The sequence below is a fragment of the Streptomyces ortus genome (genome assembly GCF_026341275.1).
Classification (GTDB): domain Bacteria; phylum Actinomycetota; class Actinomycetes; order Streptomycetales; family Streptomycetaceae; genus Streptomyces; species Streptomyces ortus.
Genome location: NZ_JAIFZO010000002.1, coordinates 3,165,606 through 3,223,276, shown reverse-complemented (window position 1 = coordinate 3,223,276; position 57,671 = coordinate 3,165,606). Strand labels below are relative to the sequence as shown.

Below are 57,671 nucleotides of genomic sequence, written 5' to 3'. Positions count from 1 at the left end.
CGCGCCCATGAGGGGCCGCGTCGTCCTCGCGGCGGTCCTCCTGCTGCTCCAGCAGGCGGCGGTGCAGGCGGGCCCGATGCTCGTGGCGTACGCGATCGACCGTGCCGTACCGGCCTTCCGCGCCGACGACCACGGCCCGCTGATCGCGGTGGCGGTCGCCTACGCGCTGTGTTCGGTGGCGGCGGGCGCCCTGCAGTGGGGCTTCGTCCTGACCTCGGCCCGTGTCAACCAGGACGTCCTGCTGGACCTGCGCGGCCGGATCTTCCGGCACGCGCAGGCGCTCAGCGTCGACTTCCACGAGCGCTACACCTCGGGCCGGCTCATCTCCCGTTCCACGACGGACGTCGAGTCGCTGCGCGAACTGCTCAGCGAGGGGCTCCAGGAGCTCATCACCGTCATCCTGTCGTTCGTCTACATCTCCACGATGCTGCTCTGGCTCGACCTCGGCCTCGGCGCGGTCGCCGTCGCGTCGTTCATCCCGCTGTACCTCCTCATCCGGCTCTACCGGCACCGCGCCGGGCGGATCTTCGCCGTCCGCTCGACCGCCATCGCCGCGGTCATCGTGAAGTTCGCGGAGACGATGAACGGCATCAGGCCGGTGCGCGCCTTCCGCCGCGAGGCCGTCAACGACTCGGCGTTCCACGCGCTCAACAGCCGCCACGAGCGCGTCAACGGCGACGCCATCCTGGAGATGGCCCGCTATGTCATCGGCTCCCGCCTGGTCGCCAACACGGCGGTCGCGGGCATCGTGCTGTGGGGCGCGTACCGGGTGGCGTCCGGGTCGCTCGCGCTGGGCGTGCTGGCCGCCGCGGTGCTCTATCTGCGGCGCCTGTACGACCCGATCGACCGGCTGGGCATGTTCCTCAACTCGTACCAGTCGGCGGCGGCCTCGATGGAGAAGATCGCGGGTCTGCTGGCCCAGGTCCCCTCGGTGCCGGAGCCGTCGCAGCCGCGCGAGCTGCCCGCGCGCGTCTCCGAACTGCCGGGCCGCGAGGTCGTGTTCGAGGACGTGCGGTTCGCGTACCGGACGGGCGGCGAGGTGCTGCCGACCTTCTCGCTGACGCTGCCCGCGGGCCAGACCGTAGCCGTGGTCGGCTCGACGGGCGCGGGCAAGTCGACGCTCGCCAAGCTGCTGGCCCGCTTCTACGACCCCACGACCGGCCGCGTCCTCCTCGACGGCGTGGACCTGCGCCACCTGTCGGTGCCCGAGCTGCGGCGCGGTGTGGTGATGGTGACGCAGGAAGCCTTCCTGTTCTCCGGCACGGTCGCCGAGAACATCGCCATCGGCCGCCCCGACGCCTCGCGCGAGGACATCGAGCGCGCAGCGAAGGCCATCGGCGCCCATGACTTCATCAGCTCCCTGCCGGACGGCTACGACACGGACGTACGCAAGAGGGGCGGGCGCATCTCGGCCGGGCAGCGCCAACTGGTGGCGTTCGCACGGGCGTTGCTGGCCGACCCGGCGGTGCTGATCCTCGACGAGGCGACCAGTTCGCTGGACGTGCCGGGCGAACGGGCCGTGCAGCGGGCCATGCACACGGTCCTGCGCGGCCGGACGGCCGTGGTCATCGCCCACCGGCTCTCGACGGTCGAGATCGCCGACCGGGTCCTCGTCATGGAGCACGGCCGCATCGTCGAGGACGGCAGCCCCGACCGGCTCGTCACGGACACGGGCCGCTTCGCGGACCTGCACCGGGCCTGGCGGGACAGCCTGGTGCAGGAGCACGCCGAGTGACCCTGGAAAGGATCCTCCGGCGACGGACGGACCGTCTGGAGCGCTTCGCGTACGAGGATCCCGGCGTGCCCGATCTCCGTGGCGGCGGCCGGTATCTGTGGTGGCTGGTCACCCGGCAGCCGGGGCGGTCGGTGGCGGGTGCGGTGCTGGCCACCGTCTGGCTGGTGCTCATGGCACTGACGCCGTATCTGCTGGCCCGGGCGATCGACGACGGTCTTGAGCCGGGCGACCTGGCGGCGCTGGCCTGCTGGTGCGCCGCGCTGCTGGGCCTCGGGGTGTTCAACGCCGTGGTGGGCGTGCTGCGCCACCGCACGATGACCAAGGTCCGGATGGACGCCAACTTCCGTACGGTGAAGCTCGTGGTCGGGCAGGCGACCCGGCTGGGCGCCGGGCTGTCCCGGCAGACGGGGACCGGCGAGGTCGTCACGATCGGCGTCGGCGACGTGCTGACGATCAGCGGGGCCCTGACCGTGGTGGGGCCCGGCGTCGGCTCGGTCGCCGCCTATGTCGTCGTGGCCGGGCTGCTGCTGTCCGTCTCGCCGCCGCTGGCCGCGGTGGTCCTGGTCGGCATCCCGGTGATCGTCGTCCTCATCGGCCCCCTGATGGGGCGGCTGCGGGGCGCGGAGACGGAGTACCGCGAGCTGCAGGGCACGCTGACCGCGCGGATCGGGGACCTCGCGGGCGGGCTGCGGGTCCTCAACGGCCTCGGCGGGAAAAGGCTGTTCGCCGACGCCTTCCGCCGGGACTCGCGGTTGCTGCGGGACCAGGGGTACCGGGTCGGGGCGGTGACCAGTTGGCTCCAGGCGCTCGGGGTGGGGCTGCCGACGGTGTTCCTGGCCGTGGTGACCTGGCTGGCGGCCCGGTTGGCGGCCCAGGGCTCGCTCACCGTCGGCGAGTTGGTCTCCGTGTACGGCTATGCCGCGGTCCTGGTGGGCCCGGTGGCGTTCTTCGTCGAGTGCGGCCAGCAGATCAGCCGGGGCGTGGTGGCCGCCCGGCGCGTCGTACGCTTCCTGGCCCTGGAGCCCCTGATCGCGGACGGCTCCCCCGCGGGCCCGGCGAAGGACTCCCCGGCGGGTCCGGCCGAGAACTCTGCTGCGGGTCCGGCTGAGAACTCCTCCGCGGCCCCCGCCGCCCGTCCCCCGCTGGACGCCCCGGCCGAGCCCTCGGTGCTGCACGATCCGCGGTCCGGGGTCCGCGTGGTGCCGGGCGCGCTGACCGCGCTGGTCGGCGCCCGGCCGGCCGAGTCCGCCGCCGTGGTCGACCGGCTGGGCCGGTACGTGGAGTCGGCCGCCACCTGGGGCGGCGTCCGGCTCGACGCGATCGCCCTGCCGCGGATACGCGAGCGCGTCCTGGTCGCCGACAACGAGGCCGACCTGTTCGCGGGCACCCTGCGCGAGCTGCTGGCCGGCCGCCTCGACCCGCACGGTCCGAGCGGCGCGGACGACGCGGCCGTCGGCAGGGCCGTACGCGCGGCCGTCGCGGACGACATCGTGCTCGGGCTGCCCGACGGGCTCGACTCGGCCGTGGACGCGCAGGGCCGCAGCCTCTCCGGAGGCCAGCGGCAGCGCGTACGCCTCGCGCGGGCCCTGCTCGCCGACCCCGAGGTGCTGCTCGCGGTCGAGCCCACCTCGGCGCTCGACGCGCACACCGAGGCCGCGGTCGCCGCCCGGCTGCGTGCGGCGCGCGCCGGCCGCACGACGCTCGTCACCAGCACCTCGCCGCTGGTGCTCGACCACGTGGACACCGTGTACTACCTGGTCGACGGCGAGGTCGCGGCCGTCGGCGGACACCGCGAACTCCTGGCGAGCGAACCGGGATACCGGGCGCTGGTGGCCCGCGACGCGGACCCGGACGGCGGGGAGGCCGGGAACACCGGCGGGTGGGACGCGCAAGAGACACAAGACGCACAAGAGGCGCAGGAGGCCGGCGGGACGGGAAGGGCGGCAGCTGCGGAAAAGGCCGTGCGGTGAGCGCGCGGCTGCCGGTCGCCGGACCGGCCGAGGTGCGCGCCGCCGCCGCCCGCCTGATCCGCGCGGACGGCCGCGCCTTCACCGCCGTACTCGTCCTGAACGCGCTGGCCGCCGCCGCCGGGCTGGCCGGTCCCTGGCTGCTCGGCCGCATCATCGACGAGGTCAGGGCCGGTGCCGGGGTCGCCGCCGTGGACCGGCTTGCGCTCGTCGTCCTGGTCTGCGCGCCCGTCCAGTTGCTGCTGGCGCGGGCCGCCCGCTTCGTGGGGCACCGGTTCGGGGAGCGGACGCTGGCGCGGGTGCGCGAGGAGTTCGTCGACCGGACGCTGGCCCTGCCCGCGTCCGTGGTGGAGCGGGCGGGCACCGGGGATCTGACGGCCCGGGGCACCGCCGACGTGGCCGCGGTGGGCACGACCCTGCGCGACGTGGGGCCCGAGCTGCTGATCTCCTCGGTGGAGGCGCTGTTCCTCATCGGCGCGGTCTTCCTGCTCGATCCGCTGCTGGGCGTCTGCGCGGTGCTGGCCCAGGCCGGTATCTGGTGGGCCCTGCGGTGGTATCTGCGCCGGGCCCGCCCCGCCTATCTGGCCGAGGGCGCCGCCACCTCGGAGGTCGCCGAGATCGTCTCGGCCACCACGGCCGGCGCGCGCACGGTCGAGGCGTTCGGGCTGCAGCGGCGGCGCGTCGCCGCGAGCCGCGACGCACTCGACGCGTCCCGCCGCACCCGCATGCGCACGCTGGACCTGCGGTCGGTGTTCTTCCTGTCCGTGGAGATCTCGAACGTCCTGCCGGTGGCCGTCGTCCTGCTGGTGGGCGGCGCCCTGCACGCGCGGGGCGCGATGAGTGTGGGCGCCGTCGTCGCGGCGGCCCTGTATCTGCGCCAGTTGGAGTCACCGCTCGACACGATCCTGATGCGGGTGGAGCAACTGCAGAGCAGCGGCGCCTCGTTCGCACGGGTGGAGGGCCTCGCCCGGGCCCCGCGCACCGGGGCGGGCTCGCCGTCGGGAACGCCGTCGGGAGCGCCGTCGAAGGCCTCCGCCCCGGTGGACGACCGGATCGACGTACGGGGGGTGCGGTACGCGTACGAGCGCGGCGGTGAGGTGCTGCGCGGAGTCGACCTGACCGTACGGCCCGGGGAGCGGCTGGCCGTCGTGGGCCCCTCGGGCGCCGGGAAGACGACCCTGAGCCGGCTGCTCGCGGGAGTCGACGTGCCGGGCTCCGGCAGCGTGACGGTCGGCGGGGTGCCGATCGCCGGGCTGGACCCGGAGCAGCTGCGGCGGCAGGTCGTGCTCGTCACCCAGGAGCACCACGTGTTCCTGGGCTCGGTCCGCGACAATCTGCTGATCGCCGATCCGGCCGCCGACGACGCCGCGTTGTGGGCGGCGCTCGCGGCGGTCGGCGCCGACGACTGGGTCCGTGAACTGCCGGACGGGCTCGGCACGGAGCTGGGCCCCGGCGGCCGTCCCCCGGCCGCGGGCCACGCCCGGCCGCCGGGCGGGGCGCCCGTCACGGACGGTTCCCGGGCCCAGCAACTGGCGCTGGCCCGGGTGGTGCTGGCCGACCCGCACACCCTGATCCTCGACGAGGCCACGGCACTGCTCGACCCGGCGACCGCACGGCACACGGAGCGCGCGCTGGCCGCCGTACTCGAAGGGCGCACCGTCATCGCCATCGCGCACCGGCTGCACACCGCGCACGACGCGGACCGGGTGGCCGTGATGGAGGACGGCCGGCTGACCGAACTCGGCACGCACGAAGGTCTCGTGGCGGCCGGCGGTGCCTACGCGGCGCTGTGGCACTCGTGGCACGGCGAGCACCCGCCCGGCTCCTGACTCCCCCTGATCTCCGCGGGGCGGTCCGGTGCTGCGGCAACCGGTCCGTATACCGAACATGACCATCCGGACAACGGAGCCTTTCCGGCCAACTTCTTGATGCGCACCTGACAGAACACCCGATCTCCTGCCACTCTTCCCACGACCCACCCGCAGCAACCTCACAGGAACCGCTGTGGCGTACAGGCACAAGCACGTGGTTCTGCGTTCCGTCTGTTCTGCGTTCCGTCCTGTTCTGCCCGGACGGCTCTCGGCCGTCCGGTCCCCCCTGGCCACGCGTTCGTGGCCACGCAGAAGGAGTCCGTGTTGAGACGCACCTCCCACAGACCCACCGCCCGTTCCCTCCCCCGCAAGGCGACGGCCGGCGCGCTCGTCGCCGTCGCCGCCCTGCTCGCCGCGGCCGTCCAGACGGGCGCCGCGACCGCCGACGCCCCACCCGCCCCGGGCAAGCTCGACAAGGGTTCCCTCGCCATCAAGCTCTCCCCCGCCCAGCGCGCCGCGCTGCTGAGCGACGCCGACTCCGCGAAGGCGGACACCGCGGCCGACCTCGGCCTGGGCGCCAAGGAGAAGCTGGTCGTCCGTGACGTCGTCAAGGACGCGGACGGCACCGTCCACACGCGCTACGAGCGCACCTACGCCGGACTCCCGGTCCTCGGCGGCGACCTGGTGGTCGACACCGCGAAGTCGGGGAGGACGGAGGGCGTCACCCGGGCGGTGAAGGCCCGGCTCACGGGACTCGCCACCAGCGCCGCGGTGAAGCCGGCGGTCGCCGAGAAGCAGGCGCTCAGGGCGGCCTCGGCCGAGGGCTCGAAGAGGACCGAGGCCGACGGGGCCCGCAAGGTGATCTGGGCGGCGAGCGGCAAGCCGACGCTCGCGTACGAGACGGTCGTCGGGGGCCTCCAGCACGACGGCACCCCCAACGAACTGCACGTCATCACGGACGCGGCCACCGGCGAGAAGCTCTACGAGTACCAGGGCGTCGACAACGGCACGGGCAACACCCAGTACAGCGGCTCGGTGACGCTCGGCAGCGCCCAGTCCGGGTCGACGTACAACCTCACGGACACGACCCGCGGGAACCACAAGACCAACAACCTGAACCGCGGCACGTCGGGCACCGGCACGCTCTTCTCCGGGCCGGACGACGTGTGGGGCAACGGCGCCGCCTCGAACACCGAGACGGCCGCCGCGGACGCCCACTACGGGGCCGCGCTGACCTGGGACTACTACAAGAACGTCCAGGGCCGCACGGGCATCCGCGGCGACGGCGTCGGCGCGTACTCCCGCGTCCACTACAGCAGCAACTACGTCAACGCGTTCTGGCAGGACTCCTGCTTCTGCATGACGTACGGCGACGGGTCGGGCAACGCCAAGCCGCTCACGTCGATCGACGTGGCCGCGCACGAGATGACGCACGGCGTGACCGCGAACACCGCGGGGCTCGTCTACAGCGGCGAGTCGGGCGGACTGAACGAGGCGACCTCCGACATCTTCGCGGCGGCCGTCGAGTTCTACGCGGGCAACAGCTCCGACGTGGGCGACTACCTGGTCGGCGAGAAGATCGACATCAACGGCAACGGCACCCCGCTGCGGTACATGGACAAGCCGAGCAAGGACGGCGCGTCCAAGGACAGCTGGTACTCGGGGATCGGATCGGTGGACGTCCACTACTCCTCGGGCCCCGCGAACCACTTCTTCTACCTCCTCTCGGAGGGCAGCGGCGCCAAGACCGTGAACGGCGTCGCCTACGACTCGCCGACCTCGGACGGTCTGCCGGTCACCGGCATCGGCCGGGAGAAGGCCGCGCTGATCTGGTTCAAGGCGCTCACCACGAAGTTCACCACCACGACCAACTACGCGGCGGCACGCACCGGCACGCTCGCGGTGGCGGGTGAGCTGTACGGCACCACCAGCGCCGAGTACACGGCCGTGCAGAACGCCTGGGCCGGCATCAACGTCGGCACCCGGCCGGGCGGCGGGGGCGGCGGCACGTCCTTCGAGAACACGACCGCGGTATCGATTCCGGACAACGGAGCCGCCGTCACCTCCTCGATAACTGTTTCCGGCCAGGCCGGAAACGCCCCCTCCAACTTGATCGTGACGCCGAACATCACCCACACCTGGCGCGGTGACCTGGTCATCGACCTGGTGGCACCGGACGGCTCCACGTACCGCCTCAAGTCCTTCAGCTCCTCGGACTCCGCGGACAACGTCACCGAGCCCTACACGGTCAACGCCTCGACCGAAGTCGCCAATGGCACCTGGCAGTTGAAGGTCCAGGACCAGGCGGCACAGGACACCGGCAGGATCAACAGCTGGAAGATCACCTTCCCGCAGAGTTAGCCGCGCGACCCCGGATCACAGCGGGTGCCGCCCCGGGACCGACGTCCCGGGGCGGCACTGCTTTGCCCGTGCTTTGCCGTCGCCTTGCTCCTCGATTCCGGTTCCGTTGCCCGGTCTTTGCGGGCGATCAAGTCCGCAATGCGTACGCCGATCTTCGGGCAGCGGACGATTTCCGGCCAACCTCCAGATGCCCCGCTGACATGTACGCGACCTAGCTGGCACTGTTCACCTCGCACGGCAGGCACACCCGCACCGCAACTTCACCGCAGTCCGGCCGCTTCCCCATACCGGTCGGTCACCCCCCACGAAGGAGCTTGTGTGACCCCCCTCTACGCGCGTCGCCACCGCACCACGCTCGCCATCGCCACCGCTGTCGCGGCCGGTGCCCTCCTCACCACCGGTCTGACCACCGCCGCCGCCCAGACCCCGGCGGAGACCTCCGACGCGACCCTCGCCGCGGCGCCGGTCCAGCTGACCCCGGCGGCCCGTACGACCCTCATCGCGAAGGCCGACGCCGCCACCACGGAGACCGCCGACGAGATAGGTCTCGGCGCCAAGGAGAAGCTGGTCGTCAGAGACGTCCTCAAGGACGCCGACGGCACCACCCACACCCGCTACGAGCGCACCTACGCGGGTCTCCCGGTCCTCGGCGGCGACCTGGTCGTCCACGAGACCAAGGCCGGGAAGACCACGGGCGTGACCAAGGCGACCAAGGCGACCATCAAGGTCACCGACGTCACCCCGTCCATCGCCAAGTCGGCGGCCGAGAAGCAGGCCGTGTCCGCCGCGAAGGCCGAGGGCAGCAAGAAGTCCGCCGCCGACAAGGCGCCCCGCAAGGTCGTCTGGGCGGCCGACGGCAAGCCGGTCCTCGCCTACGAGACGGTCGTCGGCGGCTTCCAGCACGACGGCACCCCGCAGGAGCTGCACGTCGTCACCGACGCCGAGTCGGGCAAGAAGCTGTACGAGTGGGAGGCGGTCAAGACCGGCATCGGCAACAGCCAGTACTCCGGCAAGGTCACCATCGGCACCTCCCTGTCGGGCTCGACGTACCAGCTCAACGACACCTCGCGCGGCTCGCACAAGACGTACAACCTGAACAGGGGCACCTCAGGCACCGGCACCCTGTTCACCGACGCGGACGACACCTGGGGCACGGGCGCGGCGTCCAACACCCAGACCGCCGCGGTCGACGCGCACTACGGCGCCCAGGTCACCTGGGACTTCTACAAGAACGTGCTCGGGCGCACCGGCATCAAGAACAACGGCGTCGCGGCCTACTCCCGCGTCCACTACAGCACGGCGTACGTCAACGCCTTCTGGCAGGACTCCTGCTTCTGCATGACGTACGGCGACGGCGCGGGCAGCGCCAAGCCGCTCACCTCGCTGGACGTCGCGGGCCACGAGATGAGCCACGGCGTGACCGCGAACACCGCGGGCCTCAACTACAGCGGCGAGTCGGGCGGTCTGAACGAGGCCACCTCCGACATCTTCGGCACGGCGGTCGAGTTCTACGCGGCCAGCTCGTCCGACGTCGGCGACTACCTCATCGGCGAGAAGATCGACATCAACGGCAACGGCACCCCGCTGCGGTACATGGACAAGCCGAGCAAGGACGGCGCGTCCAAGGACAGCTGGTCGTCCAGCCTCGGCTCGGTGGACGTGCACTACTCCTCCGGCCCGGCGAACCACTTCTTCTACCTCCTGTCGGAGGGCAGCGGCGCCAAGACGATCAACGGAGTCAGCTACAACTCCACGACGTCCAACGGCACGACGCTCACCGGCATCGGCCGCGACAAGGCCATCAAGATCTGGTACAAGGCGCTCACCGAGTACATGACGTCCACGACGAAGTACGCGGGCGCCCGTACGGCGACGCTGAGCGCGGCGTCGGCGCTGTACGGCTCGACGAGCACCGAGTACAAGGCGGTGGCGGCTGCCTGGTCCGGCGTGAACGTGGCATGACGCTCCGCTAGCGGTGCGCGGGGCGGTACCCGGGACGAGATCGGTCCCGGGTACCGCCCTACTCTTGGTTCCCATGCCCTTCACGTACGAGGACGTGGGCGCGACCCGCGACGGCCGGTGCCCACCCGGCTTCCACCCGCTGCACGTCCGCACCCGCATAGGAGAGGGCCACGAGGTCTTCACCTCCGCCTCCCAGGCGGTCATGACCTGGGAACTCCACAAGGCGGCCGGTGTCACCATCACGACGGACGCCCCCGAGGCCGCCCCGGGCGTCGACGTGACGGTCGGTCTGGGCTCCCTCATCAAGGCGCCCTGCCGGGTGGTCTGGACCCTCGACGAACCCCGCCGCGCCGGCTGGGCCTACGGCACCCTGGCCGGCCACCCGGAGTCCGGCGAGGAGGCGTTCGTGGTCGACCGCACGGGCGACGGCACGGTCTGGCTGACCGTGACCGCCTTCAGCCGCCCGGCGAAGTGGTACACCCGCGCGGGCGGCCCGGCGACGCGCGGCCTGCAGCACGCTTACGCGCGGCGGTGCGGGGCGGTGCTGCGGCGGATGTGCGCGGAGTTCGACCAGGCGTAGGCCCCGGCCGCCGCACCCGCCCTCGCCGCACGCCGCCTCGCCTCACCACATCCCGCCTCTCCACACCCCGGCTCACCGCATCAGCACCCCCGCTCCCTCCACCAGCTCCTCCGCCGGGACCGCCACCAGGCCCAGTTCCGCGTTGGAGGCGAGGAGCCGGTGGGCCGGGAGGATGCGGACCGTGTAGCCGAAGGGGCCGGTGCGGTCGAGGGCGAGCGGGCCCTCGTAGAGCCAGCGGCCCTCCGCGTCCGGGCCGCCCGCCGGTTTCAGCGGGAACGTCGTGCCGTCCGTGATGCGGTCCTCGGAGTCCACGCGGCCCGAGACCGCCTGGACCTCGACGTCGTCCGGGGCCAGGTCGCCGAGGCCGACGAGGACCCGCAGGGAGAGCGTCGAGCCCAGTTCGGCCGTGGCGGTCGCGGCCGTCGTCTCGACGTGGTCGACCGTGATGTGCGGCCAGGCCGCCCGCACCCGCGACTTCCACCCCGCGAGCTCCCTCGCGGACGTGTGGTCCATGGAGCGGTGGGCCAGGGCCGCCGGGGTGTAGAGGCGTTCGACGTACTCGCGGACCATGCGTCCGGCCAGGAGCTTGGGGCCGAGGTGGGAGAGGGTCTGGCGGACCATCTCGATCCAGCGGTCGGGCAGTCCGGCCTGGCCGAGTTCGTAGAAGCGCGGGGCCACCCGCTGTTCCAGCAGGTCGTAGAGGGCGGCGGCCTCCAGCTCGTCGCGGCGGTCGTCGTCGACCGCGGTGCCGTCCGCGGTGGGGATCGCCCAGCCGAAGTCCGGCTGGAACCATTCGTCCCACCAGCCGTCCAGGACCGACAGGTTGAGGCAGCCGTTCAGCGCGGCCTTCATGCCGGAGGTGCCGCACGCCTCCAGGGGGCGCAGCGGGTTGTTGAGCCAGATGTCGCAGCCGGGGTACAGCTTCTGCGCCATCGCCATGCCGTAGTCGGGGAGGAAGACGATGCGGTGGCGTACGCGCGGGTCGTCCGCGAAGCGCACCAGTTCCTGCACGAGACGCTTGCCGCCGTCGTCGGCCGGGTGGGCCTTGCCCGCCACCACGATCTGCACGGGCCGCTCGGAGTGCAGCAGCAGGTCCATGAGCCGGTCGCGGTCCCGCAGCATCAGCGTCAGGCGTTTGTAGGAGGGGACGCGGCGGGCGAAGCCGATCGTCAGGACGTCCGGGTCCAGTACGCCGTCGATCCAGCCCAGTTCGGCCGTCCCCGCGCCCCGCTGCCGCCAGGACGCGTACAGCCGCTCCCGTACCTCCGTCACCAGTTGCTCGCGCAGGGAGCGGCGCAGCTCCCAGATGTCCTGGTCGGGGATGTCGGCGACGGCGTCCCAGCGGTCGGAGCCGCCGACGGTCAGGGCGTCCTCGGTGCGCTGCGCGCCGATCTGCCGGGCGCCGAGCCGGAACACCTCGGGGGCCACCCAGGTGGGGGCGTGGACGCCGTTCGTCACGGAGGTGATGGGGACCTCGGCCGGGTCGAAGCCCGGCCACAGGCCCGAGAACATCTCCCGGCTGACCTGGCCGTGCAGGACGGAGACGCCGTTCGCGCGCTGGCCGAGCCGCAGTCCCATGACGGCCATGTTGAAGAGGTTCGGCTCGCCGCCCGGGTAGGTCTCCATGCCGAGGCGCAGGATGTGTTCGACGTCGATGCGCGGGAGTTCCGCGTCGGGTCCGAAGTGGCGGGCCACCAGCTCCCGGTCGAAGCGGTCGATGCCGGCGGGCACGGGGGTGTGGGTCGTGAAGACGGTGCCGGCCCTGACCGCCTCCAGCGCGGCCTCGAAGTCGAGGTCCTCGTAGGACAGTTCGTGGATGCGCTCCAGGCCGAGGAAGCCCGCGTGGCCCTCGTTCGTGTGGAACACCTCGGGCTTCGCGTGGCCGGTGAGCCGGCAGTACGTGCGCACGGCCCGCACCCCGCCGATGCCGAGCAGCATCTCCTGGAGCAGCCGGTGCTCGCTGCCGCCGCCGTACAGCCGGTCGGTGACGCCGCGCTCGCCGAGGTCGTTCTCCTCGACGTCGGAGTCGAGCAGCAGCAGGGGCACCCGGCCGACCTGGGCCAGCCAGATCCGCGCGTGCAGGGCCGTACCGCCGGGCAGGGCCAGGGAGACCTGGGAGGGGGTGCCGTCGGCCTCACGCAGCAGGGAGACGGGCAGTTCGTTGGGGTCCAGGACGGGATAGTGCTCCTGCTGCCAGCCGTCCCGGGACAGGGACTGGCGGAAGTAGCCGTGCCGGTAGAGCAGTCCGACGCCGATCAGGGGTACGCCGAGGTCGCTGGCGGCCTTGAGATGGTCCCCGGCGAGGATGCCGAGGCCGCCGGAGTACTGCGGGAGCGCGGCGGTGATGCCGAACTCGGGTGAGAAGTAGGCGATGGCGGCGGGGAGTTCGGGCGGCTGGGACTGGTACCAGCGGTCCCCCGTCACGTAGTCGTTGAGGTCGTCGGCGGCGGCGGACAGCCGCCTGAGGAACCTTCGGTCGCCGGCCAGCTGGGCCAGCCGTCCGGACGACACGCTCCCGAGGAGCTGTACGGGATCGCAGCCGGAGGCGGTCCAGCGTTCGGGGTCCACGGACTGGAAGAGGTCACGGGTCTCGGCATGCCAGGACCAGCGCAGGTTGCGCGCCAGATCGCTGAGGGGGTGGAGGGCTTCCGGGAGTACGGGACGCACGGTGAACCTGCGGATGGCCTTCACGGGCTTCCACCTTCACAAAGGGCGTGTTCACAAAGGGCGTGTCACCAAGGACGTACGGACGTCACCCACGACGGTAGCGGCGTGGAGCGTTCCGCGGAGTGCCGTGCCGGGGCTCGGTGGCGCACTGCGGGTCCGGTGGGGGGCGCGATCGGCCGGGACGCGTGGACGGTATGGCCGATTCCGCCCCGCCGTGCGGCCTTGTGGGGGTTCGCACCGCACGAGAGGCTGCCGCATGTCGACGAGGGGAGCGCACACCATGCGAGTGACGCGCACACGGCGGCTGCACCGGGCGGGAGGGGTGACCGCGGTCCTGACGGCCGCGGCGGTCTCGGCTCCCGCCCTGCCCGCGCACGCCGCGCACGAGGGCCGGATCACCGGCAGTGCGGGAGCCGGCTCCGTCGGCGGCAGTTACATCGTGACGCTCAAGGCGGCCACGAAGGCTCCGTCGAAGGCGGGCAGGGCGGTCGCCACCACGTACGGAGCGAGAACAAGCCACACCTGCAGCACGGCGCTCAACGGCTACGCGGTGCGGGCCGGCGAGCGGCAGGCGCGCCGCCTGGCCGCCGACCCCCGGGTCGCCTCGGTCGCCCGGGACGCCACGGTGAGCGTCGTCGCCGATCCGAGCCTGGGCGGTCCCCCGGACCCGCGGTTGGACGCCGCCGTACGCGACTCCATCGCGTCCGGCGTCACGTACACGGTCGCGGCCGGCAACGACGACGGCCCGGCGGACCTCGTCTCACCGGCCCGCGTCGAGGAGGCGAACACGGTCGGGGCGAGCGACCGGCAGGACGCCAGGGCGTACTTCTCCAACTGGGGCGCGCGGCTCGACCTGTTCGCGCCGGGCGTGGACGTCACCTCCGCCTCGCACTCCGGCGACTCCGGTACGGCGGCCTTCTCCGGTACCTCGATGGCGTCGCCCCATGGCGCCGGCGCGGTCGCGCCGTATCTCGCCGATCATCCCTCGGCGACCCCGGCGGAGGTCGGCGAAGCCCTCGTCGACCGGGCCGCCGCCGGGGAGCTGTCGGACGTGGGACCGGCCTCCCCCGACAAGCTCTTGCAGGTCAGCGACTTTTGACCAAGTACTCGTTCATCGACCGGTCTCGTCCCGCGAATCCCGGGTAGATGCTTCAAGGATCAGTAGACGCATCGCACATCAGTGGCGGATTCCCCGGGGGCGAGGCCGGTCTTGTGTGTGGACATACGCGCGAGTAGTTAACAAAGTGCCGGATTGCCCACCCGAAAGGGGAGGGAAGGCTCCCTCGGTACGCACTACAGGAACCACCTCCCCACACTCTCATCCGCCCACCCACGTTGACGCGGACAGGAGCGGTCATGCCCGCCAAGCACCACCAGCCGTCACCACCCCCGACGCCCGGCATCACACCACCCCCGGATCCGGGGGAGAAAGCGGACCGCCCACCGGCACCGAAGACCCGGACCGCCGAGCGGGCGAATCCGGCGGAACCGACCAGGGCCACGGTGTCCGGCCCCGAGCGGGCCGCCCCCGCGGCCCCCGCCCCCACCCCCGAAAGCACCTTCGTGAGCACCCCCGTGATCGGCCGCATCCCCGTCCTGGACGTACGTCCGCTCGTCCTGGGCGGCCGGCGCCCCGCCAAGGCCGTGGTGGGAGAGTCCTTCGAGATCTCCGCGACGGTCTTCCGGGAGGGCCACGACGCGGTCGCCGCGAACGTCGTCCTGCGGGGCCCCGAGGGCCGCACGGGCCCCTGGACACCCCTGCGCGAACTCGCACCCGGCACGGACCGCTGGGGCGCCACTGTCTCCGTACCGGCGCCCGGCCTGTGGACGTACACCGTGGAGGCCTGGAGTGATCCGGTCACCACCTGGCGCCACCACGCCCGGATCAAGATCCCGGCGGGCATGGACACCGAACTGGTCCTGGAGGAGGGCGCGCTGCTGTACGAGCGTGCCGCGGCCGGGGTGCCGAAGAGCAAGGGCCGACGGGCGGCGATCCTCGACGCCGTGGAGGCTTTGCGCGACACGGGCCGTCCCCCGGCGGCCCGGCTGGCCGCCGCGCTCACCCCCGACGTGAACCATGTCCTCGCCCGCCACCCCTTGCGCGAGCTGGTCACCGCCGCCGACCCGCTGACCCTCCAGGTCGAGCGCGAGCGGGCGCTGTTCGGTTCCTGGTACGAGTTCTTCCCGCGCTCGGAGGGCGCGGTGGTAGAGCCAGGAAAGCCACCGGTCAGCGGTACGTTCAAGACGGCGGCCCGGCGGCTGCCCGCGATCGCCGGCATGGGCTTCGACGTCGTCTACCTGCCGCCGATCCACCCCATCGGCACGACCTTCCGCAAGGGCCCCAACAACACCCTGGACCCCGGCCCGCACGACGTCGGGGTGCCGTGGGCGATCGGCTCACCGGAGGGCGGGCACGACGCCGTCCACCCCGACCTCGGCACGATCGACGACTTCGACGACTTCGTCCGCCGCGCCGCGGAACTGGACCTGGAGATCGCGCTCGACTTCGCGCTCCAGTGCTCACCCGACCACCCGTGGGTGGAGAAGCATCCGGAGTGGTTCCACCACCGCTCCGACGGCACGATCGCTTACGCGGAGAACCCGCCGAAGAAGTACCAGGACATCTATCCGATCGCCTTCGACAAGGACATGGCGGGCCTGGTGCGGGAGACACTCAGGGTGCTGCGGTTCTGGATGGGCCATGGCGTACGGATCTTCCGGGTCGACAATCCGCATACGAAACCGGTCATCTTCTGGGAAGAGGTGATCGGGGAGATCAATCGCACCGACCCGGACGTGATCTTCCTGGCCGAGGCGTTCACCCGCCCGGCGATGATGCACACGCTCGGCGCGATCGGTTTCCAGCAGTCCTACACCTATTTCACCTGGCGCAACACCAAAGAGGAACTGACCGAATACCTCACCGAACTCTCCGGTGACGCGGCCTCCCACATGCGGCCCAACTTCTTCGTCAACACCCCCGACATCCTGCACGAGTTCCTGCAGCACGGCGGCCGGGCCGCCTTCGAACTGCGCGCGGTACTGGCCGCGACACTCTCTCCGACCTGGGGTGTCTACAGCGGATTCGAGCTGTGCGAAGGCGTGCCGGTGCGCGACGGCAGCGAAGAATACCTGAACTCCGAAAAGTACCAACTACGTCCGCGAGACTGGGAGTCGGCAGAGCGAGAGGGCCGTAGCATCGCGCCCCTGATCGCCGAGCTCAATGCGATCAGACGCCGTAGCCCCGCCCTTCGAAAACTGCGTGACCTGCATTTCCATCACACGGACAAGGAGGCGGTGCTCGCGTACTCCAAGTCGGTCACGGACGCACGCGGATCGAACACGGTTCTGGTGGTCGTGAACCTCGACCCCCACCACACCCAGGAAGCCACGGTCTCGTTGGACATGCCACGACTCGGCCTCGACTGGCACGACTCACTCCCGGTGCGCGACGAGCTCTCCGGCGAGATCTACCCCTGGGGCAGGACCAACTACGTACGCCTGACGCCCGGCGACCGGGCCGCACACGTACTGACCGTCCTGCGACCGTCCTCACCGCCCACCGGAGGGTCACCCACATGACCGTCAACGAACCCGTCGAAGACAAGTTCGAAGACACCCCCGCCAAGGACCGCGACCCCGAATGGTTCAAACGCGCCGTCTTCTACGAAGTCCTCGTCCGCTCCTTCCAGGACAGCAACGGCGACGGCATCGGCGACCTCAAAGGCCTCACCGCCAAACTCGACTACCTCCAATGGCTCGGCGTCGACTGCCTCTGGCTGCCCCCCTTCTTCAAATCCCCCCTCCGCGACGGCGGCTACGACGTCTCCGACTACACCGCCGTCCTCCCCGAATTCGGCGACCTCGCCGACTTCGTCGAATTCGTCGACGCCGCCCACCAACGCGGCATGCGCGTCATCATCGACTTCGTCATGAACCACACCAGCGACCAGCACCCCTGGTTCCAGGCCTCCCGCAACGACCCCACCGGCCCCTACGGCGACTACTACATGTGGGCCGACGACGACCAGCAATACGCCGACGCCCGCATCATCTTCGTCGACACCGAAGCCTCCAACTGGACCTTCGACCCCATCCGCAAGCAGTACTACTTCCACCGCTTCTTCTCCCACCAACCCGACCTCAACTTCGAAAACCCCGCCGTCGTCGAAGAAATCATCTCCGCCCTCCGCTTCTGGCTCGACCTCGGCATCGACGGCTTCCGCCTCGACGCCGTCCCCTACCTCTTCGCCGAAGAGGGCACCGACTGCGAAAACCTCCCCGCCACCCACCAGATCCTCAAACAAGTCCGCGCCGAAATCGACGCCCACTACCCCGACACCGTCCTCCTCGCCGAAGCCAACCAATGGCCCGAAGACGTCGTCGACTACTTCGGCGACTACACCGCCGGCGGCGACGAATGCCACATGGCATTCCACTTCCCCGTCATGCCCCGCATCTTCATGGCCGTCCGCCGCGAATCCCGCTACCCCGTATCAGAAATCCTCGCGAAAACCCCCGCCATCCCCTCCGGCTGCCAATGGGGCATCTTCCTCCGCAACCACGACGAGCTCACCCTCGAAATGGTCACCGACGAAGAACGCGACTACATGTACGCCGAATACGCCAAAGACCCCCGCATGCGCGCCAACATCGGCATCCGCCGCCGCCTGGCCACCCTCCTCGACAACGACCGCAACCAGATCGAACTCTTCACCGCACTCCTGCTCTCCCTGCCCGGCTCACCGATCCTCTACTACGGCGACGAAATCGGCATGGGCGACAACATCTGGCTCGGCGACCGCGACGCCGTACGCACCCCCATGCAGTGGACCCCCGACCGCAACGCCGGCTTCTCCTCCTGCGACCCCGGACGCCTCTACCTCCCCACGATCATGGACCCCGTCCACGGCTACCAGGTCACCAACGTCGAAGCCTCCATGAGCAACCCCTCCAGCCTGCTCCACTGGACCCGCCGCATGATCGAAATCCGCAAACAGAACCCCGCCTTCGGCCTGGGCACCTACACCGAACTCCCCTCCTCCAACCCCGCCGTCATCGCCTTCCTGCGCGAATACAAGGACGACCTCGTCCTGTGCGTCCACAACTTCTCCCGCTTCGCCCAGCCCACCGAACTCGACCTCCAGACCTTCAACGGACGCCACCCCGTCGAACTCATCGGCGGCGTCCGCTTCCCCGCCATCGGCGAACTCCCCTACCTCCTCACCCTCGCCGGCCACGGCTTCTACTGGTTCCGCCTCCGCAAGGACGCCGTCTAGAGGGGGGTTGCGAAAGCCCCGGACGGGCACTCACAACGGACGGCGGGGCGGTTTCCCCCGCCCCGCCCTGGGCACGCAGTAGTAACACCCCGACTCCGGGGAAAGGACGCGACGCCAATGTCCGAAGCAGTCATCCGCTCAGCGCATTCCGCTTCGACGAGCCCCGGCCTTCTCGCGTCCCTCGATCCACTGCTTCGCGAGTGGCTTCCACGGCAGCGGTGGTTCGCGGGCAAAGGCCGTCCCGTCACCGGGTTCTCCCTGGTCTCGGCGACCGAGGTGCTGCCACTGAACTCCCGGCTCGGTCTGCTCCACCTGCTCGTACGGGCCCATCAGCCGCTCGTGCCCACACAGAGCGCACCCGCGCATCCGGCCGACTGCTACCAACTGCTGCTCGGCGTGCGCGAGACACTGCCGCCCCGGCTGGCGCCCGCGCTGATCGGCCATCCGACGCAGGGACCCCTGGCCGGACTGACCGTGTACGAGGCCCTGCACGACCCGCGGCCCGCCGATGTCCTCCTGGAGGCTCTGCGGAAACAGGCGCACATCGGCGAGCTGCGCTTCGAGCGGGACCTGGCGCAGGAGATCCGGGGCGATCTGGTGCCGCGCCTGGTGACCGCCGAGCAGTCGAACTCCTCCCTCGTCTATGGAGATACGTTCATCCTGAAGCTGCTGCGCCGGATCGTGCCCGGGGTCAACCCCGATCTGGAGCTGCCGCTGGCGCTGGCCCGCGAGGGCTGCGCACGGGTCCCGGCACCGGCCGGCTGGATGCTCGCGGAGCTGGCCGACGACCCCGTCGGCATGGGCGAGCCGGGCGACCCGTACGTCCTCGGTGTCCTGCAGCCCTTCCTCCAGGGCGCCACGGACGGCTGGGACCTGGCCCTGCGCGAGCTCGCCAAGGGTGAGGACTTCGGCGGTGCGGCGCGGGCGCTCGGCCGGGCCACGGCCGAGGTGCACACCGCGCTGGCCCGTGCGCTGCCCGAGGTGACCATGGGACGCGCGCAGATGGAACTACTGGTGGAGGGCATGACCGAGCGGCTGACGGCGGCCGTCCAGACGGTGCCCTCACTGCTGCCGTACGCGCCGGGGCTGCGGTCCGCGTTCGACGCGCTCGCCGATCTGGCGGGCGAGGGCCGGACGTGGACGGCCCAGCGGATCCACGGCGACCTGCATCTGGGCCAGTGTCTGCGGTCGCCGTCCGGAAACTGGTCGCTGATCGACTTCGAGGGCGAGCCCTCCAAGCCGCTCGCCGAGCGGCGCCTGCCCCAGCCGACCGCGCGGGACGTGGCCGGCATGCTCCGCTCCTTCGACTACGCCGCGCACTCGCTCCGGGCGGCGGGCACCCAGGGGTCCGCCGTGCCCGGCTGGGCGGACGCGTGCCGGGCCGCGTACTGCTCCGGTTACGCCGAGGCCGGCGGGCGTGATCCGCGGACGGATCCGGTGCTGCTGCGCGCGTACGAGACCGACAAGGCGATCTACGAGGTCGTGTACGAGGCACGGCACCGGCCCGACTGGCTGCCCGTGCCGATGGCAGCGGTCCGTCGGCTGTCCCTTCCCGAACCGTCCTGACCACCACCCCGACCCACCCCGCTCCACCTCTCACTGTGCCGAGGAGGCTCCGCCCGTGACGCCCCGCCCGAACCCGCCCGCCAAGAAGCCGAAGAGCTCGAAGGCCAAGGCAAAGGCCAAGGCCGCCGCCGACAAGGCCGCCGACAAGGCGAAGGTGCAGCCGGCGGTGGAGGAGGTACGGGCCGAGGTCACGGAGCCCGCGCCCGCACCGGCACCGGCGCCCGTACAGGCCGTACCGCCCGCCCAGCCCCTGCGGGAGGTGCGGTCGCTGGCCGTCCTCGACCGGGCCGACCGGGACCGGCTGCTCGGGGGCGCGCACCATGATCCGCACGCCGTGCTCGGGGCCCACCCGGTCCCCGACGGTGTGGTCTTCCGGGCGCTGCGCCCGTACGCGCTCGCCGTGAGCGTCGTCGCCGAAGGACTGCGGGCCGAACTGCACGACGACGGCGACGGGTTCTTCTCCGCCGTGCTGCCGCTGCGGGAGGTGCCGGAGTACCGCCTGGAGGTGGAGTACGAGGGGACGGTGCAGGAGGTCGAGGACGCGTACCGCTTCCTGCCCACGCTCGGCGACCTCGATCTGCACCTGTTCGGGGAGGGGCGGCACGAGCAGCTGTGGACGATGCTCGGCGCGGAGCCGATGGAGCACCAGGGCGTGTCCGGCACCCGCTTCTCGGTCTGGGCGCCGAACGCCCGCGGTGTACGGATCTCGGGGTCCTTCAACTTCTGGGACGGGACCGCGTTCCCGATGCGCTCGCTGGGCTCCTCCGGGGTGTGGGAGCTGTTCGCCCCCGGCGTGCGGGAGGGCGAGCTCTACAAGTTCGAGATCACCCGCCCCGACGGGACGAAGACGATGCGCGCCGACCCGATGGCGCGGCGCACGGAGCTGCCGCCCGCCACCTCGTCGGTGATCCACACCTCGCGTCATGAGTGGCAGGACGAGGAGTGGATGGCGCGCCGGGCCGACCGCCCGGCGCACGAGGCCCCCTTCTCGGTCTACGAACTCCATCTCGCTTCCTGGCGACCGGGCCTGACGTATCGTCAGCTGGCCGAGCAGCTGCCCGTCTACATCTCCGACCTCGGCTTCACGCACGTCGAACTGATGCCGGTGGCCGAGCACCCCTTCGGCGGCTCGTGGGGCTACCAGGTGACCGGCTTCTACGCGCCCACCGCGCGGCTCGGCACACCCGACGACTTCAAGTACCTCGTCGACGCCCTGCACCGGGCCGGCATCGGCGTGATCATGGACTGGGTGCCCGCGCACTTCCCGCGCGACGAGTGGGCGCTGGCCGAGTTCGACGGGCGTCCGCTGTACGAGCACGAGGACCCGCTGCGGGCCGCGCACCCCGACTGGGGAACCCTCGAATTCGACTACGGGCGCCGCGAGGTGCGCAACTTCCTGGTCGCCAACGCCGTGTACTGGTGCGAGGAGTTCCACATCGACGGGCTGCGCGTCGACGCGGTGGCCTCCATGCTGTACCTCGACTACTCGCGCGAGGCCGGCCAGTGGACGCCCAACGTCCACGGCGGCCGGGAGAACCTCGACGCGGTCGCCTTCCTCCAGGAGATGAACGCCACCCTCTACCGGCGCGAGCCCGGTGTCGTCACGATCGCCGAGGAGTCGACCGCCTGGGACGGTGTCACCCGGGCCACCCACCACATCGGTCCCGGCGGCTTCGGCGGGCTCGGCTTCGGGCTGAAGTGGAACATGGGCTGGATGCACGACTCGCTCGACTACGTCTCCCACGAGCCGGTCCACCGCAGGTACCACCACCACGAGATGACGTTCTCGATGGTGTACGCGTACAGCGAGAACTACGTCCTGCCGATCTCGCACGACGAGGTCGTGCACGGCAAGCGGTCGCTGGTGTCGAAGCTGCCGGGCGACTGGTGGCAGCAGCGGGCCACCCACCGGGCCTATCTGGGCTTCATGTGGGCCCATCCCGGCAAGCAGCTCCTCTTCATGGGCCAGGAGTTCGCGCAGGGCGCGGAGTGGTCGGAGGCGCACGGGCCGGACTGGTGGCTCCTCGATCCGTCGTACGGGGCCGAGGCCGATCACCGGGGTGTACGCGATCTCGTGCGCGACCTCAACGGGGTGTACCGGCAGGTGCCGGCTTTGTGGGAGCTGGACACCGATCCCGCGGGGTTCGGGTGGGTCGCCGGGGACGCGGCCGAGGACAACGTCTTCGCCTTCCTGCGGCTTGCGGCGGACGGCTCGCCGTTGCTGGCCGTGTCCAACTTCTCGCCCGTGGTGCGGCAGGAGTACCGGCTGGGGGTGCCGGATGATGTGCCCGCTTGGCATGAGGTGTTGAACACCGATGCGGGGCGGTACGGCGGGGGCGAGGAACAGGTCAGATGGACTGCGCCAAGGGCTTCGGGAGTGGGGTCGTGTGGAGGATGCCCAGGGACTGGGTCGCGCGGGTCAGCGCCACGTACAGGTCACTCGTACCGAAACACCCCGGCTCCACCACCAACACCGCATCGAACTCCAACCCCTTCGCCTGCCGCGGATCAAGCAGCACGACCCCGAGGGTGAGATCCGGCACCTCCCCCGCAACCACCCCGTCCAGCCGCGCGGCCAGCGCTTCATGCAGCGCCCGCGGCGCGATCACCGCGAGCCGCCCCTCCGCGGGAGCGAGCTCGGCGACGGCCTTCTCCACCGCGCCCGCCAGATCGGACGTCTCCCGCGCCCAGGGCCGCACCCCCGTGGACCGCACCGAACTCGGCGGCTCGAAATCCGCGCGCTCGGCACGCGGAACCACCGCCGCCACCTCCATGATCTCGGACGGCGTGCGGTAGTTGACCGCGAGACGGGTGTGCTCCCAGCGGTCCCCGACATAGGGGTGCAGGATGTCCGACCAGGAACCGACGCCCGCCGCCTCGGCCGTCTGCGCCGGATCCCCGACCAGCGTCATCGACCGCGTCGGACTGCGCCGCATCAGCAGCCGCCAGGCCATCGGCGACAACTCCTGCGCCTCGTCGACGATGATGTGCCCGAACGCCCAGGTCCGGTCGGCCGCGGCCCGCTCGGCGGCACTGCGGTGGTCGTCCTCCTCGTGGCGCTCGGCCATCCGTTCGGCGTCGATGATGTCGTGCGCGGACAGGACCTCCGCGTCCTCGACGTCCATGTCCTCGAATTCATAGGTCCTGGACGCGTACGAGACGTCCAGGACGCCCTGCGCGTAGGCGACCTGCCGGTCCCGTTCCTGCTCGGCGGCGGCGCGCGTCATCCGGTCGTCCTCGCCGAGGAGTTCGGCGGCCTCGTCCAGGAGGGGGACGTCGGCGGTCGTCCAGGCCCGGGTCACCGGACGGCGTACCGCCTCCGCGTCCGCCGCGGTGAGGTACGCGTCGGGCGCGGCGAGGAAGTCCGCGACGAGGCGCCGCGGAGTGACGCGCGGCCACAGCTGGTCGATGGCGGCCCAGACCTCGGGGTTCTCGGCGAGGTCGTCGCGGAGCTGCGTGATGTCGCTGGGGTCGAGCAGGTTCGTACCGTCGAAGGGGTCCGTGCCGATCCGCTCGGCGAGCATGTCGGTGAGGGTGTTGAAGATGTGGCCCTCGAAGTGTTCGCGGGCCACGTTGTGCGGCAGCCGCGTCTCCCGGGTGCGGTCGCGGGCGACGCCCACGAGGCCGGCGTCGAGCATCAGGATGTCCCGGTCGTGCTCGATGGCGATCACCGGGTCGGGCAGCGCCTGACGGTCGCGTACGACGGCGGCGAGGACGTCGGCCATGTCGGCGCGGCCCTTCACGGCGGCGGCCCCGGGGGTGTCGGAGGCGGTCGCCCGTACCCCGGGGAACAGTTCGCCGACGGTCGCCAGCAGGACGCCCGTCTCGCCGAGCGAGGGCAGTACCTCGCCGATGTAGCCGAGGAAGGCGGGGTTCGGGCCGACGATCAGGACGGCCCGCTTGGCGAGCAGTTCCCGGTGCTCGTAGAGGAGGTATGCCGCCCGGTGCAGCGCCACCGCCGTCTTGCCCGTGCCGGGGCCGCCCTCCACCACCAGGACGCCGCGGTGCGGGGCGCGGATGATGCGGTCCTGCTCGGCCTGGATGGTCTGCACGATGTCGCTCATCCGGCCGGTGCGCGCGGAGTTGAGCGCGGAGAGCAGCACGGCGTCGCCGGTCGGGTCCTCGTGGCCCGTGCGCAGCCGGTCCCCGAGGTCGAGGATCTCGTCGTGCAGGGCGGTGACGGTACGGCCCTCGGTGGTGATGTGCCGGCGGCGGCGCAGGCCCATGGGGGTGTGGCCGGTGGCGAGGTAGAAGGGACGGGCGACCGGGGCCCGCCAGTCGATCAGGATCGGGGTGTGCTCGGCGTCGTCGGCGCGGATACCGATACGACCGATGTGGTGCGTGGAACCGGAGGGTCCCGAAGAGACATCGGAAGCGGAGCCGGTGTCGGTGTCGGTGTCGGTGTCGGTGTCGGAAAGATCGATGCGGCCGAAGCAGAGTGAGCCGTCCACCGCGTTCAGCGCGGCGAGCAGGCCGGAGCGTTCGGCGACGAGGACGTCCCGTTCGAGGCGGGCCTGCATGGGGGTGCTGCCCTGTGCGAGGGCGTCGGTCACCGAGGCCTCGGTGCCGCCGCGCAACGCGTCGACGCGCGCGTACAGGCCGTCGACGAATTCCTGCTCGCGGCGCAATTCATCGTCCGGCAATCCATTGGTTGTGTCTGCGTGCGAGGCCCTGTTTGACAATTCCGCTCCCGGCCGGATATACTGCGAACAGTGAACTTCTTTGTGATCTGCTTTATGCAAGTCACGAATCATTCAATATACGCAGAGAAATCCCCCGTCGGCAATTGCCGATGGGGGATTTCTCTATTCCGTCTCCGTCAGAGGACGTCCGCCAGTTCTTCGAGCAGCCGCCGCTTGGCGCGGGCGCCCACCATCGACTTCACGGGCTGCCCGTCGCGGAACACCATGAGCGTGGGCATCGACAGCACCCCGTACGCGTTCGTGGTCTGCGGGTTCGTGTCCACGTCCAGTTGCACCACCTTGAGCCGGTCGCCCTCCTCGGCGGCCACGGCGCTCAGCACCGGCGCGATCTGCCGGCACGGCGGGCACCAGTCCGCGGTGAACTCCACCAGCACGGGCAGCTCCGCCCGGATCACCTCCGCCTCGAAGCTGTCGTCCGTCACCTCGGCCACACCCACTGCCTTGATCATCCTGTTCGCCCTCCCCGTTCGCACACGGGTTCCGGACCGCCCGGAACCGCCGCCTCGGACGCCAGCTCGTCCATCGCCCGCTCGGCGCGCGCCAGCTGCCCGCCGACCTGGTCGCGTACCGACCGCAGCTCGTCGATCAACGTGTCGAGCTCGCCCAGCTTGCGCCGGTACACGGCGAGCGAGGCCGGGCAGGCGTCGCCCTGCGGATGCCCGGCCCGCAGGCACTCCACGAAGGGCCGCGTCTCCTCCAGGTCGAACCCGAAGTCCTGCAGCGTCCTGATCTGCCGCAGCAGCCTCAGGTCGCCCTCGTCGTACGTCCGGTACCCGTTGCTGCCGCGTCGCGCGGGCAGCAGGCCCCGCGACTCGTAGTACCTGAGCGTGCGCGTGGTGGTCCCGGCCCGCTCCGCCAGCTCGCCGATTCGCATGCCGCGACGGTAGCCCTTGACGCCGACGTCAAGGCAAGAGACTGCGCCGTTCCCCGCGCCCCTGATCAGGGGCGCGGGGAACGGCGCAGTCTCTTGGGGCGCAGCGCGCGCTTTACGCCTTCGCCAGCTCCTTCTCGCCCGCCTCGGGCCGGTCCGGCAGACCGGCGGACTCGTCCGCGGAACCCCCGTGGCCGTCGTCCAGCAGCGTCGTCTCGTCGAACGGGATCCGCCCCGCCAGCACCTCGTCCACCCGGGGGCGGTCGATCTCCTTGGTCCACGTACCGATCAGGACCGTCGCCACCGCGTTGCCCGCGAAGTTCGTCAGGGCGCGCGCCTCGCTCATGAAACGGTCGATGCCGACGATCAGGCCGATGCCGTCCACCAGCGCCGGCTTGTGGGACTGCAGACCGCCCGCCAGCGTGGCCAGACCCGCGCCGGTGACACCCGCCGCGCCCTTGGAGGCGACCAGCAGGAAGAGGAGCAGCGGGATCTGCTCGCCGATGGCCATCGGCGTACCCATGGCGTCGGCGATGAACAGCGAGGCCATGGTCATGTAGATCATGGTGCCGTCGAGGTTGAAGGAGTAGCCGGTCGGGACGGTGATGCCGACCACCGGCTTGCTGATGCCCAGGTGCTCCATCTTCGCGATGAGCCGCGGCAGCGCGGACTCGGAGGAGGAGGTGGACAGGATCAGCAGGAACTCCCGGCCCAGGTACTTCAGCAGCAGGAAGATGTTCAGGCCCGCGACGATCCGCAGCAGCGCGCCGAGCACGATGAAGACGAAGAGGAAGCAGGTCACGTAGAAGCCGAGCATCAGCACGGCGAGGCTCTTGAGGGCATCCACACCCGCCGAGCCGGTCACCGCCGCGATCGCGCCGAACGCGCCGATGGGCGCCGCCCACATCACCATGGCGAGGATGCGGAAGACCAGGCGCTGGATGTGCTCGATGCCGCGCAGGATCGGCGTGCCGGAGGAGCCCATGGCCTGCAGCGCGAAACCGGTGAGCAGCGCGACGAGCAGCGTCTGCAGGACCTCGCCGCCGGTGAAGGCGGACACGATCGTCGTCGGGATGATCCCGAGCAGGAACTCCTCGGTGTTCTTCGCCTCGACGACCTGGCCCTGGCCCGCGTCCTTGATCGCGTCGGTCACCGCCAGGCCCGTACCGGGCTCCAGGATGTTGCCGACGACCAGGCCGATGGCGAGCGCGACGAACGACATGACCACGAAGTAGCCGAGCGCGATGCCGCCCACCGCGCCGACCTTGGCGGCCTTGCGTACCGAGCCGATGCCCAGGACGATCGTGCAGAAGATGATCGGCGAGATCATCATCTTGATCAGGTTCACGAAGCCGGTACCGATCGGCTTCAGCTTCACGGCGAAATCGGGGGCGATCAGACCCACCGCGATACCGGCGGCCACGGCGATGATCACCGCGATGTACAGATAGTGCGTGCGGTCCCGCTTGGCTGCGGGAGCGGCAGGTGCCGTGTCGGGTGTGGTCACGGCTGCCCTCCTTGACGACGTCGTCGGCATCATCCGGCGTGCGGCTCACGTCCGGGGGTTGTCGGTGACTATCTCCCGGCGTGTGAGGGCGGTCACCCTTCCGTTCATTTCGTTCACACATTTCATGGCGGGCACACTGGTGCCATGCGCCTCCCCAGAGCTCCACGTCCTCGCAGCCTGGCCGGGCAGCTCTTCGCCATGCAGGCCGTGCTCGTCGCCGTCGTGGTCGCGGGCTGCGCGCTGTTCACGTACCTCAGCGACCGCAGCCAGGCCGAGGACGCGGCGGGCCGGCAGGCCATGGGGGTGGCGCGCTCGGTCGCGGACTCCCCCTCCGTACGGGAGGCCATCCGCACCGCGAACCCGACGAAGACGCTCCAGCCGTACGCGGTCGCGGTGCAGCGCGGCGCGCAGGTCGACTTCGTGACGATCATGGACCCCGAGGGCATCCGCTGGACCCACCCCAACGAGGAGCTGATCGGCAAGCACTTCCTGGGCCACACGGACCGTGCGCTGCTGGGCCAGTCCTTCACCGAGACGTACACCGGGACGCTCGGCGAGTCCGTGCGGGCCGTCACCCCTATCCGGGACGGCGGCCGGATCGTCGGGCTCGTCAGCGCGGGCATCAAGGTCGACGAGATAAGCGCGCGGGTCGAGGAGCAGGTCAAAGCGCTGTTCGGGGTCGCGGCGGCGGCGCTGGCGCTGGGGGCCATCGGTACGTACGTCATCAACGCCCGGCTGCGCCGCTCCACCCACGGGATGAACGCGGCCGAGCTGAGCCGGATGCACGACTACCACGAGGCCGCGCTGCACGCCGTGCGCGAGGGGCTGCTGATGCTGGACGGGCAGTACCGGGTGGCGCTGATCAACGACGGCGGGCGCGAGCTGCTGGGGGTGGGCGGTGACGTGGTGGGCCACTCGGTGGCGGAGCTGGAACTGCCCGCTCCACTGACGGGGGCGCTGCTGTCGGGCGAGCCGCGGGTCGACGAGGTGTTCCTCACCGAGTCGCGGGTGCTCGTCATGAACACCTCGCCGGTGTCGGGCGGTGAGCGCCGGGGCACGGTGGTGACCCTGCGCGATGTCACCGAGCTGCAGTCCCTGATGGGTGAGCTGGACTCCGAGCGGGGCTTCACGACGGCGTTGCGCTCGCAGGCCCACGAGGCCGCGAACCGGCTCCACACGGTGGTCTCGCTGATCGAGCTGGGGCGGGCCGAGGAGGCGGTCGACTTCGCCACGGCCGAGCTGGAGCTGGCGCAGGCCCTGACCGACCAGGTGGTGGCGGCGGTCAGCGAGCCGGTGCTCGCCGCGCTGCTGCTCGGCAAGACGGCGCAGGCGAACGAGCGCGGTGTCGAACTGGTGGTCTCCGAGGACAGCAGCATCGACGACGGTCTGCTCCCGGCCGCCCTCACCGCCCGTGACCTGGTGACGGTCCTGGGCAATCTGATCGACAACGCCGTGGACGCGGCGCAGGGCTCGGTGGGCGCCCGGGTCACCGTGACCGCGCTCGCGGACGCGGAGGGCCTCGTCCTGCGGGTCACGGACACCGGGGCGGGAGTGGACCCGGCTCACGCGGAGGAGGTCTTCCAGCGCGGCTGGTCGACCAAGCCGTCGGGTCCCGGTGGACGCGGCCTCGGCCTGGCCCTGGTCCGGCAGGCGGTGTCCCGCCACGACGGCACCCTGACGGTCACGACACCCCCGGAAGGCGGAGCATCCTTCGAGGCCCGCCTACCACTGCCGCCGCCCTCCAGGGGCACGGGGAACGGCGCGGCCGACCACGACACACCCCCACCCTTCCAGGAAAGGTCCAGCACCCACCCCCCAAGGGGCGCGGGGAACGGCGCGGGCAACCACAACACACCCGCACCCCTCCAGGAAAGGTCCAGCACCCACTCCCCAAGGGGCGCGGGGAACGGCGCAATCCCCCAAGGTGACCTACACCCCACAACCGGGCCCGGGGCCAACACAACCCCGCACGGAGGCACCGTATGACCACCCCGCCCCCCACCCCCACCCCGGACATCCGCGTCCTCGTCGTAGAGGACGACCCCGTCGCGGCGGACGCACACGTCCTCTACGTAGGCCGCGTCCCCGGCTTCACCGCCGTCGGCAAGGCCCACACCGGCGCCGAGGCCAGACGCGCCCTCGACCGCACACCCGTGGACCTCCTCCTCCTCGACCTCCACCTCCCGGACGTGCACGGCCTGCAACTGGCCCGTTCGCTGCGCGCCGCCGGCTACCACGCGGACGTGATCGCGGTGACGTCCGCGCGCGACCTCACGGTCGTACGGGAGGGCGTGTCGCTCGGAGTCGTGCAGTACGTACTGAAGCCGTTCACCTTCGCCACCCTGCGCGACCGGCTCATCCGCTACGCCGAGTTCCACGCCGCGGCCGGCGAGGCCAGCGGTCAGGACGAGGTCGACCGGGCCCTCGCCACGCTCCGGGCACCGGGACCGGCCGCCCTGCCGAAGGGGCTGAGCGCACCCACCCTGGAGAAGGTCACGCGCACGCTGCGCGACCACGCGGAAGGGCTGACCGCGACCGGTGTCGCGGAGGCCGTCGGCATCTCGCGGATCACGGCGCGGCGGTATCTGGAGCATCTGGTGGACGCGGGACGCGCCGGGCGGAGCCCGCAGTACGGGCAGGTGGGCCGCCCGGAGCTGCAGTACCGGTGGGTGAAGGGGTAACCAGTTCAGAGGCCCGGACATGCGGGCTACGGGGCACGATGAGACACGACCGTAACGGACCAGTCGCGCAAGGTCATTGACCTGACGCGACCACTCCTCTTACGTTCGGGCCATCGAACAACGGCCACAAAGACGTCGGCCGGCAGGAGGTCGTACCCGTGCGTCCCACCCCCGCTCCGCTTCTTCTCGCGACCCTGCTCACCGCCACCGCGCTCACCGCCTGCGGCAGCGGTGCCGGCAGCGATCCGGACACCGTGGAGATCTCCTACAAACAGTCGACGGACAATTCCGTACGAGTCATGGACACCTATCTCGCGGACATCAAGAAACAGTTCGAGAAGGCCAACCCGGGCAAGAAGGTCAAGCTCGTCCCGATCAAGGCCCCGGACTCGGAGTACTACACGAAGCTCCAGCAGATGCTCCGCTCCCCCAAGACCGCGCCGGACCTGGTCTACGAGGACACGTTCCTCATCAACTCCGACATCACGAGCGGCTACCTCAAGCCCCTGGACCCGTACCTCGACAAGTGGGACGACTGGGGCCACTTCATCGACACGGCGAAATCCGCGGCGCAGGCGGAGGACGGGAAGACGTACGGCGTCCCGGACGGCACGGACACCCGGGGCCTCTGGTTCGACAAGGGCATCTTCAAGCGGGCCGGCCTGCCCGCGGACTGGCAGCCGAAGACCTGGGACGACATCCTCGACGCGGCCCGCACGATCAAGGAGAAGGTCCCCGGCGTCACACCGATGAACGTGTACACGGGCAAGCCCGCCGGTGAGGCGGCCACCATGCAGGGCTTCGAGATGCTCCTGTACGGGACGGCCACCGGCGCCACCGAGAGCCCGCTCTACGACACGGCGTCCAAGAAGTGGATCACGGGCAGCCAGGGGTTCAAGGACTCGCTGGAGTTCGTCGAGACGGTCTTCAAGGAGAAGCTCGGCCCGGACGTCTCGGACGCCCTCGACCCGAACTTCGCGACCAGCGTCCGCGGTGAACTGCTCCCCGAGGGCAAGCTCGGCATCAACCTCGACGGCTCCTGGCTCCCGCAGGACTGGCTGAAGGGCAGCGGCCACGAGTGGCCCGAGTGGTCCGAGAAGCTGGGCCTCGCGTACATGCCCACACAGGCCGGCCAGTCCCCCGGCAAGGTGAGCATGTCGGGCGGCTGGACCTGGGCCGTCCCGAGCAAGGCGGCCAACCCCGACCTGGCCTTCGAGTTCGTCAAGATCATGCAGACGAAGGCGAACGCCCAGAAGTGGTACATCGCCAACTCCGGCATCGCGGTGCGCACCGACGTGGCCGAGGACCCGGCGTACGTGAAGGCGCAGCCCGGCCTCGACTTCTTCACCGGTCTGGTGGCGAACACCCACTACCGCCCGGCGTATCCCGCGTACCCGAAGGTCTCCACGGCCATCCAGGAGGCGATGGAGGGCGTGACGACGGGCGACAGCTCGGTCGCGGAGGCGGCCAAGGCCTACGACGAGGAACTGAAGTCGGTCACGGACAACCAGGTCATCAAGAAGTGAGCGCAGCCGTGACCGTGGCAAGGCAAGAAGTGAGCGCGGCAAGGCGAGAAGTGAGCACAGCGTGGTCGTAAGTCAGCGGGAAGCGGGTCCCGGTGAGCGCACGGTGGTCGTCAAGGAGAGCGGGCACAGCCGCGCTCCGCGGCTCCGCGGCCTCAGCCGGGCCCTGCCCGTCACCCCCGCCCTCGTCATCCTCGTCCTCTTCCTGGCCGGGCCGATCGCGTACTGCGTGTACCTCGCCTTCACCGATCTGCAGCTCACCGGCCAGGCGGAGTCGTCCTTCACCGGTTTCGACAACTTCCGTACGGCGTTCGAGGACGACGCGTTCCTCAACGCCGTATGGCTGACGCTCGTCTTCACGTTCCTCAGCTCGATCGTCGGCCAGAACACGCTGGGCCTGGCGCTGGCCGCGCTGATGCAGCGGGCGTCCAAGCCGATCCGTACGCTCACTGGCGGGATCGTCGTCACGGCCTGGGTGCTCCCCGAGGTCGTGGCCGGCTTCCTCCTGTACGCGTTCTTCCGCCGCGAGGGGACGCTGAACGCGATCCTCGACTGGCTGCATCTGCCGTCCCAGAACTGGCTGTTCACGCTGCCGATCCTGGCGGTGTCGTTCGCGAACGTGTGGCGCGGCACGGCCTTCTCGATGCTGGTCTACTCGGCTGCCCTGAACGAGATCCCGAAGGAGATCACCGAGGCGGCGGAGGTGGACGGCGCGGGCGGCTGGCGCCGGATGTGGCACATCACGCTGCCGATGATCCGCCGGTCCATCGGCACGAACCTGATGCTCAACACCTTGCAGACGCTGTCGGTGTTCGGGCTGATCTGGGTGATGACGAGGGGCGGCCCGGGAAACCGCAGCCAGACCCTCCCGCTCTTCATGTACGAGCAGGCCTTCCAGAAGAGCATGATCGGTTACGGGACCGCCGTCGCCCTCCTCCTGCTGGTGGTCGGCTCCCTCTTCTCCCTGGTCTATCTGCGCCTGCTGCGGACGGAGGTCTGAGATGGCCGCGCGTACGACCCGCAACACCCGCCGCGCCAACCGCCGTTACGCGGCCGACGCGAGCCTGCTGTTCGTCGCGGCGGCCTTCGTGCTGCCGTTGGCCTGGGTGGTCCTGTCCGCCCTGGACCCGCACGCCGGACTGAAGGTGAAGCTGCCCGACGGGGTCACGCTCGACAACTTCGACGCGGTCCTCAAGCCGGACGTCACCTACACACCGATGCTCAACAGCCTGATCCTGTGCGGCGGCGCGACCCTGCTGACGGTGGTCTGCGCGGCGCTGGCCGCGTATCCGCTGTCGCGGTTCCGGTCCCGGCTGAACCGCCCGTTCCTGCTGACGATCATCTTCGCGACGAGCCTGCCGATCACGGCGATCATGGTTCCGGTGTACGCGCTGTTCGTGCAGGTGAACCTGATCGACACCATGCAGGGCACGATCTTCTTCTTCACCGCCTCCCAACTGCCGTTCGCCATCTGGCTGATGAAGAACTTCATGGACGGCGTGCCGAAGGAGCTGGAGGAGGCGGCCTGGACGGACGGGGCGTCGTCGTTGCAGTCCCTGCTGCGGGTCGTGCTGCCGCTGATGGGTCCGGGCATCGCGGTGGTGACCGTCTTCTCGTTCGTGGCGATGTGGGGGAACTTCTTCGTCCCCTTCATGCTGCTGCTCTCGCCGGAGCAGATGCCGGCGTCGGTGAGCATCAACGACTTCTTCGGCAACCGCGGCACGGTGGTCTACGGGCAGCTGGCCGCGTTCTCGATCATCTACTCGACACCGGTGATCCTGTTGTACGTGCTGGTGGCGCGGAAGCTGGGCGGCGGGTTCGCGCTGGGTGGAGCGGTCAAGGGGTGAGCGCCCCGCCCAGGACGTGAACAGGATCTGTCAGGGGGTCAGCCGGTCGTCACGGCCGTGTCGTCGACGACGAAGCTGGTCTGCAGCGAGGTGTCCTCCACGCCGCTGAACTTCAGGGCGACGGTGGAGCCCGCGTACGAGGACGGGTCGAAGGTCTTCTGGACGTACCCCGTGGCCTTGTTGAGGTTGGAGCAGGTGGCCAGAGTCGCCGAGCGCGCGGTGACGGTGAGCTTGTCGTAGGCGGTACTGGTGGACGTCTCGGCGGTGTCGTTGGTGATGACACCGCTGGTCGCGGTCCAGATGGTGGTGCCCGACTCGAAGCCCGCGTTGCCGAGCAGCTGCACCGAGGCGCAGGTGCCGCCACCGGTGGAACTGGCGTGGGCCTGTGCGACCCCTGTGCCGACGCTGTGCGGGCGACGGCCGTCACCGTCGGCGGACGTTCCACCCACCGAATGGTTCGCGCCGCGCGTTTACGCCGCCCGCGCCGCCGCCACGCGCGTCAGGACGCCCAGGAGAGGGCGCGCCCCACCCGAATCCGCCCCTCACCACGCCCGCCGGAAGCCGACGCTCCACCCTTCGCGCGCCCCCACCGCATATGCCCGTAGACGCTGCTCATGGCGCATGCCGCGACGACGCGGACACCGGCCGTCCGTGAGCGTGCGCCTGCACGTGCAGTCGAGCCGCGGCCCATCGATCAACGCGCACGTTCCCTGGACAACTGTCCGAAATGGTAGGTTCCCACAATCCGTGATCCTGGCCGAACAGACCGTAGTCACCGCAGCCCCGCGCCCCTACGGTGTGGCCGTGCACCAACAGTCGGCCCCGCAGCCCACCCCGCCCTTCGACGCCCCGGCCGCCCGGAAACTGCGTATCGCCCTCGGCATGTATCCCGAGCATGTCGCGTACGGGATACGGACCTCGTTCGGACTGCCCTACGTGACCCCCGACCTGGTCGACGCCTGGGAACAGGGCCTGATCACACCCGGCAGCGCCGAACTGATAGCCCTCGCGGGAGTGTTGTGGTGCTCGCCCGGCGAACTCATCGGCGCACCGCGGTCGTTGCGCGAGCACCGGATCGCCCGCGGCCTGACGACCGAGGACGTCGCCCACGCGGTGGGCCTCGAACTCCTCGCGTACGTACGGATGGAGGAGGCGGGCGAGTGGCGCGGCAGCGAGCGGCAGTCGGCGGCGCTCGCCCGGGTGCTCGACCTCTCACTGGCGGACCACGTCACGGTCACCGGCCGCGAGCCGAAGCTGGCGATGATGCTGCGCGGCGCGGTGACGACCCGCTGGCAGGCGTACGTCCGCCCGGTGGGCAAGCTGCTGACGCTGGAACGGCGGATCGTGGGGCACGCGCTGAGGGCCCTGCACACCGAGTACCAGGGCCGGATGATGCCGACCCTGAGCTGGGGCGGCGGCACGGCGGCGACCGAGGCCGACGAAGCGGCCCGAGACTTCCTGGACCGAATCGTCACCCGCTTCTGGACGACGATCCGACGCGACGGCGAGAGACACCTCGACGACTGAGGCCTCCGGGCGGCTGACGCTTCAGGGCGACAGCCGCCGGGGAGAGGGCGCCTCTAGAACACCGACTCCGCCTCGTCCATGCGGTCCTTCGGGACCGTCTTCAGTTCCGTTACCGCCTCGGCCAGGGGCACCATCACGACGTCCGTGCCGCGCAGTGCCGTCATGCGGCCGAACTCGCCGTGGTGCGCCGCCTCCACCGCGTGCCAGCCGAAGCGCGTGGCGAGCACCCGGTCGTACGCGGTCGGCGTGCCGCCGCGCTGGATGTGGCCGAGGATGACCGGCTTGGCCTCCTTGCCGAGGCGGCGCTCCAGCTCGTACGCCAGCGCGGTCCCGATGCCCTGGAAGCGCTCGTGGCCGAACTGGTCGATCTCGCCGTGGCCGTAGTCCATGCTGCCCACGGCGGGGTGCGCGCCCTCGGCCACGCAGATGACCGCGAACTTCTTGCCGCGCGCGAACCGTTCCTCGACCATCTTGATCAGGTCGGCCGGGTCGAAGGGCCGCTCGGGCAGGCAGATGCCGTGGGCGCCGGCGGCCATGCCTGACTCCAGGGCGATCCAGCCGGCGTGGCGGCCCATGACCTCGACGACCATCACCCGCTGGTGGGACTCGGCGGTCGTCTTGAGGCGGTCCATCGCCTCCGTGGCGACCCCGACGGCGGTGTCGAACCCGAAGGTGCGGTCCGTCGAGGAGATGTCGTTGTCGATCGTCTTGGGGACGCCGACCACCGGCAGGCCCGCGTCCGACAGCATCCGCGCCGCCGTCAGCGTGCCCTCGCCGCCGATCGGGATCAGTACGTCGATACCGAACTCGCGCGCCATGTCCTGGGCGTTCTCGCAGGCCTCGCGCAACCGGTCGCGCTGGAGCCGGGAGGAGCCGAGGATGGTGCCGCCACGGGCCAGGATGCCGCTGACGGCGTCCAGGTCGAGGGTGCGGTAGCGGCCCTCCAGCAGTCCCGCGTAGCCGTCCTCGAAACCGACGACCTCGGCGTCGTAGTTGGTGACGGCCCGGTGCACGACCGACCGGATGACGGCGTTCAGTCCCGGACAGTCGCCGCCTGCGGTAAGAACTCCGATACGCATCGTGCTGTGTCTCCTGCTCGCTGTGGGGCCGTATCTCCTGTGGTGCCTGAGAGCCAGTCCGATTGTTTCATGGGCCACAGGGGCCCGCTGTCCGCACCCTTCGCGCCCCCACGACCGCCCACGCGCCCCACCCTCCCGGCCCCGCAAGCCCCCGCAAGCCCCGCGGTCCCCCGAGCCCCTCGTCCGCCCCTCCGGAACGCCTGTACGCCCCGGGCCTGGCGGGCGCCTGCCAGGCCCGGGGGTATTGTCAAGAGGGCTCAGCCGACGACGTCGGCTGCGTTGACACCGACATCGGAGGAAACGGAGAGCACGCGTGACGCGCAGCGTGTACGTGACCGGGATCGACCGAGGTGACGGCCGCCAGGTCATCGAGCTGGGAGTCATGGAGCTCCTGACCCGCCAGGTGGACCGGGTGGGGGTGTTCCGCCCCCTCGTCCACGACGGACCCGACCGGCTCTTCGAGCTGCTGCGCGCCCGCTACCGCCTCGCCCAGGACCCGGCGACGGTCTACGGCATGGACTACCACGAGGCGTCCGCGCTCCAGGCCGAACAGGGCACCGACGAACTGGTCTCGCAGCTCGTCGACCGTTTCCACCGGGTGGCCCGCGACTACGACGTCGTCCTCGTCCTCGGTACGGACTACGCCGACACCCAGTTCCCGGACGAACTGGCGCTCAACGCCCGCCTGGCGAACGAGTTCGGCGCGTCCGTGATCCCCGTGGTCGGCGGCCGCAAGCAGACCGTGGAGTCGGTGCTCGCGGAGACCCGCAACGCGTTCCGCGCCTACGACGGCCTGGGCTGCGACGTCCTCGCGATGGTGGTGAACCGCGTCGCCCCCGCCGACCGCGGGGAGATCCACGACCTGCTCGACAACCGCCTGCCCGTGCCCTGCCACGTGCTGCCGGACGAGCCCGCGCTCTCCGCGCCGACGGTCGCCCAGATCACCCACGCCCTCGGCGGCAAGGTGCTCCTCGGCGACGACGCGGGGCTCGCCCGCGACGCCCTGAACTTCGTCTTCGGCGGCGCCATGCTGCCGAACTTCCTGGGCGCGCTGACCCCGGGCTGCATGGTCGTCACCCCCGGCGACCGCGCCGACCTCGTGGTGGGCGCCCTCGCCGCGCACAGCGCCGGCACCCCGCCGATAGCGGGTGTGGTGCTCACCCTGAACGAGCGTCCGAGCGATCTCGTCCTCACCCTGGCCGCCCGCCTCGCCCCCGGCACCCCGGTGATCGCGGTCGAGACGAACTCCTTCCTCACGGCGTCCGAACTCTTCGCCATGGAAGGCAAGTTGAACGCCGCCACGCCCCGCAAGGCGGAGACGGCCCTCGGCCTCTTCGAGCGGTACGTGGACACCGGCGACCTCCTCAAGCGCGTCTCGGCGCCCAGCAGCAGCCGCGTCACGCCGATGATGTTCGAGCACAAGCTCCTGGAGCAGGCCCGCTCCGACAAACGGCGCGTCGTGCTGCCCGAGGGCACCGAGGGGCGCGTCCTGCACGCCGCGGAGGTGCTGCTGCGCCGCGGTGTCTGCGACCTCACCCTGCTCGGTCCCGTCGACCAGATCCGCAAGAGGGCCGCCGACCTCGGCATCGACCTCGGCACCGCCCAGCTGATCGACCCGCAGACCTCCGGGCTGCGCGACCGGTTCGCCGAGCGGTACGCCGAACTCCGAGCGCACAAGGGCGTGTCCGTCGAGCTGGCGTACGACGTCGTCTCGGACGTGAACTACTTCGGCACGCTGATGGTCCAGGAGGGCCTCGCCGACGGCATGGTCTCGGGGTCGGTGCACTCCACGGCGGCCACCATCCGCCCGGCCTTCGAGATCATCAAGACCAAGCCGGAGGCCTCGATCGTCTCCTCGGTCTTCTTCATGTGCCTCGCCGACAAGGTCCTCGTGTACGGCGACTGCGCGGTCAACCCCGATCCGGACGCCGAGCAGTTGGCCGACATCGCCGTCCAGGCCGCCGCCACCGCCGCCCAGTTCGGTGTCGAGCCGCGGATCGCGATGCTCTCGTACTCGACCGGCACGTCCGGCTCGGGCGCGGACGTCGACAAGGTGCGTACGGCCACCGAGCTGGTCCGCTCCCGGCGCCCCGATCTGAGCATCGAGGGGCCGATCCAGTACGACGCGGCCGTCGAGCCGTCCGTCGCGGCGACCAAGCTGCCGGGGTCGAAGGTCGCCGGGCAGGCGTCCGTGCTGATCTTCCCGGACCTCAACACCGGCAACAACACGTACAAGGCCGTGCAGCGGTCGGCCGGCGCGATCGCCGTCGGACCGGTCCTGCAGGGCCTGCGCAAGCCGGTCAACGACCTGTCCCGGGGCGCGCTCGTCGGGGACATCGTGAACACGGTCGCCATCACCGCGATCCAGGCGCAGGCCCAGCCCCCGGCCGCCGTCCCCGCTCCCGCCGCGACGGCTGCTCCGACTGCCGCCCCCGCTCCCGCTCCCGCCCCGACCGCCGCCCCGACTGCGAAGGCTTCCACCCAGTGAGCGCCACCCGCGTCCTCGTCCTCAACTCCGGTTCCTCCTCGGTGAAGTACCAGCTCCTCGACATGAGCGACGGCACCCGACTGGCCGCGGGCCTCGTCGAGCGCATCGGCGAGAAGACCTCCCGGCTCAAGCACTCCCCGCTGGCCGCCGGCGGCGAGACCCGCGAGACGACCGGCCCGATCGCCGACCACGAGGCCGCGCTGAAGGCCGTCGCCGAGGAGCTGTCCCGCGACGGGCTCGGCCTGGACTCCCCCGAGCTGGCCGCGATCGGCCACCGGGTCGTGCACGGCGGCAGGAAGTTCACCCGGCCGACCGTCGTCGACGACGCGGTCCTCGCCGAGATCGAGCGCCTCATCCCGGTGGCGCCGCTGCACAACCCGGCCAACCTGACCGGTATCCGTACCGCCCAGGCGCTGCGCCCGGACCTCCCCCAGGTCGCCGTCTTCGACACGGCGTTCCACGCGACGATGCCGGAGGCCGCGGCCCGCTACGCGATCGACGTGAAGACCGCCGACGAGCACCGCGTCCGCCGGTACGGCTTCCACGGCACCTCGCACGCGTACGTGTCCCGCGAGACGGCCCGACTGCTGGGCCGGGCCGTCGAGGACGTGAACGTCATCGTGCTGCACCTGGGCAACGGCGCGTCGGCCTCGGCGGTCGAGGGCGGCCGGTGCGTGGACACCTCCATGGGACTGACGCCCTTGGAGGGGCTCGTGATGGGTACGCGTTCGGGAGACGTGGATCCGGCGGTCATCTTCCATTTGATGCGCGTCGGCGCAATGTCCACGGACGAGATCGACACTCTCCTCAACAAGAAGAGCGGTCTCCTCGGACTGTGCGGTGACAACGACATGCGGGAGATCCGCCGCCGTATAGACGAGGGCGGCGAGGACGCCGCACCGGCGCGGCTCGCCTTCGACATCTACATACACCGGCTGAAGAAGTACATCGGCGCCTATTACGCGGTACTGGGCCAGGTCGACGCGGTCGTCTTCACGGCCGGCGTCGGGGAGAACGCGGCCCCGGTGCGCGAGGCCGCGATCACGGGTCTGGAGTCGCTGGGCCTGGCCGTCGACGGCGCCCTGAACGCCGTACGGTCCGACGCGCCGCGGCTGATCTCGCCCGAGGGCGCGCGGGTCGCGGTGGCCGTCGTGCCGACCGACGAGGAACTGGAGATCGCGAACCAGACGTACGCGCTCGTCGGGGACGGGAACGCCGGAAAGGCCGGAAAGGCCGGGGCCGCCGACGCCTCCGGAGCCGCCTGAAAGCCCCGAAGACATGAGAAGTCCGCCGGGAGATCGGAACCGGGAGAAAGAACCGGGACAACGACGGGAAAACAGCTGCTCAGACCCTCGCCTGAGCGCACACCCGCCCATTTGTATCTTCCGCCAGACGGAATATTCCGAAGCGAAACAAACCGATAGGATCGCCCCCATGCGCCGTTCCAAAATCGTCTGCACACTCGGCCCCGCCGTCGACTCCCACGAACAGCTCGTCTCGCTGATCGAGGCCGGCATGAACGTGGCCCGTTTCAACTTCAGCCACGGCTCCCACGCCGAGCACCAGGGCCGCTACGAGCGGGTCCGCTCCGCCGCCCGGGAGACCGGCCGCGCCATCGGCGTGCTGGCCGACCTCCAGGGCCCGAAGATCCGGCTGGAGACCTTCGCCGAGGGCCCCGTCGAGCTGGAGCGCGGTGACGAGTTCACCATCACGACCGAGGACGTCCCGGGCGACAAGTCGATCTGCGGCACCACCTACAAGGGTCTGCCGGGCGATGTCTCCAAAGGCGACCAGGTCCTGATCAACGACGGCAACGTCGAGCTGCGGGTCGTCGAGGTCGACGGCCCGAACGTGAAGACGATCGTCATCGAGGGCGGCGTCATCTCGGACCACAAGGGCATCAACCTGCCCGGTACGGCCGTGAACGTGCCGGCGCTGTCCGAGAAGGACGTCGACGACCTGCGCTTCGCCCTGCAGATGGGCTGCGACCTGGTCGCGCTGTCCTTCGTGCGCGACGCCCACGACGTGAACGACGTCCACAAGATCATGGACGAGGAGGGCCGCCGGGTCCCCGTCATCGCCAAGGTGGAGAAGCCCCAGGCGGTGGAGAACATGGAGGCCGTCGTGGCGGCCTTCGACGGCGTCATGGTGGCCCGTGGCGACCTGGCCGTCGAGTATCCCCTGGAGCGGGTCCCGATGGTGCAGAAGCGCCTCGTGGAGCTGTGCCGGCGCAACGCCAAGCCGGTGATCGTCGCGACCCAGATGATGGAGTCGATGATCACCAACTCCCGCCCCACGCGCGCCGAGGCGTCCGACGTGGCCAACGCGATCCTGGACGGGGCGGACGCGGTCATGCTGTCGGCCGAGTCCAGCGTCGGCGCGTACCCGATCGAGACCGTGAAGACGATGTCGAAGATCGTCGTCGCGGCCGAGGAGGAGCTGCTCTCCAAGGGGCTTCAGCCGCTCGTGCCGGGCAAGAAGCCGCGTACGCAGGGTGGTTCCGTCGCCCGTGCCGCGTGCGAGATCGCGGACTTCCTCGGCGGCAAGGGTCTGGTGGCCTTCACCAAGTCCGGTGACACCGCGCGCCGCCTCTCCCGCTACCGCGCGGCCCAGCCGATCCAGGCGTTCACCACGGACGAGGGCACCCGCAACCAGCTCGCGCTGAGCTGGGGCGTCGAGTCGCACGTCGTGCCGTTCGTGCACAGCACCGACGAGATGGTCGAGCTGGTCGACAGCGAGCTGCGCAAGCTCAACCGCTTCAGCGACGGCGACATCGTCGTGATGACCGCCGGCTCGCCCCCCGGCGTCACCGGCACCACGAACATGGTCCGCGTCCACCACCTGGGCGGCTGACCGCCTCCGGTACGCCGCCGCTGTACACGGCTGAGGGCGCTCCCTGGTTCACAGGGGGCGCCCTCGGTGTGTTCCGCCGTTCGGATGTTCCGCTCTTCCGACTGCCGTGTCCCGGGCTCTAGCCGAGCGGCGTGTTGTACTGGCGCATCCCGGGGATCGTCAGGTCTCCGCCGAACTGGGCGGCCTGGACGACCTTCACCTTCGTGAAGTAAATCAGCGGGATGTTCAGCGGCGGAGGGTGCTCCGGGTCGAACGTGATCGGGATCAGACCGAGCAGGTTGCCGGAGATGCTCTCCGTGTACATGACCGTCTTGCCGCCCTTGATGGTGGACGTCGTGCCGCTGCCCGCCTGGACGTGGTAGCGCACGTCGGCGTCCTTGTCGTCGACCGTCTGGTGCAGGTCGCCGATGTCGGTGCCGTTGGAGATCACGTACTTCAGGACCTTCTTGACCGAGCCGTTGGCGGTCTTCACCTTGACGATGCCCTGGTAGTCGGCGCCCTTGAGGGTCAGGGAGCTGGCCTCCAGCATCCACGGGTCGTCGGCCAGGGCGGGGATGCCCTGTTCGACACCGCTCTCGTCGTCCGTGGCGGCCGGGCAGTCGTCCGGGTCCGTGGTGGAGCTCGCGGAGGGGCTCGGCGTCGGGGAGGCGGTGGCCTCGTCCGCCGCGTCCTCCGCCTTCTCCGTGGCGTCCTTCGCGGCGTCGGACGCCCCGTCGGTGACGTCCTCGACCGTGTCCTCGGCCTTGTCGGCCGTGTCCTTGACCGCGTCCTTCGCGTCGTCGGCCGCGTCGGAGGCACTCTTCGTGGCCGAGGGGCTGGGCGTGGCGGACGGCTCCGCGGTGGGGGTCGCGGTCTCCTTCCCGCCGGGCGTGAGGATGTCCTCGAGCGCGTCGCCGATCTCGTCCAGGACGTTGCCGCTGCTCTTCGAGGGGGTGGGCGCCGGTGTGGACGCCCCGCCCGCCGACCCGGCCGGCTTGCTCGCCGAGGCGGACGGCTCGGGGTCGGGCTTGTCCTCGGAACCTGAATCCGAGGAAGAGCCGCCACCCGTCGAGCCGTCGCCCGCGGAGTCGTCGTCCGAGGCGGGAGCGCTGGTCGAGGCCGAGGCGGAGGGCGACGGGGTAGCCGTCGTGTCCTTCTCGTCGTCGTCCTTGTCGGTCTTGTCGTCCTTGGCGCTGTCGTCCAGCGCCTCTACGCAGTCCTTGTACTCGTCGATCGTGAGGTTCTTCGCCGACGGCTTGTCGTCGGCCTGGGCGAGGGTCGGTGTGAACCCCATGCCCATGAGGATCGCGGTCGGCATCGACGCTATGGCTATCGCCTTGCCCGCGGGCACGTGCAGCCTGGTGAACAGCGGTTTTCTGGGGGCTGCGTGCCGCGGCCCGGTTCTCGCACGGGACTCGCCCGCGGAGTCCGCGTGGTGGACCTCGTCAGCCGGCACTGTGCCTCCCGTTCGCCCCGTCGTTGGGGCTCGTTCCTGACAGATCGTTCGGCTCACTCGCCCCGTCGGCCGGCGCGGCCTGCGGAACGCCTCCCTTGTCCGTACGGTCCGTCCCGGTCCGACCCGCGGCCGACTCGTCGCCCGGCACCCATGCGACCGCCATCCCGCCGCCCACCAGGGCCAGCAGGAAGCCGATCAGGAAGCCGCCGAGGTTCGACACGGGGATGGAGACAAGCCCCAGCAGGATCGCCGCGACACCGGCGAAGACCCGCACGTGCTTCTGGTACCAGAGGCTGATTCCGAGCACGCCGAGGAGCACTCCGATGATGAGCGAACCGGCGCCCGCGGTCGTCGCCATGGCCAGCGTGAGATGCCCGATCTGAAGGTTCGCATACGGGAAGTACGCGATCGGGAATCCCGCGAGGAGGATGAACAGGCCGGCCCAGAAAGGACGGCCACCACGCCAGACACGGAACCGCAGCCGCCAGTAGGTGATTTGACCGCGCGCGGCAGGATTCCCTGCAGGAGTCTCGGCGCTCATGGAAAACAGCTCCCTGGAACGGCGTTGCTGTGAGAGGTTCACGTACTGCTCAGAGGGACTGAGCAGGGGGACGGGCGGGCGAGGCAGCACAGGCTCCCTCACCCACCCAGGGAGTGCTTAGTAGCACTCCTTGACACCCTTGGAGAGCGACATCTTCAGGCCACTGAGCTTGAAGGTGCCGGCGGTGGTCGCCCACGCCGTCTGCTTGACGTCGGTCAGCACGGCCTTGTCGGCCTGCTGCGCGAAGCCGTAGGGGTTCGCCTGGTCACCCTTGGCGATTCCCGGACCCTTGCTCGCGTCCTTGGCCGCAACACCGATGTCGATGTTGGTGAAGGTCGCGTTGGCCGAGAGGTCCTCGACGTCGATGTACAGGTTCTCGGCCCGTACCGGCGTGCCACCGCCGCCCGCCTTCAGGGTCAGACTGACGGACCCGAGGAACGGGACGTCCGGGGTGACCACGGACTGGCACATGTTCGTGATCTTGGCGGTCTTGAACGCCGACACCGCGACCGGGTGCGCCGTCTTGTCGCCCTTGAGCGTGTACCCCTGGTCGATGGCTCCGTACTGCGAGAAGCCGGTGCCGACCAACTGGTCCGCCGTCACCTTGAACGACTGACCCGACACGCTGAACGACGCGGCGAGAGCGCCTTGTGCAAGGGCGATGCCTATGCACGCCGTGGCGGCCACGCTGGGCACCATGACAACGGCGAACCGCTTCCATCTGGTCCCGCCACGCACCTGGGACTCCATATTTCCTCCTTCTCGGACGTACATCTCCGGCCCTGGCCGCCGCCAGACAGCGACTCAGCCGGGCAGGGATGGGAGAAGTGCTACGTCCTCGGGAAGGAGAGCGCCCGATTCCGGAGGCGCGCAACGCACCCGGATCACCGGCGATCACCCCCGAGCGACAACCACTGGTCGCGCCTGAACACTTCACGCACAACCTGCTGGACAGGCTCCACCGAACGGCGAAGACCCCCCTGCCCAAGGGCCGGCGCCACTGCCGCCGCCCCTACTCGGTGGGGACCCAAGGAAACCCGCTGACCCGAGTGGCTGTCGGGGGAGGGTAATGGACCGAGCGTCGCCGATCGTGGTGCATTCTCGCCGCCCGCACAAGGGGGTTCGTTACTGGCTAGTAACGGCGGGATAACCGAACAACGACCCGTCGGTGTCGGCCGAACACCGAGGGTGGCCCCGAACGAGGTGACAAAATAATCGAAGATTGGACGGAATCCGACAGATCACCGCTCCGGACTTACTCCCAGTAACAGTGGCCGCGTTTACCAAGTTTTGGTAAAGCGCGGCCACTATGTAGCTGTGTCGGCAAATCCTTCACCCGGGCATCACGGGCCGCGGCGTTTAGCGACTGGTCAGAACAGAGCGCGCGCCAGCGCCCTGCGCGCGGCCGTCACACGCGGATCGTCGCCGCCGACGACCTCGAAGAGCTCGAGCAGCCGTACGCGCGCCGCCTCGCGGTCGTCGCCCGCCGTACGCGCCACGGTGTCGACGAGCCGCCCCAGGGCGTCCTCCACATGGCCGCCCACCAGATCGAGGTCGGCCGCGGCGATCTGCGCCGGTACGTCACCGGGCTTGTCCGCGGCCTCCTTGCGCACCTGCTGGGGGTCCACGCCCTGTACCCGCTGCAGCAACTCGGCCTGGGCGAGGCCCAGTTTGGCCTCCGTGTTCCCGGGGTCGTCGCTCAGCACGTTCCGGTACGCCCGGACCGCGCCGCCCAGGTCTCCCGCGTCCAGCGCCTGCACGGCGGCTTCGAGCAGCGCGTCGTACGGGCCGGCCGGGACCTCGGAGGCCGCGGCGGCACCCTCGGGGCCCTCGCCCTCGGCGCCCTGCTCCACGGTCACGCCCGTCAGCCCGAACCGCTCCTCGGCGACCTGCACGAGCTGGTCCAGGGTGCCCCGGATCTGCGCCTCGGGCGCGGCGCCCTGGAAGAGCGGCAGGGCCTGGCCGGCCACCACCGCGAAGACCGCCGGAATCCCCTGGATCCCGAACTGCTGCATCAGCATCTGATTGGCGTCGACGTCGATCTTGGCGAGCACGAACCGGCCGTTGTACTCGACGGTGAGCCGCTCCAGCAGCGGGCTGAGCTGCTTGCACGGCTCGCACCACTCGGCCCAGAAGTCGATGACGACCGGCACCTCGGTGGAGCGCTGCAGGACGTCCCGCTCAAAACCCGCCTCGTCGACATCGATGACGAGACTCGACGCGGACACGGCGGGAACGGCCCCGCCCCCCTGTCGTACCGCTTCGGCGCGCGCCTGCTCCGCCTTCGCCTTGGCCTCCTGGGCCGCTTTCACCGCGGCGAGGTCGACGACTCCGCTCATGGACATGTTCCGTGGCTGCATGCGTCTATCCTCCCCCCTCCGCGCGCCTGTGTGAAAAGCGCTGTGAAAGCCAGTCCTGATACGTGTTTTTTCGGCGCCGGGTCCCCACCTGGCACCACGTGGTCGTCGCGCTTTCGCTACGAGCCGTAGCGTAACTGTCCCGGTACGGCCGGGGGAAGCCCGTCCCGGTGATCTCCCTCACCCGTCCACAGGATCCCCCTGAGCGGAACGCCCGGATATGGTCGCCGACATGCAGAGTCGCAGTTCCGCTCCCCGTACGGGACGCCCGCGCAGCGTCGAGGCCGACGAGGCGATCCTGGCGGCGACGCGTGCGGCTCTGGTGGACCTGGGCTGGTCGGGGCTGACGCTGGGCGACGTGGCCACCCGCGCGGGCGTCGCGAAAACGACCCTCTACCGGCGCTGGGCGGGCAAGAACGAGCTGGTGGTCGACGCGGTGGCGGCCCTCTTCGACGAACTGGAGCTGCCCGACCGAGGGACTCTCGCCGCGGACATCGAAGGGGTGGTGCTCCAGTTCGCGGCGATCCTGGCGCGGCCGGAGGCGAGGAGCGGGCTGCTGGCCGTGCTCGCGGAGTCCACGCGCGACGACGCGCTGCGCGAACGCATCCGGACGTCGGTCGTCGACCGTCAGAAGCGGCTGGTGCTGGAGGGGCGGGCGCGGGCGCAGGCGCGGGGGGAGCTGCCGCCGGAGTCCGATCCGTCCACCGCGGACCGGACGGTGAATCTCATCTTCGACATGGTGGCGGGGGCGGTGGTGCATCGGACGCTGGTCAGCGCGGAACCGGTGGACGAGCCGTGGGCCCGGTCCTTCACCCGAGTCCTGCTCCTGGGCCTGCCAGCGGCGGCCTCCCACCCCTGAGGGCCTGTTCCCGTCACGTGGCAGCGTCTCAAAGTCCCCGGCTCAGACGCCGGACGGGCTGAAGTGATTCAGCCCGTCCGGCGTCTGAGGACAAAGGGGGGCGAGGAAAGGCCCGTCAAAAGCCCGGTGGCTCCGTGTACACCCCCCACTCCTCCCGCAGCACATCGCAGATCTCCCCGAGCGTCGCCTCCGCCCGCGCGGCGTCCAGCATCGGACCGATCATGTTCGACCCGTCCCGCGCGGCGGCGAGCATCGCGTCGAGGGCCGACCGCACGGCGCCCTCGTCCCGAGCGGCCCGCCGCGCGCCCAGCTCCCGTACCTGGTCCCGCTCCACCTCATGGCTGACCCGCAGGATCTCCAGGTCACCCGTGACCGACCCGTGGTGGACGTTCACCCCCACGACCCGCTTGTCGCCCTTCTCCAGCGCCCGCTGGTACTGGAACGCCGACTCCGCGATCTCCCCGGTGAACCACCCGTCCTCGATCCCCCGCAGGATCCCGGAGGTGATCGGCCCGATGGGATGCCGCCCGTCGGGGTGCGCCCGCAGCCCCCGCTCCCGGATCTGCTCGAAGATCTTCTCCGCGTCCGCCTCGATGCGGTCGGTCAGCTGCTCCACGTACCAGGAACCGCCCAGCGGATCCGCGACGTTGGCGACGCCGGTCTCCTCCATCAGCACCTGCTGCGTCCGCAGGGCGATCTCCGCCGCCTGCTCGGAGGGCAGCGCGAGCGTCTCGTCCAGTGCGTTCGTGTGCAGCGAGTTGGTGCCGCCCAGCACCGCGGCCAGCGCCTCGACCGCCGTACGGACCACGTTGTTGTACGGCTGCTGGGCCGTCAGCGAGACACCCGCGGTCTGCGTGTGGAACCGCAGCCACTGCGCCTTGTCCGACCGCGCCCCGTACACGTCCCGCATCCACCGCGCCCAGATCCGCCGCGCCGCCCGGAACTTGGCGATCTCCTCGAAGAAGTCGAGGTGCGCGTCGAAGAAGAAGGAGAGGCCGGGGGCGAACACGTCCACGTCCATGCCGCGGCTGAGCCCCAGCTCCACGTACCCGAAGCCGTCGGCGAGGGTGTACGCCAGCTCCTGCGCGGCCGTCGAACCCGCCTCGCGGATGTGGTAGCCGGAGACCGAGAGCGGCTTGTACGCGGGGATCTTCCGCGCGCAGTGCTCCATCAGGTCGCCGATGAGCCGCAGATGGGGTTCGGGCTCGAAGAGCCACTCCTTCTGCGCGATGTACTCCTTGAAGATGTCGGTCTGGAGCGTGCCGTTGAGCACGGCCGGGTCCACGCCCTGCCGTTCGGCGGCCACCAGGTACATGCAGAAGACCGGCACGGCCGGCCCGCTGATCGTCATCGACGTCGTCACGTCGCCCAGCGGGATGTCCTTGAACAGGACCTCCATGTCGGCCGCGGAGTCGATGGCGACCCCGCAGTGGCCGACCTCGCCGAGCGAACGCGGGTCGTCGGAGTCGCGCCCCATGAGCGTGGGCATGTCGAAGGCCACGGAGAGCCCGCCCCCGCCGTTGGCGAGGATCATCTTGTAGCGCTCGTTGGTCTGCTCGGCGTTCCCGAACCCGGCGAACTGCCGGATGGTCCACGTCCGCCCCCGGTAGCCCGTCGCGTGCAGACCACGCGTGTACGGGTACTCCCCGGGCCAGCCGATCCGCTCGAACCCCTCGTAGGCGTCCCCGGGCCGCGGCCCGTAGACCGCCTCCACGGAGTCCCCGGAAAGCGTGGTGAAGTCAGCGTCCCGCTTGCGTGCGGCGTCGTAACGGGCCTGCCAGCGGCGGCGGCCCTCCTCGATGGCGTCAGCGTCCATACTCCTGAATTTACTAGGACGTCCTAGTAAATGTCGATGGGACACCGCCACGGATACCTCCGTGGCGGTGGAAAACGCTGAAACGAGTGAGGCGGGTGAGACGGATGAGGCGGGTGAGAGCCGTACCGCGCGTACCGCGAGCGCGCTATGCCTTCGCGACCGCGCCCGGGCCCTCGACGACCTTGGACTCCAGCTCGCGGCTGACCTTGCGCTCCACGAAGAAGGCGGCCGTCGGGACCGTACCCGCGAGCAGCACCCACAGGAGCTTCGGCACCGGCCACTTCGCCTTGGAGCCCAGGTCGAAGGCGAAGACCAGGTAGACGACGTACAGCCAGCCGTGCGCGACGCTGACGACACGGGTGAAGTCCGCGGCGCCGTCCAGGTCGAGCACGTACTTGCCGATCATCCCGAGGACCAGCAGGACCAGCAGGACACCGGTGACGTAGGCCATGACGCGGTAGCGGGTCAGCACGCTCTTTTTCATGGCTACGAGCGTAACCACCGGTTTGCCACGATCTTCGCGCACCCCCGTGTCACCTTCCGGTCCCGGCGGTGCCGCGCGGGCCCTACTCCTCGTCGAAGTCGTGCGCCGCCACCCTCAGCGGTCGCAGCATCGCGAAGATCTCCCGGCACTCCTCGGCGTCGTACGCGCCGAGCCCGAACTCCATCGCCATCAGGTCGCGGGTGGCCGCGTCGCAGACCTCCCGGCCCTTGTCGGTGATCGAGGCGAGGGTGCCGCGTCCGTCGTTGGGGTTGGGCCGCTTGTCGACGAGCCCGGAGCGCACGAGCCGGTCCACCGTGTTCGTCACGGACGTCGGGTGCACCATCAGCCGCTCGCCGATCTTGGACATCGGCAGCTCACCGGCCTTCGAGAAGGTGAGCAGCACCAGCGCCTCGTAACGGGCGAACGTCAGCCCGTACGGCTTGACGACCGCGTCGACCTCGGCGAGGAGGATCTGGTGCGCGCGCATGATCGAGGTGATCGCGCCCATGGACGGGACGGACCCCCACCGCTGTTTCCAGAGTTCGTCGGCTCGGGCGATGGGATCAAAGGCAAGGCTGAGCGGCTTCGACACGGCAAAGACCCTACCGGCCGGTCATATCGTGGTCAGCCCCGTCTCGCCTTTCGGTATGCGCCCGCCCCCTGCGTGCGCCGCACCTCCGCCACCAGCAGCAGACAGCACACCGTCCCGAGCACACCGACCCCGCCCACCACCGTGCTGACCGGCCAGAACTCGGCCGCCGCACCGGCCAGCGCCATCCCCACACCCTGGATGGTCATCAGCCCGGCGGTGTGCACGGTCATGGCCCGCCCGCGCAGTTCCTCCGGCACGGCGTCCACGAACCAGCGGTCGAGCCCCAGCGTGTACGCGCCCGCCGCCCCGGCGACCAGCAGCGCGAGCAGGATCCAGCCGAGGTCCGGACGGAAGGGGTAGGCGACGAGCGGCAGCAGACCGCAGCCCGCCAGGGGCAGCACGATCCGCGAGCGGGCGGCCGGTGACAGGGCGGCGCCCGCGTACAGCTCCCCCGCGATCGTCCCGACGGGCATCGCGCACATCAGCAGCCCGATCCAGGCCGTGCCGACCCCGATCTCGTCCGCGTACGCGGCGGCGAGGGCCTCCGGCGCGACGACGAACATCGGCGGCACCCAGAGCAGCAGGAGCAGCGCCCGGATCCGGCGGTCGGCCAGGACCTGCCGGGTGCCGGCGAGCGAGTACCGCATCAGCGGTCCGGCGCCGGTCCGCGCGGGCCTGCGCCGGGTGCCGACGCGCAGCAGCAGCGCGGAGGCGAGGAAGGTGGCGAAGGTGATGACCAAGGCCCCGCGCGGCGCCACGAAGGCCAGCAGGACACCGCCGAGACCGAAGCCGACGAGCACGGCGCTCTGCGCCACGATCCGCAGCAGCGAGCGGCCGAGCACGAACAGGTCCCCGTCACCGAGGATCTCCGCCAGCGTGGCCATCCGGGTGCCGCTGAACACGGGTGAGACGGCGGCGATGGCACAGCGCAGGGCGAGCAGGGCGACGACGGGGGTGGCCGGCAGGGCCATCAGCGCCGCGCATCCCGCGCACACGAGGTCGCACACGACGAGGACGCGCCGGGCCGGGTACCGGTCGGCCACTCCGGACAGCAGCGTCCCGCCCACGAGGTACGGCAGGAAGCCCAGCGCGAAGGCCAGTGCGCTGAGCAGCGGCGATCCCGTCAGCTCGTACACGAGGACGGTCAGGGCGATCTCGCTGACGACGACACCCAGCAGGGACAGGGCGTGCGCGGCGAAGACGAACCGGAACTCCGTGACGGCGAAGGCCCTGCCGTAGCCGCTTCCCCTCGCGTCGTCCCTCGGGAGTTCGGGAGCCGCCTGCGCGGTCTGTGTTTCTTCTGGCATGAGAAGCAGCGTCGCGTGACCGCGCCGGACGGCCTAGAGTTTCGGCCCAGGCCGAATCTCCGCCCCGACCTCCCGGGAGGCGTGATGCCGTACCACCTCCACCTCGGCGAGGACGACCTCCTCAACTGCCGTTTCGCGCTGTCACCCCTGTGGGAGACGCACCAGGCGGTACGCACCCTGCGGCGCCCGGAACGGCAGGGCTACCACCCCGCCTGGCTGCGCCGCATCCGCTCGGCGGCGGCCGAGCTGGACCTCGAACCGCTGTGGCTGCTGATGCCGCAGCGCGGGAACAGCCCGGACTGTCTGATGCCGCCTCCGATCGGTCCCGCGGCCACGTTCGAGGAGGAGATCGCCGCCGTACGCGCCACCGACCCCGAGCTCGCGCGGACCGAACTCGCGATCTCGCTCGCGGACACCCCGGGCGCCGCCGAGTCCCCGGCCGGCCGGGCGATGCTCGCCGACCCCGCGCGGGCCGTGCGGGAGCTGGCGGACACGACGGAGGCGGCCTGGCACGCCCTCGTGGAGCCCGCCTGGCCGAGGCTCCGGGCCCTCCTGGAGGCGGACATCGCCTTCCACTCCCGCCGTCTCGCCGAGGTGGGCCTCGCCGGTCTGCTGCCCGAACTGGACCGGCGGGTCGCCTGGGACGCGGGCCGGCTGACGGTCGACTCGCGGGGGGAGCACGTACGCGAACTGGGCGGGCAGGGGCTGGTGCTGATGCCCAGCGTCTTCACCTGGCCGGACGTGGTGAGCGGCTTCGAGCCGCCCTGGCAGCCGGCGCTGGTCTATCCGGCGCGGGGCATCGGGGGCCTGTGGGCCGAACCGTCCGACCGGACTCCCGATGCCCTCGTACGGCTGCTGGGCCGGGGCCGGGCCGCCGTGCTGGCCGGACTGGCGGAACCGACCGCCACCACCGCCCTCGCGCACCGCCTCGGGCTCGCGCCCTCGTCCGTCTCCGCGCACCTGTCGGCGCTGCGTGACGCGGGCCTGCTCGTCTCGCACCGGTACGGACACCAGGTGCTGTACGAGCGGACCCCGCTCGGCATCGCGCTGGCCTCGGTAGGAGCCTGACGTACCGCCAGGACCGACGGATGCCGGACACCTCGCGGTGTCGCGGTCTCGCGGTCTCGCGGTGCGCAGTGTCGCGGTGTCGCGGTGTCGCACCTGTGCCCGATAGGCCCGCTATGTCACGATGACCGGAAAACCGTCCGTCACTGACGGTCACCTTCGCCCAAGGGGGCAGGATGTTCCGGCCGACCCGTACCCGCACCCGTACCCGCGCGGCGCTCGCCGTGTTCGCCGCGTCCGCCGCGTCCGCCGCGCTGGGACTCGTGACGGGCTGTTCGTCCTCGCCCGAGACCGATCCGGCCGCCGCGGCCCAGGAGTCCCGCGCGGCGGACCCCGCCGCCGGCTCCCCGTTCTGGATCGACCCGCAGAGCCCCGCCGCCCGGCAGGCCCGTGCGTGGGAGCGGCAGGGTCGGGGCAACGACGCGAAGCTGCTCAAGCGCATCGCGGACCGGCCCGCGGCGCTGTGGCCGGCCGGCGACCACCCCGAGGCGCGGATCGGGGCGGTGGCGGAGGCGGCGGCCAGGGACGGGCGGACGCCCGTGTTCGTGGCGTACGACATCCCGCACCGCGACTGCGGTCAGCACTCGGCGGGCGGGGCGCACGACGCGAGCGCCTACCGGGACTGGATCGACCGGTTCGCGAAGGCCCTGGGCGACAGCCCCGCCCTGGTGGTCCTGGAGCCCGACGCGGTCGCCCACATGGTGGACGGCTGCACACCGGGCGAGTACCACGCGCAACGTGAGCGGTTGCTCTCCGAGGCGATCGTGCGGCTGAAGCGGCAGCCGAACACGAAGGTGTACCTGGACGCGGGCAACCCGGACTGGATCGCGGAGCCGCTCAAGCTCGTCGAGCCCCTCGGGCGGGCCGGGATCGCGAACGCCGACGGCTTCGCCCTGAACGTCTCCAACTTCCAGACGGACGGGATCACCAAGGAGTACGGCCGCCGCCTCTCGGAGGCGCTAGGCGGCAAGCACTTCGTCGTGGACACCAGCCGCAACGGCAACGGCCCGCTGCGGGGCGACCGCGCGCAGGCCTGGTGCAACCCGCCGGGCCGGGCGCTCGGCACCCCGCCCACCACCGACACCGGCGACCCGGTCGTGGACGCCTACCTGTGGATCAAGCGGCCCGGCGAGTCGGACGGGCAGTGCAGGGGAGGCCCCGCGGCCGGGCAGTGGTGGGCCGACTACGCGCTCGGCCTGGCCCGCAACTCCAAGTCCCGATAGGTCACCCGGAGGCGGCGGGCCGCCCCTCGGGAGCTCACTTCACCTGGACCCACTTCGCCTCGGACGGCGTCCCGTCCGCGTCCGACACGAACAGCATGTACCAGCCGGGCGGAACCAGCGTCCGGTCCTTCGGTACGTCCACGGTCACCGAGTCCTTGGACCGGGTGAGCCCCAGCGCGATGGACCGCTGCTCGACGTCCGTGGTGTGCGTGACCGCGCTGGGCCGCATCAGCCGGGCGTTCACGACCTTCTCCGGGTGCCGGGTCGCGAAGGTGGCGCGGCCCTGGCCGTCCACCTCCTGCGGTCCGTCGCCGAGCACGGGGCGGGCCTTGCCGTTCTTGTGCAGGGCGGGCGGAGTGAAGATCTCCATGCGCTGCTCGAAGTGCCCGAGCTTGGTGTTCTGCTGGTCGTCGAAGAGCGGGTCGGAGCCGAAGGTGGCGATCCGGCCGTCGGGCAGCAGAAGCGCCTCGGAGTGGTAGTTGCGGCCGACCTTCGGCGAGGCGGCCGTACGGAAGGAGTTGGACTTCGGGTCGTAGAACTGCGCCTTGTGGATGTTGCTGGCACCGCGCCCCCGGTAGTCCTTGGAGCCGTTGGACGTGAACACCGAGTCGTCCGGCATGATCACGCTGTTCAGATAGCGGGTGCCCTGCGGCAGGTCGGGGCCGTCCTCGAAGGCGGGATTGGCCTTCTTGAGGTCGACGACGGCCGTGCGCGAGGTCGACTTCTTGGACTCGCCGACCCCTCCGCCGCCGAGGATCATCACCTTCTGGTCCTGGGCGGGCGGCAGCAGGAGCGAGGCCGAGGTCTCCGTCTCGTCCGGGTCGCCCAGTCCGGGCACCTTCTGGAACTTGTTGGTCCTGAGGTCCCACAGACCCGCGTCGCGGCCGAGTTCGGCGGGTCCGTAACCGGCGTTCGAGGCGGGGTAGAAGAGCTTGCCGCCCTTGGTGAGGAAGAGGGCCGGGTAGGTGGGGAAGTAGCGCTTGGGCCCCGGGGTCCACTTCTTCGTCCCCGGGTCGTAGATCTCGTTGTCGCCCGGGTCGATCACACCGACGTCGTCGAGTCCGGAGACCGCGAGCACCTTCCCGTTCTGGAGGCCGACGAGCGTCGGGTACCAGCGGGCCTTGTCCATCGGCTCGACGGGCACGTACTTCTCCGCCGTCGGGTCGAACTCGTAGGCGGCCCTGATCCCCTGGAAGTCCTGCTTCTCCATGGTGATCTTCTCGGAGAGGCCGTAGGTGTTGTCGGCGTCCTTTCCCTTGAGGCCGAGGATCTCGTACTGGGCGCGCTTGTCCGTGACCGGCGCCGGACCGTCCTCGACGGCCTCGACGAAGACCCGGGCCTCGCTCGCCTCGACCTTCGTCTTCCAGGGCTGCATGACGCCGGCCCTGTTGTAGGTGATCTCCTGGGTGCGCTTGGCCTTGGGCACGGTGACGTCGACGCGGCTGACGTACTCGACGCCGGAGGGCGAGCGGAACCGGGTGCCCTTCTTGAGCGCGATGGTCTTGTCCGGGTTCTCGTTCTTCACCCGCATACCGCCGCCGGCCCGCTCGACCTCGCCGTCGAGCCGTTCGTAGCGGGCCGTGCCGCCGGCCACGAGCAGCCGGCCGCTGGGCAGTTGGGCGTGCCCCCCGCAGAAGAAGTCGGCCGGGGTGGCGATCTTCTTGAAGGTGTCGGCCTTCGGATCCCACAGCACGGTGTCGAAGGACCCCTTGTCGAACTTCTTCTGCTCGTTGCCGGAGCCCGCGACGATCAGCACCTTGCCGGTGTGCAGGAGCGCCGCGTGGATGGCGTTGGTGCGGAACTCCTCGGGGATGTCGAGCCGCTTCCACGAGCCGTACTTCGCCTGGTAGCCGGGCTGGGCGATCTTGTACTCGTAGTACTGCTCCGAGGCGAAGCCGATGGCGGCCGGCGCGTTGAGTCCGGCGAGCAGCGCGACGCCACCCACGCCGAGCAGCCGCTTCTGGGTCTTCTTCGAAAGCGACTTCTTCGAAAACGTCCTCTGCGGAAACATCTTCTTCGAGATCTTCAGGGGCCGGTGGGCCATGGCCTAGCTACCTCCTGTCGTACTGCTGGAGACCGTTCCGGCGGCGGCGCTGCCCGCGAGGGCCGGGGCGGGCTCGGCCGTTTCACTGATCCGGACGGCGGGCACGAGGTGCTGCTCCGCCCTGCGGGCCCTGGCGCGGGTGGTGGTCCACACCGCCACCGGGGCGAGGGAGATGGCCAGCGCGAGGACCGCCCAGGTGCGCATGGCGGCGTGGGTGTGGTCGAGCACGAACGACGCGACCAGGGACGACGTCAGGACCGTCGCCCAGAAGAGATGGATACGGAAGGTGGCGACGCGGTCGGGGCTGGCGTCGCTGCCCTTGGGGGTGATGACGAACCGGCTGGGACGGCGGACGAGGGCCGCGCCCAGGGACTTCAGGTAGATGGGCGCGGACAGGGCCGACATCGCCATCCCCGCCAGACCTCCCGACCCCTCCGGCTCGTGCGGGGAGACGTTGTGCCGCCGGTTCCACAGATACAGACCGACCTGGAGTGCGGCGGCGTCGCTGTAGAGCATCAGCCACAGGGAGGCCGAGACCTGGGTGCCGGACGCGCCGAAGCACAGGAACAGGACGCAGCTGAGGATGCCCAGCAGCCAGTTGACGGCCGTCATCGGGTAGTAGACGAGCATCAGCGTGTACGAGAACAGCCGTCCCGGCGGCATCGTGAAGGGTGCCTTCCAGTACTGCTTGAACAGCGTCTCGTAGGTGCCGCGCGACCAGCGCATCTGCTGGGTGAAGAAGTCGGTCCAGGAGGCGGGGCCCTCACCGACGGCGAGCACGTCGGGGGTGTAGACGGACTGCCAGTGGTGACCGGTCCTCGGGTTCTTGTGCCGGTGCATCTCGAAGCCGGTGGCCATGTCCTCGGTGATGGAGTCGTACAGGCCGCCGACCTGCTTGACGGCCGCGATCCGTACGACGTTGTTGGTGCCGACGAACATGGGCGCGCGGTAGCGGTTGCCGGCGCGCTGGATCAGGGCGTGGAAGAGGAACTGCTGGGACTCGGCCGCCTTGGTGACTGGGGTGGTGTAGTTGCCGTACACCTGCGGGCCGACGACGAAGGCGACGTCCGGGTCGCGGAAGTAGCCCATCATCCGTTCCAGGAACTCCGGGAGCGGGACGTGGTCCGTGTCGACGGAGGCGAAGAAGTCGTAACCGCCGCCGTGCATCGCGATCCACGCGTTGTAGTTGCCGTGCTTGGTACGGGTCTTGTGGACGCCCTTGGCCCTGTTCCACTCGGGGACGCCGTGCCGGGTGAAGTGCCGGACGCCGAGCTCCTCGCAGAGCGCCTTGGCACGTTCGTCGTCGCCCTCGTCCAGGAGCCAGACGTCGAGCGGGCCGGTGTGGGTGACCCTGACGGCCGCTTCGAGGGTGGCGCGGACCATCGAGAGCGGTTCCTTGCCGGGGACGAACGTGGTCAGGAAGGCGACCCGGGTGCCCTCGGCGGGGGTGACGGGAACGGGATCCCTCGCGACCATCGTCGCGTGCGCGATCGACACGACGTTGACGACCATGAAGAGCTCGATCAGGCCGATCGCCACGAGCATCGTGATGTCGAGGCCGACCAGCCAGCGGGCGCCGCCCTCACGCTCCACCCAGTGGGTGGGCCACACGAGATAGACCAGCAGCAGTCCGGTGAGCACCGGGGCGAGCGTCATGAGCAGGACGGCTCGTATTCGGTGCGGCTCGCTCGACAGGAGCTTGGTGTACTGCACCCGGTAGGCCGAGCCGGACGGCTCCGTGAGCGGTCCGGCCAACCTGCTGTGGGTGTCGTAGTCGTAGCCCTCCGGCCGCACAGCGCCCTCCAGTGCCCAGTGATCGAACAAGCCGATACCCACACAGAAGTGGCATTACGTCGGCGTGTCGAACGGAGGGGGTCCAGGTGGGTGTCAGGGCTCACCTACGGCGGAGGGGGCTGCCTTCCTTTAGGGGCGCGGAGAACTGCGCGGGTTCCCCCTACTGGGCCGCAGTCGGCAACGGACCCCCGCACCGGAGGTGCAAAGCCACCCTCACGCGGACAAGTGGCGCTCCACCGTGGACACCTTGGACGTCAGCCCGTCCGTCACCCCCGGCCGAATGTCCGCCTTCAGGATCAACGACACCCGCGGCGCCCGCGCCTCGACGGCCGCGACCGCCCGCCGCACCACGTCCATCACCTCATCCCACTCGCCCTCCAGCGAGGTGAACATGGCGTCCGTCCGGTTCGGGAGCCCCGACTCACGGACGACCCGCACCGCGTCGGCCACGTACTCCCCCACGTCCTCGCTGACCCCGAGCGGCGTCACGGAAAAGGCGACGATCATGCGCCCACGATCCCCTCGTTGCGCGCACGGGACTTGATGACCGCGGCCTCGGCCTCACCCTTGAGCTTGCGCTCGGCGAAGAAGCCGCCGGTCGGCAGCACGGACAGCACGAAGTAGAGCGCTGCGGTCCTCAGCCCCCACTTCGCCCGGTTCCACGCGTCGGCCCAGAAGATCACGTACAGCACGAAGAGGACTCCGTGGACCATGCCCATCACCGGCACCGCGTTGAAGTCCGTGGTCCGCTTCAGCACCGAACACACGAGCAGCAGCAGGAACGAGACGGCCTCCGGTCCGGAGACCAGTCGGAGGCGGCGGAGGGCGGAGGCGGTCTTGATGTCCACGGGTCACCTTCGGTGTTTGTGAATGAGCGCACAAGCGTCCGTCCATTGTGGCATTGGAGGGCCGGCGGCCCGCCTCAGGGGTACGGGGACCTGTCGGCGGGGACATCCCGCCCGATACCTTCACCTCGTGGCGATGTTCCGACTACAAGGCAGCAAGGTGCTGGCCGTCGACATGACCGGCGACGCCGTGAAGGCGAAGAACGGCTCCATGGTCGCGTACGACGGTCAGATGGCCTTCAAGAAACTCAGCGGCGGCGGCGAAGGCATCCGCGGCATGGTGACGCGCCGGATCACCGGCG

General features: G+C 70.5%; 41 protein-coding genes and 2 pseudogenes (2 of these 43 cut by a window edge). 24 read left to right on the top strand and 19 right to left on the bottom strand.

The genetic code is table 11. The features are described from left to right. The 6 genes from K3769_RS17470 to K3769_RS17445 all read left to right on the top strand — a co-directional run. Positions 1–1,735 carry the 3' portion of an ABC transporter ATP-binding protein gene (locus tag K3769_RS17470; RefSeq protein WP_267027343.1) on the top strand. It extends 143 nt beyond the left edge of the window, so 1,735 of the gene's 1,878 nt are visible here — the last part of the coding sequence; its start codon lies beyond the left edge, outside the window; the stop codon is at positions 1,733–1,735. A gap of 2 nt (positions 1,736–1,737) precedes the next feature. Then, positions 1,738–3,705, top strand: coding sequence for an ABC transporter transmembrane domain-containing protein (locus K3769_RS17465; RefSeq protein ID WP_282566778.1), 1,968 nt, complete (start codon positions 1,738–1,740; stop codon positions 3,703–3,705). After that, on the top strand, positions 3,702–5,531 hold the full coding sequence (locus K3769_RS17460; protein WP_267027341.1) for an ABC transporter ATP-binding protein: 1,830 nt from the start codon (positions 3,702–3,704) through the stop codon (positions 5,529–5,531). The genes K3769_RS17465 and K3769_RS17460 overlap by 4 nt, the downstream gene beginning before the upstream one ends. A 306-nt stretch (positions 5,532–5,837) precedes the next feature. Then, positions 5,838–7,874 (top strand): M4 family metallopeptidase, encoded by a 2,037-nt coding sequence (locus tag K3769_RS17455; RefSeq protein ID WP_282566202.1) that lies wholly within the window; start codon positions 5,838–5,840, stop codon positions 7,872–7,874. A 318-nt stretch (positions 7,875–8,192) separates the two neighbouring features. Beyond that, a complete protein-coding gene (locus K3769_RS17450; protein WP_267027339.1) occupies positions 8,193–9,836 on the top strand; it encodes a M4 family metallopeptidase in 1,644 nt (547 codons plus the stop codon). Between the two features lie 73 nt (positions 9,837–9,909). Continuing rightward, a complete protein-coding gene (locus tag K3769_RS17445) occupies positions 9,910–10,416 on the top strand; it encodes a DUF1990 domain-containing protein (RefSeq protein WP_267027338.1) in 507 nt (168 codons plus the stop codon). 72 nt (positions 10,417–10,488) lie between these two features. Here K3769_RS17445 and K3769_RS17440 read toward each other — a convergent pair whose 3' ends face one another. Continuing rightward, on the bottom strand, positions 10,489–13,107 hold the full coding sequence (locus K3769_RS17440) for a glycosyltransferase family 1 protein (RefSeq protein ID WP_267027337.1): 2,619 nt from the start codon (positions 13,105–13,107) through the stop codon (positions 10,489–10,491). Positions 13,108–13,363: 256 nt separating this feature from the next. Here K3769_RS17440 and K3769_RS17435 point away from each other — a divergent pair, with 256 nt between their 5' ends. The 5 genes and pseudogenes from K3769_RS17435 to glgB all read left to right on the top strand — a co-directional run. Further along, positions 13,364–14,182, top strand: a complete 819-nt coding sequence (locus K3769_RS17435; RefSeq protein ID WP_267027336.1) for a S8 family serine peptidase — start codon at positions 13,364–13,366, stop codon at positions 14,180–14,182. Between the two features lie 257 nt (positions 14,183–14,439). Continuing rightward, positions 14,440–16,665, top strand: coding sequence for an alpha-1,4-glucan--maltose-1-phosphate maltosyltransferase (locus K3769_RS17430; protein WP_282566201.1), 2,226 nt, complete (start codon positions 14,440–14,442; stop codon positions 16,663–16,665). Then, a complete protein-coding gene (treS, locus tag K3769_RS17425) occupies positions 16,662–18,362 on the top strand; it encodes a maltose alpha-D-glucosyltransferase (protein ID WP_267027335.1) in 1,701 nt (566 codons plus the stop codon). The genes K3769_RS17430 and treS overlap by 4 nt, the downstream gene beginning before the upstream one ends. 117 nt (positions 18,363–18,479) lie before the next feature. Then, a complete protein-coding gene (locus K3769_RS17420) occupies positions 18,480–19,928 on the top strand; it encodes a maltokinase N-terminal cap-like domain-containing protein (RefSeq protein WP_267027334.1) in 1,449 nt (482 codons plus the stop codon). Positions 19,929–19,983: 55 nt separating this feature from the next. Next, a pseudogene (gene glgB, locus K3769_RS17415) lies at positions 19,984–22,263 on the top strand (1,4-alpha-glucan branching enzyme); the annotation flags it as partial. Between the two features lie 13 nt (positions 22,264–22,276). On the opposite strand, the gene K3769_RS41140 reads toward glgB, so the two are convergent. The 4 genes from K3769_RS41140 to K3769_RS17395 all read right to left on the bottom strand — a co-directional run bounded on the left by K3769_RS41140 (position 22,277) and on the right by K3769_RS17395 (position 27,039). Further along, positions 22,277–24,628, bottom strand: a complete 2,352-nt coding sequence (locus K3769_RS41140; RefSeq protein ID WP_372515153.1) for a HelD family protein — start codon at positions 24,626–24,628, stop codon at positions 22,277–22,279. Positions 24,629–24,747: 119 nt separating this feature from the next. Beyond that, complete coding sequence (gene trxA / locus K3769_RS17405; protein ID WP_282566200.1) at positions 24,748–25,080, bottom strand: thioredoxin; 333 nt, start codon at positions 25,078–25,080, stop codon at positions 24,748–24,750. Beyond that, positions 25,077–25,505: a MerR family transcriptional regulator gene (locus K3769_RS17400; RefSeq protein WP_267027333.1), complete on the bottom strand. Its 429-nt coding sequence runs from the start codon at positions 25,503–25,505 to the stop codon at positions 25,077–25,079. Before K3769_RS17400 ends, trxA begins: the two co-directional genes overlap by 4 nt. 112 nt (positions 25,506–25,617) lie before the next feature. Beyond that, positions 25,618–27,039, bottom strand: a complete 1,422-nt coding sequence (locus K3769_RS17395) for a cation:dicarboxylate symporter family transporter (RefSeq protein WP_267031420.1) — start codon at positions 27,037–27,039, stop codon at positions 25,618–25,620. A 114-nt stretch (positions 27,040–27,153) separates the two neighbouring features. On the opposite strand from K3769_RS17395, the gene K3769_RS17390 reads away from it, so the two are divergent. The 5 genes from K3769_RS17390 to K3769_RS17370 all read left to right on the top strand — a co-directional run bounded on the left by K3769_RS17390 (position 27,154) and on the right by K3769_RS17370 (position 33,060). Then, positions 27,154–28,995, top strand: a complete 1,842-nt coding sequence (locus tag K3769_RS17390; RefSeq protein ID WP_267027332.1) for a sensor histidine kinase — start codon at positions 27,154–27,156, stop codon at positions 28,993–28,995. Next, positions 28,992–29,690: a response regulator gene (locus tag K3769_RS17385; RefSeq protein ID WP_267027331.1), complete on the top strand. Its 699-nt coding sequence runs from the start codon at positions 28,992–28,994 to the stop codon at positions 29,688–29,690. Before K3769_RS17390 ends, K3769_RS17385 begins: the two co-directional genes overlap by 4 nt. Before the next feature lie 158 nt (positions 29,691–29,848). Continuing rightward, positions 29,849–31,216: an extracellular solute-binding protein gene (locus K3769_RS17380; RefSeq protein WP_267027330.1), complete on the top strand. Its 1,368-nt coding sequence runs from the start codon at positions 29,849–29,851 to the stop codon at positions 31,214–31,216. 103 nt (positions 31,217–31,319) lie between these two features. Next, complete coding sequence (locus tag K3769_RS17375) at positions 31,320–32,213, top strand: carbohydrate ABC transporter permease (protein WP_267031419.1); 894 nt, start codon at positions 31,320–31,322, stop codon at positions 32,211–32,213. A 1-nt stretch (position 32,214) separates the two neighbouring features. Then, positions 32,215–33,060, top strand: a complete 846-nt coding sequence (locus K3769_RS17370) for a carbohydrate ABC transporter permease (protein ID WP_267027329.1) — start codon at positions 32,215–32,217, stop codon at positions 33,058–33,060. A 38-nt stretch (positions 33,061–33,098) separates the two neighbouring features. Here K3769_RS17370 and K3769_RS17365 read toward each other — a convergent pair. Continuing rightward, positions 33,099–33,434 (bottom strand): annotated as a pseudogene (locus K3769_RS17365) (M4 family metallopeptidase); the annotation flags it as partial. A gap of 430 nt (positions 33,435–33,864) precedes the next feature. Here K3769_RS17365 and K3769_RS17360 point away from each other — a divergent pair. Further along, the gene (locus K3769_RS17360) at positions 33,865–34,587 is read left to right on the top strand and encodes a helix-turn-helix domain-containing protein (protein ID WP_372514963.1); all 723 of its coding nucleotides are present in this window, start codon (positions 33,865–33,867) and stop codon (positions 34,585–34,587) included. 53 nt (positions 34,588–34,640) lie between these two features. Here K3769_RS17360 and K3769_RS17355 read toward each other — a convergent pair whose 3' ends face one another. Beyond that, positions 34,641–35,666 carry an ATP-dependent 6-phosphofructokinase gene (locus tag K3769_RS17355; RefSeq protein ID WP_267027328.1) on the bottom strand — a complete coding sequence of 342 codons (1,026 nt, stop codon included), beginning with the start codon at positions 35,664–35,666 and terminating at the stop codon, positions 34,641–34,643. 313 nt (positions 35,667–35,979) lie between these two features. On the opposite strand from K3769_RS17355, the gene pta reads away from it, so the two are divergent. The 3 genes from pta to pyk all read left to right on the top strand — a co-directional run bounded on the left by pta (position 35,980) and on the right by pyk (position 41,007). After that, the gene (gene pta, locus K3769_RS17350) at positions 35,980–38,154 is read left to right on the top strand and encodes a phosphate acetyltransferase (protein WP_267027327.1); all 2,175 of its coding nucleotides are present in this window, start codon (positions 35,980–35,982) and stop codon (positions 38,152–38,154) included. Then, the gene (locus K3769_RS17345) at positions 38,151–39,419 is read left to right on the top strand and encodes an acetate kinase (RefSeq protein ID WP_267027326.1); all 1,269 of its coding nucleotides are present in this window, start codon (positions 38,151–38,153) and stop codon (positions 39,417–39,419) included. The genes pta and K3769_RS17345 overlap by 4 nt, the downstream gene beginning before the upstream one ends. Before the next feature lie 169 nt (positions 39,420–39,588). Beyond that, positions 39,589–41,007 carry a pyruvate kinase gene (gene pyk / locus K3769_RS17340; RefSeq protein ID WP_267027325.1) on the top strand — a complete coding sequence of 473 codons (1,419 nt, stop codon included), beginning with the start codon at positions 39,589–39,591 and terminating at the stop codon, positions 41,005–41,007. Positions 41,008–41,125: 118 nt separating this feature from the next. On the opposite strand, the gene K3769_RS17335 is transcribed toward pyk, so the two are convergent. The 4 genes from K3769_RS17335 to K3769_RS17320 form a co-directional block, all read right to left on the bottom strand. Then, positions 41,126–42,442, bottom strand: coding sequence for a hypothetical protein (locus tag K3769_RS17335; RefSeq protein ID WP_267027324.1), 1,317 nt, complete (start codon positions 42,440–42,442; stop codon positions 41,126–41,128). Beyond that, positions 42,432–42,983, bottom strand: a complete 552-nt coding sequence (locus tag K3769_RS17330; RefSeq protein WP_267027323.1) for a DUF6114 domain-containing protein — start codon at positions 42,981–42,983, stop codon at positions 42,432–42,434. Before K3769_RS17330 ends, K3769_RS17335 begins: the two co-directional genes overlap by 11 nt. Before the next feature lie 117 nt (positions 42,984–43,100). After that, positions 43,101–43,733: a DUF6230 family protein gene (locus K3769_RS17325; RefSeq protein ID WP_267027322.1), complete on the bottom strand. Its 633-nt coding sequence runs from the start codon at positions 43,731–43,733 to the stop codon at positions 43,101–43,103. A 620-nt stretch (positions 43,734–44,353) separates the two neighbouring features. Beyond that, positions 44,354–45,343: a tetratricopeptide repeat protein gene (locus K3769_RS17320; RefSeq protein ID WP_267027321.1), complete on the bottom strand. Its 990-nt coding sequence runs from the start codon at positions 45,341–45,343 to the stop codon at positions 44,354–44,356. Positions 45,344–45,572: 229 nt separating this feature from the next. On the opposite strand from K3769_RS17320, the gene K3769_RS17315 reads away from it, so the two are divergent. Beyond that, on the top strand, positions 45,573–46,199 hold the full coding sequence (locus tag K3769_RS17315) for a TetR/AcrR family transcriptional regulator (protein ID WP_267027320.1): 627 nt from the start codon (positions 45,573–45,575) through the stop codon (positions 46,197–46,199). A 115-nt stretch (positions 46,200–46,314) separates the two neighbouring features. Here K3769_RS17315 and icmA read toward each other — a convergent pair whose 3' ends face one another. From icmA to K3769_RS17295, 4 genes are all read right to left on the bottom strand, one after another. Next, complete coding sequence (gene icmA / locus K3769_RS17310; RefSeq protein WP_267027319.1) at positions 46,315–48,015, bottom strand: coenzyme B12-dependent isobutyryl-CoA mutase large subunit; 1,701 nt, start codon at positions 48,013–48,015, stop codon at positions 46,315–46,317. A gap of 145 nt (positions 48,016–48,160) precedes the next feature. Then, positions 48,161–48,499: a DUF3817 domain-containing protein gene (locus K3769_RS17305; protein ID WP_267027318.1), complete on the bottom strand. Its 339-nt coding sequence runs from the start codon at positions 48,497–48,499 to the stop codon at positions 48,161–48,163. 82 nt (positions 48,500–48,581) lie between these two features. Continuing rightward, positions 48,582–49,091: a MarR family winged helix-turn-helix transcriptional regulator gene (locus tag K3769_RS17300; protein ID WP_267027317.1), complete on the bottom strand. Its 510-nt coding sequence runs from the start codon at positions 49,089–49,091 to the stop codon at positions 48,582–48,584. Positions 49,092–49,123: 32 nt separating this feature from the next. After that, positions 49,124–50,398: an MFS transporter gene (locus K3769_RS17295; RefSeq protein ID WP_267027316.1), complete on the bottom strand. Its 1,275-nt coding sequence runs from the start codon at positions 50,396–50,398 to the stop codon at positions 49,124–49,126. A gap of 84 nt (positions 50,399–50,482) precedes the next feature. Here K3769_RS17295 and K3769_RS17290 point away from each other — a divergent pair, with 84 nt between their 5' ends. Beyond that, the gene (locus K3769_RS17290) at positions 50,483–51,466 is read left to right on the top strand and encodes an ArsR/SmtB family transcription factor (protein ID WP_267027315.1); all 984 of its coding nucleotides are present in this window, start codon (positions 50,483–50,485) and stop codon (positions 51,464–51,466) included. Positions 51,467–51,639: 173 nt separating this feature from the next. Beyond that, on the top strand, positions 51,640–52,686 hold the full coding sequence (locus K3769_RS17285; RefSeq protein WP_267027314.1) for a glycoside hydrolase family 6 protein: 1,047 nt from the start codon (positions 51,640–51,642) through the stop codon (positions 52,684–52,686). Positions 52,687–52,720: 34 nt separating this feature from the next. Here K3769_RS17285 and glxA read toward each other — a convergent pair whose 3' ends face one another. The 4 genes from glxA to K3769_RS17265 all read right to left on the bottom strand — a co-directional run bounded on the left by glxA (position 52,721) and on the right by K3769_RS17265 (position 57,372). Continuing rightward, positions 52,721–54,697 carry a radical copper oxidase GlxA gene (glxA, locus tag K3769_RS17280; protein ID WP_267031417.1) on the bottom strand — a complete coding sequence of 659 codons (1,977 nt, stop codon included), beginning with the start codon at positions 54,695–54,697 and terminating at the stop codon, positions 52,721–52,723. 36 nt (positions 54,698–54,733) lie between these two features. After that, positions 54,734–56,524: a glycosyltransferase family 2 protein gene (locus K3769_RS17275; protein WP_267031416.1), complete on the bottom strand. Its 1,791-nt coding sequence runs from the start codon at positions 56,522–56,524 to the stop codon at positions 54,734–54,736. A 213-nt stretch (positions 56,525–56,737) separates the two neighbouring features. Continuing rightward, entirely contained in the window at positions 56,738–57,031 is a 294-nt protein-coding gene (locus tag K3769_RS17270; RefSeq protein WP_267027313.1) for an MTH1187 family thiamine-binding protein, read from the bottom strand. Further along, a complete protein-coding gene (locus K3769_RS17265) occupies positions 57,028–57,372 on the bottom strand; it encodes a DUF3817 domain-containing protein (RefSeq protein ID WP_267027312.1) in 345 nt (114 codons plus the stop codon). The genes K3769_RS17270 and K3769_RS17265 overlap by 4 nt, the downstream gene beginning before the upstream one ends. Positions 57,373–57,505: 133 nt before the next feature. On the opposite strand from K3769_RS17265, the gene K3769_RS17260 reads away from it, so the two are divergent. After that, positions 57,506–57,671 carry the 5' portion of an AIM24 family protein gene (locus tag K3769_RS17260; protein WP_267031415.1) on the top strand. It continues 467 nt past the right edge of the window, so the window shows 166 of its 633 coding nt (coding positions 1–166); the start codon lies at positions 57,506–57,508; the stop codon falls past the right edge of the window.

Coding starts and splice junctions, on each gene's coding strand:
- K3769_RS17390 (WP_267027332.1), top strand. CDS start 27,154: ATGCGCCTCCCCAGAGCTCCACGTCCTCGCAGCCTGGCCGGGCAGCTC.
- K3769_RS17420 (WP_267027334.1), top strand. CDS start 18,480: ATGTCCGAAGCAGTCATCCGCTCAGCGCATTCCGCTTCGACGAGCCCC.
- K3769_RS17430 (WP_282566201.1), top strand. CDS start 14,440: ATGCCCGCCAAGCACCACCAGCCGTCACCACCCCCGACGCCCGGCATC.
- K3769_RS17290 (WP_267027315.1), top strand. CDS start 50,483: ATGCCGTACCACCTCCACCTCGGCGAGGACGACCTCCTCAACTGCCGT.
- icmA (WP_267027319.1), bottom strand. CDS start 48,015: ATGGACGCTGACGCCATCGAGGAGGGCCGCCGCCGCTGGCAGGCCCGT.
- K3769_RS17395 (WP_267031420.1), bottom strand. CDS start 27,039: ATGCCGACGACGTCGTCAAGGAGGGCAGCCGTGACCACACCCGACACG.
- K3769_RS17400 (WP_267027333.1), bottom strand. CDS start 25,505: ATGCGAATCGGCGAGCTGGCGGAGCGGGCCGGGACCACCACGCGCACG.
- treS (WP_267027335.1), top strand. CDS start 16,662: ATGACCGTCAACGAACCCGTCGAAGACAAGTTCGAAGACACCCCCGCC.
- K3769_RS17270 (WP_267027313.1), bottom strand. CDS start 57,031: ATGATCGTCGCCTTTTCCGTGACGCCGCTCGGGGTCAGCGAGGACGTG.
- K3769_RS17325 (WP_267027322.1), bottom strand. CDS start 43,733: ATGGAGTCCCAGGTGCGTGGCGGGACCAGATGGAAGCGGTTCGCCGTT.
- K3769_RS17385 (WP_267027331.1), top strand. CDS start 28,992: ATGACCACCCCGCCCCCCACCCCCACCCCGGACATCCGCGTCCTCGTC.
- K3769_RS17295 (WP_267027316.1), bottom strand. CDS start 50,398: ATGCCAGAAGAAACACAGACCGCGCAGGCGGCTCCCGAACTCCCGAGG.
- K3769_RS17305 (WP_267027318.1), bottom strand. CDS start 48,499: ATGAAAAAGAGCGTGCTGACCCGCTACCGCGTCATGGCCTACGTCACC.
- K3769_RS17315 (WP_267027320.1), top strand. CDS start 45,573: ATGCAGAGTCGCAGTTCCGCTCCCCGTACGGGACGCCCGCGCAGCGTC.
- trxA (WP_282566200.1), bottom strand. CDS start 25,080: ATGATCAAGGCAGTGGGTGTGGCCGAGGTGACGGACGACAGCTTCGAG.
- K3769_RS17435 (WP_267027336.1), top strand. CDS start 13,364: ATGCGAGTGACGCGCACACGGCGGCTGCACCGGGCGGGAGGGGTGACC.
- K3769_RS17370 (WP_267027329.1), top strand. CDS start 32,215: ATGGCCGCGCGTACGACCCGCAACACCCGCCGCGCCAACCGCCGTTAC.
- K3769_RS17355 (WP_267027328.1), bottom strand. CDS start 35,666: ATGCGTATCGGAGTTCTTACCGCAGGCGGCGACTGTCCGGGACTGAAC.
- K3769_RS17285 (WP_267027314.1), top strand. CDS start 51,640: ATGTTCCGGCCGACCCGTACCCGCACCCGTACCCGCGCGGCGCTCGCC.
- pyk (WP_267027325.1), top strand. CDS start 39,589: ATGCGCCGTTCCAAAATCGTCTGCACACTCGGCCCCGCCGTCGACTCC.
- K3769_RS17445 (WP_267027338.1), top strand. CDS start 9,910: ATGCCCTTCACGTACGAGGACGTGGGCGCGACCCGCGACGGCCGGTGC.
- glxA (WP_267031417.1), bottom strand. CDS start 54,697: ATGTTTCCGCAGAGGACGTTTTCGAAGAAGTCGCTTTCGAAGAAGACC.
- K3769_RS17320 (WP_267027321.1), bottom strand. CDS start 45,343: ATGCAGCCACGGAACATGTCCATGAGCGGAGTCGTCGACCTCGCCGCG.
- K3769_RS17330 (WP_267027323.1), bottom strand. CDS start 42,983: ATGAGCGCCGAGACTCCTGCAGGGAATCCTGCCGCGCGCGGTCAAATC.